Source organism: Luteimonas suaedae (genome assembly GCF_008312895.1).
GTDB classification, from domain to species: domain Bacteria; phylum Pseudomonadota; class Gammaproteobacteria; order Xanthomonadales; family Xanthomonadaceae; genus Luteimonas; species Luteimonas suaedae.
Map to the genome: position 1 here is coordinate 1 of NZ_VSSP01000014.1, position 56,203 is coordinate 56,203.

Sequence of the window (56,203 nt, forward strand, 5' to 3'; positions counted from 1 at the left end):
CGAATCACGAATCACGAATCACGAATCACGAATCACGAATCACGAATCACGAATCACGGGTACCGCCATGTCCACTCTCTCCGGCAAGACCCTCTTCATCACCGGCGCGTCGCGGGGCATCGGCCTGGCGATTGCGCTGCGCGCGGCCCGCGACGGCGCCAACGTGGCGATCGCCGCCAAGTCCGATGTGCCGAACCCGAAGCTGCCAGGCACCATCCACACCGCCGCCCAGGCAGTGGCCGACGCCGGCGGCCAGGCGCTCGCGCTCAAGTGCGACATCCGCGAGGAGGCGCAGGTGCAGGCCGCGGTGGCGGAGGCGGTGGACGCCTTCGGCGGCATCGACATCCTGGTCAACAACGCCAGCGCGATCTGGTTGCGCGGCACGCTCGATACGCCGATGAAGCGCTTCGACCTGATGCAGCAGGTCAACGCCCGCGGCAGCTTCCTGTGCGCGCAGGCGTGCCTGCCGCACCTGCTCGAGGCCGACAACCCGCACATCCTGACCCTGGCGCCGCCGCCCTCGCTCGACCCGAAATGGTGGGCGCCGCATACCGGCTACACCCTGGCCAAGATGGGCATGAGCTTCGTCACCATCGGCCTGGCCGGCGAGTTCGGTCCGCGCGGCGTGGCGGTCAATGCGCTGTGGCCGCGCACGCTGATCGCCACCCACGCGCTCAACATGATCCCCGGCGTCGAGCGCGGCAATGGCCGCGACCCGGCGATCATGGCCGACGCCGCGCACGCGATCCTGACGCGGCCGGCGCAGGGGTTCAGCGGCCGCTTCCTGATCGACGACGAGGTCCTGCGCGAGGCCGGCGTCGAGGATCTCGACCGCTACGCCGTCGACCCGTCGCAGCCGCTGCTGCCGGACCTGTTCCTGGACTGAGCCCGCGGGCGGCTCAATCCGCCGCCCTCGGCAGCGCCCCGCCGCATCGCCGGCAGTGCGCCGCATCGCCGGCGTGGCCCTGCAGGCCGCATTGCGCACACCCGCGCACATCGTGGTGCCGCGCTTCCTCCTCGGCCTCGCGCAGGTTGCTGATCAACTCGGCGGTGTAGATGCCGGTCGGCACCGCGATGATGCTGTAGCCGATCAGCACCAGCACCGAGGTGATCAGGCGTCCGGCCGGGGTGATCGGCACGATGTCACCGAAGCCGACGGTGGCGACGGTGATGATCGCCCAGTACATGCTCAGCGGGATGTTGTCGAAGCCGTTGCCGGGGCCCTCGATCACGTACATCACCGCGCCGGCGATCACCACGATCGTGACCACCCCGAAGATGAACACGAAGATCTTGCGGCGGCTGCGCCACAGCGCGCGCATCAGCACCCCGCTTTCCTCGATGTAGCGGGTCAGCTTGAGGATCCGGAACAAACGCAGGATGCGCAGGATCCGCACCACCAGCAGGCTCTGGCTGCCGGGAATCAGCAGCGAGAGGTAGGTCGGCAGGATCGACAGCAGGTCGATCAGGCCCCAGACGCTCAGCGCATAGCGCAACGGTCGTCGTACCACCACCAACCGCAGCACGTACTCGATGGTGAACAAGCCGGTGAAGACCCACTCGAGCCCGTACAGCAGCCGTGCATGGCGCAGATGGATGGACGCGACGCTGTCCAGCATCACCGCCAGCACGCTGGCGAGGATGGCGACCACCAGCAGCAGGTCGAAATTCCGCGAGATCGGCGTGTCGTGCCGGTAGATGGTGTCGAACCAGGTGCGGCGCCAGCCGGTGTCGCTGGCGGGGTCGAGTTGCGGTGCGATCCTGGGGCGCATGGGTTCCTCCTGCCGCAAGTGTGCCGCAGACGCGGTGATCGGCGAGAATGCAGCGCCTCCACCGGGTTCCGACGCAATGCCCCACGCTGCCGATTCACCGCTGTCGCTGGCGGGTTATTACCTGCCGGTCTATCGTCCCCGCGCGCTGGTGCTCGAGCGCGGCCAGGGCGCGCGCCTGTGGGACAGCGAAGGCCGCGACTACGTCGACTTCGCCGCCGGCATCGCGGTGTGCGGCCTCGGCCACAACGATCCCGACCTGGTGGCGGCGCTGACCGACCAGGCCGGCCGCCTCTGGCACACCAGCAACGTGTTTTACAGCGAGCCGCCGCTGCGCCTGGCCGAGGAACTGGTGCGCGCCTCGCGCTTCGCCGAGCGGGTATTCCTGTGCAACTCCGGCGCCGAGGCCAACGAGGCGGCGATCAAGCTGGTGCGCAAACGGGCGGCGGCGCAGGGGCGCGGGCCGGAGCGGCGCGTGATCGTCAGCTTCCGCGGCTCGTTCCACGGCCGCACCCTGGCGGCCGTCACCGCCACCGCGCAGCCGAAATACCAGGCCGGCTACGAGCCGTTGCCGGGCGGCTTCCGCTATGTCGACTTCAACGACATCGCGCAGCTGGAGGCGGCGATGGCCGGCGGCGACGTCGCCGCGGTGCTGGTCGAGCCGGTGCAGGGCGAGGGCGGGGTGACGCCCGCCGCGCCCGGCTTTCTGCAGGCGGTCCGCATCTTGTGCGACCGCCACGACGCGCTGCTGGTCCTGGACGAGATCCAGTGCGGCATGGGCCGCACCGGCAGCCTGTTCGCGCATTGGCAGGATGCCGTGGTGCCGGACATCGTCACCCTGGCCAAGGCGCTCGGCGGCGGCTTTCCGATCGGTGCGCTGCTGGCGGGGCCGAAGGTCGCCGAGGCGATGCAGTTCGGCGATCACGGCACCACCTTCGGCGGCAATCCGCTGGCGGCGGCGGTGGCGCGGGTGGCGCTGCGCAAGCTGGGCTCGGCGGAGATCGCCGCCAACGTTGCCAGGCAGGCGCAGGCATTGCGTGACGGGCTGGTCGCGATCGATGACGCGCTGGGCCTGTTCGCGCAAACGCGCGGCCGTGGCCTGATGCTCGGCGCGGTGTTGCGCAGTGAATATGCCGGGCGTGCCGGCGAGATCCTCGACCGCGCCGCAGCCGAGGGCGTGCTGCTGCTGCAGGCCGGCCCCGACGTGCTGCGCTTCGTGCCGCCGCTGAACATCACCGATGCCGAGCTCGCCGACGGCCTGGCGCGACTGGAGCGCGCACTGCGCGCGCTACCGCGCTGACCAGGCGAGCGACGCTACGCACCCGAAAAGGGCCTCGTGGGAGCGACGGAAGTCGCGACCCCGCGAAGCCAGGCTGGCGGTGGCTCGCCGGTTTCGATGGCGTCCAGCCGCGACTACCCGGCGGCGACGTGCCCCGCCATTCCAGCAGGCATAGGACAGAATCGCTGCCTCCAGATCGGACGACCGGTGGAGCCACTCCCGCGGCGCGGCTCACGCAACCCGACGGGGTGCTCTCTGCGCCTTGCCGGCAGGCTAGATCGCGTCGAGCCCCTGGCGCAGGTCGTCGATCAGGTCCTCGGCATGCTCCAGCCCGACCGAAAGCCGCAGCAGTGCCTGCGGCGAAACCGGACGCTCGCCCTCGACCGAAGCGCGGTGCTCGACCAGCGACTCGCAGCCACCGAGCGAGGTCGCATTGGTGAACAACCGCAGCGCGCCGGCCAAGGCCAGCGCGGCGTCGCGCCCGCCGCGCAGCTCGATGCTGAGCATGCCGCCGAAATCGCGCATCTGCCGCGTCGCGGTCGCGTGACCGGGGTGGGTGTCCAGGCCTGGATAGTGCACCCGCGCCACCTGCGGCTGCGCGGACAGGAATGCCGCCACCTGTCGGGCGTTGGCGCAGTGCATCGCCATCCGCGCCGGTAGCGAGCGGCAGCCGCGCAGCGTCAGCCAGGCGCTGAACGGCGCCAGCGTGGCGCCGGTGACGTGCAGGCGGTGGGCAACGCGCGCGAACAGGGCATCCGCGCGCGCGAATGCCAGCGCACCGCCGAGCACGTCGCTGTGGCCGCCGAAGTACTTGGTGGTCGAGTGCATGACCACGTCGGCACCGAGCGCCAGCGGCTGCTGCAGCACCGGCGAGGCGAAGGTGTTGTCGCAGACGAGCAGCGCATCGTGCTCGTGGGCGATCGCCGCCAGCGCGGCGATGTCGCTCACCGCCAACAACGGGTTGGACGGCGTCTCGGCCCAGATCAGCCCGATGCCGCCGTGGCAGGCGTTACGTACCGTCGCCAGGTCGGTCATGTCGACAGTGATCACCTCGATCCCGCGCTCGGGCAGGAACTCCGCCGCCAGGACCCGCAGGCCGGTGTAGCAGTCCTGCGGCACCAGGATGCGCGTGCCGCCGCCCAGCGTTTCCAGCAGCGCGGCGATCGCCGCCATGCCGGAGGCGAAGGTCAGCGCCGTCTCGGCGCCTTCCAGCGCGGTGATCGCGGCGCGCAGGCGATCGTTGGTCGGGTCGCCCTCGCGCTGGTATTCGTAGCCGGCCAGGCGTTCGCCGGCGGGGCCGTGGCGGAAGGTAGTGGCGAAGTGGATCGGCGGCGCCAGCGCGCCGGTGGCGGCATCGGCTTCGCCGCCGGCGTGGATGGCGAGGGTTTCAAGGCGCATGGGATCGGTTCCGGTCGGTCGCCGGCCGCGGACTGCGGACGGCACCGCGAGACCCTAGCCGATCCGGGCGCGGATTGCGTGCGTCCGCGGAGCAGGCGCTACACCGCGAAGCCGTGCCCGCGCAGGGCGCCGGCCAACGCCGCCTGATCGGGCACGCATTCGGCGCGCAGGCCCGCCGCGCGCGCGCCGGCGACATTCGCCGGCTTGTCGTCGAGGAACAGCGTGTCGCCGGCGGCCACGCCGAAATGCGCCAGCGCCTGCCGAAAGATCCCGGCATCGGGCTTGCGCACGCACAGCGCGCCAGAGCACAGCACCCGGCCCTCGAGTCCCGGGAACAGCGGCGCCAGCAGCGTACGCGCCGCCTCCGCCAGCAGCATGCCGTTGTTGGTCAGCACGCCGATCGGCGCCTGGCCGGCGACCGCCTGCACCAGCGCGAGGACCGCCGGATCGACCCGGCTGCCGGCCACGCGCGCCGCGATCCACTGGGCCTCGTCGACCGGCGATCCGAGGCCTTCGCCCAGCCGGGCGAGATAGGTCGCGGTGTCGATGCCGCCGCCGTCGTACTCGCTCTCCAGGCCGGAGTCGAACAGCACCTCGGCCACCAGGCGATCGCTGACTCCGCAGCTGCGCGCCAGGTGCGCGACGCGCACCTCGTGCGCATAGCGGGCCAGGACGTCGTCGAAGTCGAACAGCACCAGCGCCGGCAGCGGGGCGGCGCTCATCCTGCGACGACGGCGAAGGCCTCGCGCGCAGCGGCGACCGTCGCCGCGATCGCCGCCTCGTCGTGCGCCGAGGAAATGAAGCCGGCCTCGAACGCGGACGGCGCCAGGAACACGCCGCGTTCGAGCATGGCGTGGAAGAAGCGCTTGAACGCCGCGCCGTCGCAGGCCACCGCCTGTGCGTAGGTGTCGATGCTGGACGCCTCGGTGAAGAACAACCCGAACATCGCGCCGACGCGATTGGTCGTGAACGGCACGCCTGCGGCTTGCGCGGCCGATTCCAGCCCGTCGCAAAGCGCGTGCGTCGCCGCTTCCAGCCGCGCATGGAACCCCGGCGCCTGCACCAGTTCCAGCATCGCCAGCCCCGCCGCCATCGCTACCGGGTTGCCGCTGAGCGTGCCGGCCTGGTAGATCGGGCCGGTCGGGGAGATCTGCTCCATCAGTTCGCGGCCGCCGCCGTAGGCACCGACCGGCATGCCGCCGCCGATGATCTTGCCGAAGGTGGTCAGGTCCGGCACGACGCCGTAGCGCGCCTGGGCGCCGCCCAGCGCCACCCGGAATCCGGTCATCACCTCGTCGAAGATCAGCAGCGCGCCGTGCCGGCTGCACAGTTCGCGCAGATGTTGCAGGTAACCATCGCGCGGCGGCAGGCAGTTGGCGTTGCCGACCACCGGCTCGATGATCAGCCCGGCGATGTCGTCGCCGGCCTCGTCGAACAGCGCCGTCGCGGCGGCGAAATCGTTGTACGGCAGGGTGAGGGTGAGATCCGCCAGCGCCTTCGGCACGCCGGGCGAATCCGGCACGCCGAAGGTCAGCGCGCCGCTGCCGGCCTTGACCAGGAACGAATCGCCGTGGCCGTGATAGCAGCCTTCGAACTTGACGATGCGCGCCCGCCCGGTGGCGCCGCGCGCCAGGCGGATCGCCGACAGTGTCGCCTCGGTGCCGGAATTGACCATGCGTACCATCTCGCAGGACGGCACCAGCCGGGTGATGGTCTCGGCCATCGTCACCTCGGCCGCGCACGGCGCCCCGAACGACAGTCCGTCGCCGATCGCGCGCTCGACCGCCGCGCGCACCTGTGGATGGTTGTGGCCGGCGATCATCGGTCCCCACGAGCCGACGTAGTCGATATAGCGGTTGCCGTCGACGTCGAACAGGTATGGACCGTCCGCGCGCTCGACGAAGAACGGCTCGCCGCCGACCGACCTGAACGCGCGCACCGGCGAATTGACGCCGCCGGGCAGCAGCGTGCGGGCGCGGGAGAAAAGGGCGTGCGAGCGATCGTGGTTCATGCGTTGTCCGGAGCTGCAGGAAAAGGGAGTGGCCGTGGTCAGAAGACGGGCCGGCTGGAACGTTCAGCGCGGCGCGAAACACCGCTGCAGGGCCCGCGCCGCCGCCGCCGGGTCGGGCGCGTCGAAGACGGCGCCGATCACCGCCAGCAGGTCGGCACCGGCCGCGACCAGGGTGCCGGCATTGTCCGGGGTGATGCCGCCGATCGCCACCCGCGGCAGGCCCAGCGCCGCGGTATCGCGCAGCAGCGCCGGCGTCGCCTGCCGCGTCCCGGTCTTGCTGCGGGTCGGGAAGAACGCGCCGAAGGCCACATAGCTGGCCCCGGCGGCCGCGGCGCGCCCGGCCCGTGCCGCGTCGTCGTAGCAGGACACGCCGACGATGGCCTCCGCGCCGAGTTGCGCGCGCGCGGCCGCCGGATCGCCGTCGTCCTCGCCCAGGTGCACGCCGGCGGCGTCGACGGCGGCGGCCAGGGCGACATCGTCATTGACGATCAGCGGCACACCCGCGTCGGCGCACAGCTCGCGCAGCGCCGCGGCCTGCACGCGTCGCAGCGCCGCATCGGCGGTCTTGTTGCGGTACTGCAGCCAGGTCGCGCTGCCAAGTACCGGGCGCAGGCGCCGCAACAGGCGCGCCGTGTCCGGCTCGTCCGGGGTGATCAGGTACAGGCCGCGTGGTGCCGGGGCGGGGCGTTCGTTCATGCGGTCGGTTCCGAAATGCGGCGCCGGGTGGGACAATGACGGGTCAATTCCGCGCCACAGCCCGCATTATCCGATGAACGAGACCGCCACGCAGACCACCTACCGCACCTGGATGTGTGTCGTCTGCGGCTTCATCTACGACGAGGCCGCCGGATTGCCCGAGGAAGGCATCGCGCCGGGGACGCGCTGGGAAGACGTGCCCGAGGACTGGACCTGCCCCGATTGCGGCGTCACCAAGGACGACTTCGAGATGATGCCGCTGTAGGGCGGATTCACGCTGCCGCGCCGTACTGGGCGGCTGCACCCTGGTTCAGTTCAGCCGCGTGGGATCGCCGCTGGCCTCGATCAGCGAATCGCGCACGGTCCGCGCGTCCGGCGCGTCCGGCGCGAGCAGCAGGTAGCGCCCGAGGTCCCGCCGCGCGCCGTGCCGATGCTCCAGCTTCAGGTAGCCCAGGCCGCGGTCGCGCAGGGCCTCGGGATCGTCCGGCAGCAGCTTGAGCACGCGGTCGGCGCAGCGCACCGCGCGCGGCCAGTCGCCGCACTCGGCGTAGACGCCATGCAGGTTGCGCAGCATGCGGCCGAGGATCGCGCGATGCGAGGCCGGATGCAGGATCTGCTGCAGCACCTGGTCGTCGAGGGAACTGCCGCCCACGTGCGGCCGCGCGCGCTCGCGCAGTTCATCGACGTCCAGCGGCCGTCCGCGATTGAACGGATCCATCACCAGCAGCCCGTCGTCCACCGGCAGCCGCACCAGGAAATGCCCGGGAAACGACACGCCGTCCAGCGGCATGCCCAGGCGCCGGGCGACTTCCATCTGCACCAGCGCAAGCGAGATCGGGATCCCGAGGCGGCGCTCGAACACCTGGTTCAGGTAGCTGTTGCGCGGGTCGTAGTACTCGTCGTGATTGCCGGTGTAGCCCAGTTCATCGAACAGGTACTCGTTGATCGCGAGCATCTTCAGCGGCGACAGTGCGATCGCCTCGATCTTCGGCTGCAGATGCGCGACATGCTGCTGCAGCAACACGTCGTAGAGGCCTGGATCCAGTTCCGGATACTCGTCGCGGGCGATCAGCAGGGCGGTGCCGAGCAGCGGTATCGAGGCGTCGTCGAGTGCGGCGAGCCGATCCCAGTCCGGCAACGGTGAATGGTTCCGTTCCATATCCGCCAGCCTGCGCCGCGGGTCGACGATCCGCAACCCGGCTGGCGCCGCCGGTCAGCGTGCAGCAGGAATGCCGGGCCCCAGGCGCAACTCGGCACCTTCGCGAAGCTCCAGGCGGGCCGCCTCGCCCGCGTTCAGCTCCAATACGTAGCGCGCCGGTGCCCGGCTAGGGTAGGACGGACAGCCGATGCCGCTGGTGCAGGGCGGCACGTCGCGCTGCTGCGAGACCAGGCGCAGGCCGTTGTCGAAATAGAGGATGTCGAGCGGAATCCGCGTGTTCTTCATCCAGTAGGCCTGGGGCGCCTCGCGGTCATGGATGAACAGCATCCCGGTGCCGGCGGCGAGCACATCACGGAACATCAGTCCGCGGGCACGTGCTTCTTCGGTATCGGCGATCTCCACCGCATAGCGCTCACCGGCCAGTTCCACCCAGGTTTCGCCGGCGCTGGCGCAGGCGGTGGCCAGCAACAGCAGGCAAACAAGCGGAAAACAACGGAACAAGCGCATGGGCGCACCGGGAGCGGAAGGAAGCTGTGCCGCACAATCGGCCAGCCCATCGGGCGCGTCAAGCCGAGGTGTAAAAATTTCCTTCAACCCCCTTCCCAAGCCGCGGCGACGCGTGCACAATGCGCGCCCCGCCACGGAGCGTCGGCAGTGCCGAACGGCCAGGCGGGGCGGAGAAAAAAGACCCTCACGAGGTGTTGACGTTCTCCGAAACCGCGCTAGAATGTGCGGCTCCCTCGGAGGGAAGCCTACCGGCCGGAACGAAGAGGAAAACGCTGAACCAACCCCGATTCAGGTGTTGACGAAAGCGAAAGTCGCGCTACAATGTGCGGCTCACCTCGGCGGAAGTCGAGGGTTGCGGAAGGCGGCGCTGAGGCCGGTTCCGAAAGTTCTTTGACAGTGTGCGCAGGTGACTTGTGCGGGCGTCTGGCAGGTGGATGACCATCCAACTTGCAGACGTTCGTAACAGAGCAACAAGTCAATTCAAATGCATGCAAATGCAAGCGAGTAATTGGGGCTCAGGAGCGACGACTGCACTCAAGCAATTGATCGAGTCCTTCGGGACGAAATCGCAAAACTTAAGTGAAGAGTTTGATCCTGGCTCAGAGTGAACGCTGGCGGCAGGCCTAACACATGCAAGTCGAACGGCAGCGCGGAGGAGCTTGCTCCTCTGGCGGCGAGTGGCGAACGGGTGAGTAATACATCGGAATCTGCCCAGTCGTGGGGGATAACTTGGGGAAACCCAAGCTAATACCGCATACGACCTTCGGGTGAAAGCAGGGGATCTTCGGACCTTGCGCGATTGGATGAGCCGATGTCGGATTAGCTAGTTGGCGGGGTAAAGGCCCACCAAGGCGACGATCCGTAGCTGGTCTGAGAGGATGATCAGCCACACTGGAACTGAGACACGGTCCAGACTCCTACGGGAGGCAGCAGTGGGGAATATTGGACAATGGGCGCAAGCCTGATCCAGCCATGCCGCGTGGGTGAAGAAGGCCTTCGGGTTGTAAAGCCCTTTTGTTGGGAAAGAAAAGCAATCGGCTAATACCCGGTTGTTCTGACGGTACCCAAAGAATAAGCACCGGCTAACTTCGTGCCAGCAGCCGCGGTAATACGAAGGGTGCAAGCGTTACTCGGAATTACTGGGCGTAAAGCGTGCGTAGGTGGTTCGTTAAGTCTGATGTGAAAGCCCTGGGCTCAACCTGGGAATTGCATTGGATACTGGCGGGCTAGAGTACGGTAGAGGGTGGCGGAATTCCCGGTGTAGCAGTGAAATGCGTAGAGATCGGGAGGAACATCCGTGGCGAAGGCGGCCACCTGGACCAGTACTGACACTGAGGCACGAAAGCGTGGGGAGCAAACAGGATTAGATACCCTGGTAGTCCACGCCCTAAACGATGCGAACTGGATGTTGGGTGCAACTAGGCACTCAGTATCGAAGCTAACGCGTTAAGTTCGCCGCCTGGGGAGTACGGTCGCAAGACTGAAACTCAAAGGAATTGACGGGGGCCCGCACAAGCGGTGGAGTATGTGGTTTAATTCGATGCAACGCGAAGAACCTTACCTGGCCTTGACATGTCCGGAACCCCTGAGAGATCGGGGGGTGCCTTCGGGAACCGGAACACAGGTGCTGCATGGCTGTCGTCAGCTCGTGTCGTGAGATGTTGGGTTAAGTCCCGCAACGAGCGCAACCCTTGTCCTTAGTTGCCAGCACGTAATGGTGGGAACTCTAAGGAGACCGCCGGTGACAAACCGGAGGAAGGTGGGGATGACGTCAAGTCATCATGGCCCTTACGGCCAGGGCTACACACGTACTACAATGGGAAGGACAGAGGGCTGCAAACCCGCGAGGGCAAGCCAATCCCAGAAACCTTCTCTCAGTCCGGATCGGAGTCTGCAACTCGACTCCGTGAAGTCGGAATCGCTAGTAATCGCAGATCAGCATTGCTGCGGTGAATACGTTCCCGGGCCTTGTACACACCGCCCGTCACACCATGGGAGTTTGTTGCACCAGAAGCAGGTAGCCTAACCGCAAGGAGGGCGCTTGCCACGGTGTGGCCGATGACTGGGGTGAAGTCGTAACAAGGTAGCCGTATCGGAAGGTGCGGCTGGATCACCTCCTTTAGAGAACCGGACGGCATTGCCTGTCCAGGCGTCCGCACAAGTGACCTGCATCCAGTAGTTCCCGGCAAGCATGCCCAGGCATGTTCGTCGAGGGGGCGTCCCTTTTGGGGCCATAGCTCAGCTGGGAGAGCACCTGCTTTGCAAGCAGGGGGTCGTCGGTTCGATCCCGACTGGCTCCACCACGCTCCACCAGTGATGCGGATCCTTCCGCAAGAGCCGGCCACCAGGGCCGGATCCTCCGAGGAAAGCACTTCGGGTCTGTAGCTCAGGTGGTTAGAGCGCACCCCTGATAAGGGTGAGGTCGGTGGTTCGAGTCCTCCCAGACCCACCACCGGTAATACTGGATGAACCTGCACACACATAAGAATTGAATCGCGGCGGCGCTGAAGCCGACGCGTGATCTTTGAAAAATTGGGATGTAGCGAAGCGTTTGAGACGAATGTCCAGACGTGTCGTAGAGGCTAAGGCGAGATGTCGAGAGACATCTTTATTTGAAGTTGTAGTTCGTTGTGTTCGCGACGAACCTATGATCCTGAGGCGACTTGGGGTTATATGGTCAAGCGAATAAGCGCACACGGTGGATGCCTTGGCGGTCAGAGGCGATGAAGGACGTGGCAGCCTGCGAAAAGTGTCGGGGAGCTGGCAACAAGCTTTGATCCGGCAATGTCCGAATGGGGAAACCCACCTCGTAAGAGGTATCGTGCAGTGAATACATAGCTGTACGAGGCGAACGCGGTGAACTGAAATATCTAAGTAACCGTAGGAAAAGAAATCAACCGAGATTCCCTAAGTAGCGACGAGCGAACGGGGAGCAGCCCAAAAGTCGAATTGGTTCTAGCAAAACAGTCTGGAAAGACTGGCCATAGAAGGTGACAGCCCTGTATGCGAAAGGGCCATTTCGATGAAAAGTGAGTAGGGCGGGGCACGTGAAACCCTGTCTGAACATGGGGGGACCATCCTCCAAGGCTAAATACTCCTGACCGACCGATAGTGAACCAGTACCGTGAGGGAAAGGCGAAAAGAACCCCGGCGAGGGGAGTGAAATAGACCCTGAAACCGTGTGCGTACAAGCAGTAGGAGCTCTTCGGAGTGACTGCGTACCTTTTGTATAATGGGTCAGCGACTTACTGTTCGTGGCAAGCTTAACCGTATAGGGGAGGCGAAGGGAAACCGAGTCTGATAAGGGCGCATAGTCGCGGGCAGTAGACCCGAAACCGGGTGATCTAGTCATGCCCAGGGTGAAGGTTGAGTAACATCAACTGGAGGCCCGAACCCACTCCCGTTGCAAAGGTAGGGGATGAGGTGTGATTAGGAGTGAAAAGCTAATCGAACCCGGAGATAGCTGGTTCTCCTCGAAAGCTATTTAGGTAGCGCCTCATGTGAATCTTCCTGGGGGTAGAGCACTGTTATGGCTAGGGGGTCATCGTGACTTACCAAACCATGGCAAACTCCGAATACCAGGACAGACTGCATGGGAGACACACGGCGGGTGCTAACGTCCGTCGTGAAAAGGGAAACAACCCAGACCCACAGCTAAGGTCCCCAATTTATCGCTAAGTGGGAAACGATGTGGAAAGGCACAGACAGCCAGGAGGTTGGCTTAGAAGCAGCCACCCTTTAAAGAAAGCGTAATAGCTCACTGGTCGAGTCGGTCTGCGCGGAAGATTTAACGGGGCTAAGCGATAAACCGAAGCTTGGGGTGCACAAACTTGTTTGTGCGCGGTAGAGGAGCGTTCCGTAAGCCGTTGAAGGTAGATTGAGAAGTCTGCTGGAGGTATCGGAAGTGCGAATGCTGACATGAGTAACGATAATGCGGGTGAAAAGCCCGCACGCCGAAAGCCTAAGGTTTCCTTGCGCAACGTTAATCGGCGCAGGGTGAGTCGGCCCCTAAGGCGAGGCAGAAATGCGTAGTCGATGGGAAGCTGGTTAATATTCCAGCACCTCGCATAAGTGCGATGGGGGGACGGAGAAGGGTAGGTGTACCGGGCGTTGGTTGTCCCGGGGAAAGGAGGTAGGTTTGGGACTTAGGCAAATCCGGGTCCCTTTAAGACCGAGCACCGAGACGAGTCCTATTGGACGAAGTCACTGATCCCACGCTTCCAGGAAAAGCCCCTAAGCTTCAGCTTATGCAGACCGTACCGTAAACCGACACAGGTGGGCAGGATGAGAATTCTCAGGCGCTTGAGAGAACTCGGGTGAAGGAACTAGGCAACATAGCACCGTAACTTCGGGAGAAGGTGCGCCCTTGGTCGTGGCCCATGCGGGCTATAGCGATCGAGGGCCGCAGTGACCAGGCCGCTGCGACTGTTTATCAAAAACACAGGACTCTGCAAACACGAAAGTGGACGTATAGGGTCTGACGCCTGCCCGGTGCCGGAAGGTTAATTGATGGGGTCAGCCGCAAGGCGAAGCTCTTGATCGAAGCCCCGGTAAACGGCGGCCGTAACTATAACGGTCCTAAGGTAGCGAAATTCCTTGTCGGGTAAGTTCCGACCTGCACGAATGGCGTAACGATGGCGGCGCTGTCTCCACCCGAGACTCAGTGAAATTGAAATCGCTGTGAAGATGCAGCGTTCCCGTGGCAAGACGGAAAGACCCCGTGAACCTTTACTATAGCTTTACACTGAACGTTGAGTTCGTCTGTGTAGGATAGGTGGGAGGCTTTGAAGCGCTGGCGCTAGCTGGCGTGGAGCCAACCTTGAAATACCACCCTGTCGTGCTTGACGTTCTAACCTGGGCCCGTAATCCGGGTCGGGGACCGTGTATGGTGGGTAGTTTGACTGGGGCGGTCTCCTCCCAAAGAGTAACGGAGGAGCACGAAGGTACGCTCAGCGCGGTCGGACATCGCGCACTGTGTGCAAAGGCATAAGCGTGCTTGACTGCAAGATCGACGGATCAAGCAGGTACGAAAGTAGGTCTTAGTGATCCGGTGGTTCTGTATGGAAGGGCCATCGCTCAACGGATAAAAGGTACTCCGGGGATAACAGGCTGATACCGCCCAAGAGTTCATATCGACGGCGGTGTTTGGCACCTCGATGTCGGCTCATCACATCCTGGGGCTGTAGTCGGTCCCAAGGGTATGGCTGTTCGCCATTTAAAGTGGTACGCGAGCTGGGTTCAGAACGTCGTGAGACAGTTCGGTCCCTATCTGCCATGGGCGTTGGAGATTTGAGAGGGGCTGCTCCTAGTACGAGAGGACCGGAGTGGACGAACCCCTGGTGTTCCGGTTGTCACGCCAGTGGCACTGCCGGGTAGCTACGTTCGGAAACGATAACCGCTGAAAGCATCTAAGCGGGAAGCGTGCCTCAAGATGAGATCTCCCGGGAGCTTGACTCCCCTGAAGGAACCATCAAGACTAGGTGGTTGATAGGCTGGGTGTGTAAGCACAGCAATGTGTTGAGCTAACCAGTACTAATGATCCGTGTGGCTTGACCATATAACCTCAAGTGGCCTTGGACTCGACGACGCGTCGACGTTCGAAGCAAACCTCGCTACGTCCCACCCTATGAGAGCGTGAGCGCGATCATTCCCGATGAAATCGGGGGTGAACCGCGACCCTCCACCCTCTCCCTGGTGATAATAGCTGCGTGGAACCACCCGATCCCATTCCGAACTCGGAAGTGAAACGCGCACGCGCCGATGGTAGTGTGCATCTAGCATGCGAGAGTAGGTCATCGCCAGGGTCTTTACCCAAAAACCCCGTAGCAGAAGCTGCGGGGTTTTTCTTTTGTTTCGCGGAAAGTCTTGCGCCCTGACGAGCGTCGTCCGGCCGCGCGATCTGATTCGACAGCGGGATCCATCAACGATCGGTATCGAAGGGTCTACAGGACCAGTGGCGGCTCGCCGCCGACGATGACGACGTCGGCCGGGCGGCGGGCGAACAGGCCGACGCCGACCACGCCGGGGATCTGGTTGAGTTCCCGCTCCATCGCCACCGGATCGGTGATCGCCAGCCCGTGCACGTCCAGGATCCAGTTGCCGTTGTCGGTGACGACGCCTTCGCGCCAGACCGGCTGCCCGCCGGTCGCCGCCAGGATTGCGCGTGCCGCCAGGCTGCGCGCCATCGGGATCACCTCGATCGGCAGGGGGAACCGGCCGAGTACCGGCACCTGCTTGGCCGGGTCGACGATGCAGACGAAGCGCGCGCTGGCCTCGGCGATGATCTTCTCGCGAGTGAGCGCGGCGCCGCCGCCCTTGATCAGGCGCTTGTGCGGATCGCATTCGTCCGCGCCGTCGACGTACAGCGGCAGTGGGCCGACCGCATTGAGATCCAGGACCTCGATGCCGTGGCCGCGCAGGCGCTCGGTGCTCTGCTCGGAGCTGGAAACGGCGCCGCCGATGCGATCGCGCATGTCGGCCAGGGCGTCGATGAAGAAGGCGACGGTCGAGCCGGTGCCGACGCCGACGATCATGCCGTCCTCGACGTAGTCGATGGCCTTTTCGCCGGCCAGGCGCTTGCTTGCGGACATGTGCGGGCTCCCCTTATTCGAGCGCGAGCAGAGACTTCCACTGCGCGGCGGTGACCGGCAGCACCGACAGTCGCGAGCCCTTGCGGATCAGCGCGAAATCCTCGCCCAGCCGGTCGGCGTGGCTGCGGATCTCGTCCAGCGGAATCGGCCGTTCGAGCTTGCGGACGAAGCCGACGTCGACCAGGAACCAGCGCGGCTCCTCGTGCGAAGCCTTCGCATCGTAGTACTTGGACTTCTTCTTGAACTGGGTGGGATCCGGGTAAGGCGCGCTGGCGACCTCGGCGATGCCGTAGATGCCGGGCACCTCGGTATTGGAGTGATAGAACAGCACGCCGTCGCCGAGCTGCATGCTGTCGCGCATGAAGTTCCGGGCCTGGTAGTTGCGTACGCCGGTCCAGGGCTCGGTGCCGACGCGTTCGAGGTCGTCGATGGAGAAGTCGTTCGGTTCCGACTTCATCAGCCAGTAGCGTTTGCGGGTCGTCATGCGCCGGGAGTGAACAGGAAGGTTTCGGTTTCGCTGCAGACCGCGTCCAGAGGCACGTCCCAGACTGCGGCCGATAGCGCATCGACACGTTGCGCGGCGAAGGCGGCGCCCACCAGCCAGGGCGGCGCGGCGCACTCGCGGCGGAAAGCGAAGCTGCGATCGTACCAGCCCGCGCCCATGCCGAGCCGGTTGCCGGAGAGATCGAAGCCGACCAGGGGCAGGACCGCAAGCGCCAGCGCATCGGCCTCGAGCAACGAGGACGGGCTGATGTCGGGCTCGGGAATCCCATATCGGTTCGTGACCAGCGGATCACCGGGGCGCCAGGGCGCGAAGCGCAGGCGCCCATCATCGCCGAGGACCGGCAGGCAATAGATCACGCCTGTCGGCAGTCGCAGCTGCCAGGCATGCAGCGCAATCTCGCCGTCCATCGCCCAGTAGCCGGCGACGTAGCCGTGCTCCGGCATTCCGGCAAAGGCCTGGAGCCGACCCGCGACGGCTTCGGCGGCGGCGATGCGCGCCGCGGCGGGGATCGCGCGACGGCGCTCGCGCAGTTCGCGGCGTAGCGCCGCGCGGTCGTCGGTCATCGGGTCGGAAGTGGAACGGGCATGTCCGGATTGTGCGGCCAGCGGCCGCATCGGAAAACCCCCGGTGCGAATGAATCGGCACCGGACGGGGGTCGGGCGTGGTCGGGCGAGCGGCCGGTCCGACCTGCTGCACGGCGCCCGCCGCAAAAAGAATACGTCCTCCGCCATGGCGATGCGCGCGAAACGACCTTGAACCCGGGGTTCAAGTGGGGACGCTTGGCTTCCATCGGGCTTCCCGCTGCGAGGCGGACCTGCACCCCCGGAAATCGTCGCGCCCCCGAGGTCGTCGTTAAGGGACAAGGCGAATGTTTGCGCACGCCGTCGAACACGGCAGAGGACGCAGGAACAGTATAGCTCCGATGCCGGTGTTGCAAAGTCCGCTTGTCGGCAAAAACGGGATCGAACGCACCGCGGTTGCGGTGGCGTTCAAGTGCGGCCGACAATGCGGCGGTCGTCGGCGGATCTGAATTGCGATGCGGTCCGGGCGACGTACCGGTTCTCGCGGATCAGCTGCCCGGTTCAGTCGCGGACAGCGCGCCATCGAGTTTGTGCTGCAACTCGTCGAGCAGGCCTGCGAGTTCGCGTTCGCGCTGCCCGCTCTCGTTGCGCAATTGCTGCAGTTCGTGCGCGAGGTTGAGTGCCGCGAGGACCGCGACACGGTCGACCGCGGCCATGCGGTTGGCGCCGCGCACCTCCCGCATCTGCGTGTCGAGCAGCTTGGCGGCCTGCATCAATGCCTCGCGCTCGTCGGCACCGACGCCGACGGTGTACTCGCGGTCGAGGACGCGGACGCTGACCGGCTCGCTGGCGCTCACGTGTGCTGCTCCAGCGACTTCAGGCGGGCGATCATCGCCTCCACCCGCGAACGTGCCTGCTCGTTCTTGGCCAACAACTGCGAGCGATCGATGGCCAGTTGCTCCTGCTGTTGGCGCAGGCTGCGGTTTTCCTCGTACAGCCGCCGGTTGCGTGCGACCAGATCGTCGACGCGCGCGGCAATGGCGCGGAGCTGGGCGATCGGATCGGGATTGTCCATGACGGCACGATAGGCAGCCGGCGGGGGGTGGTCAAGACGCGGACGATACCGGGGCCGCGTGTCGGCCATGCCGGGGATCGTGCCTGGCGGGCGATGTCCCGGCAGCGGTTGGAATCCGAAGGTCGCGCCAGCGGGAATGCCGATCTTGTCGCAACGCTGCTGCGACGGGAATCGCATCTGTGCATTGTCTCGCGGCAGGTCCGGTGCAGGTGCGGGCGGGAGCGACGGCTGCGCCTGCATTGTTACACTGGGCCCCCATCCGATCGAGCCGATCACCGTGTCCAATTCGCTGCCGTCCCCGCGCGATGTCCAGAACGCCTGCCGTGCGCTCGGATTGGGTGTCAGCGCCGCGGAGTTGCATGGTGGGCTGTGCGGCTGGGTGGCCGGCGGCGGTGCCGATGGGCCGGAGTGGCTGCGGCGGGTGCTGGTCGACGATAACCTCCCGGCGCCTCCGGACGAGCCCCTGGAGCAGCTCCGCAGGGCGAGCGTGGCGCAGCTCGAGGATCGCAGCTTCGGCTTCGAACTGTTGTTGCTGCCGGACACGGAGGCGACGCTGTACGAGCGCAGTGGGGCCCTGTTCGACTGGTGCCGCGGTTTCCTCGGCGGTTTCGGCCTGGCGGCGGGCCAGGCGCCCTCGCTGTCGGAGGAGGGAAGCGAGGCGCTGGCGGACCTGGCGAAGCTGGCGGCCGCCAGCCCGCAGGACGACGGCGACCAGGAGGACGAGGCGGCGCTGGCGGAACTGGAGGAGTTCGTGCGTGTCGCCGCGCTGTTGCTGCATGGCGACTGCGCCCTCGGCCCGCGCCACCGGCAGCGGCTGAACTAGCGTTTTCGGCCGCGGGCCATGCACCGGCCCGCTGGCGTCCCGCCCGCCCATGCCCCGCCGATCCTGCCTTCCGAAGACGATCCAATGAGCCCCGCCACCGGTATTTCCCTGAGCGCCTATGCCCGCCGGCGCCGGCAGTTGATGCGCATGGCCGGCGACGACGCGATCGTGGTGGTGCCGTCGGCGCCGGAACGGGTCCGCAGCCGCGATACCCACTACCCGTACCGGCAGGATTCGGATCTGTGGTACCTGAGCGGTTTCGCCGAGCCGGAAGCAGTGCTGGTGCTGATCCCCGGGCGCCGGCATGGTGAATCGCTGCTGTTCTGCCGCGAGCGCGATCCCGACCGGGAGCGCTGGGACGGGCCGCGGATCGGCCCGGAGGGCGCGGTCGACGCAATGAGCATGGACGACGCGTATCCGATCGACGATCTCGACGAGATCCTGCCGGGTCTGCTCGAAGGCCGCACCCGCGTCTACTACCACTTCGGCCGCGACACCGACTTCGACCTCAAGCTCATCGGCTGGCTCAATCGCGTGCGTGCGCAGGTGCGGCTGGGCGCGGAACCGCCGCACGAGTTCCTCGAACTCGGCCACCTGCTCGACGAGATGCGCCTGTTCAAGTCGCGCGACGAGATCAGGCTGATGCGCCGTGCCGCCGCGATCAGCGTGCGCGCGCACCAGGCGGCGATGCGCACGGCGCGGCCGGGCGTGCACGAGTACGAGCTGCAGGCGGCATTGGAATACGAGTTCCGCCGTCAGGATGCATTGCCCGCCTACGAGAGCATCGTCGGAGCCGGGGCCAACGCCTGCGTGCTGCACTACCGCGCCAATGCCGCGCAATCGGCCGACGGCGACCTGGTGCTGATCGACGCCGGCGCCGAGTACCGCGGCTATGCCGCCGACATTACCCGTACCTTCCCGGTCAACGGCCGGTTCACCGAACCGCAGCGGGCGTTGCACGACCTGGTTGTCGCCGCCCAGGCTGCCGCCATCGGCCAGGCGCGTCCCGGCGCGCCCTACGAGGCCGTGCATGACGCCGCGGTGGCGACGCTCACCGAGGGCCTGCTGCGGCTGGGGCTGCTGAAGGGCAAGCTGGAAAAGCACGTGGCCGGTGGCAGCTACAAACGCTACTACCGCCACAAGACCGGGCACTGGATCGGGCTGGACGTGCACGACGTCGGCGAATATCGCGTCGACGGCGTGTCTCGCCTGCTGGAGCCCGGCATGGCGTTCACCGTCGAGCCCGGTCTCTACGTGCCGCCGGACGACGACGGCGTGGCGGCGAAATGGCGCGGCATCGGCATTCGCATCGAGGATGATCTGGTGATCACCCGCGATGGCCATGCGCTGCTGACCGATGGCCTGGCGCGCAGCGCCGACGAGATCGAGGCCTTCATGTCAGACGCGGCACGCAGCTAGCCGCCACGCGCCGCGTCGGAGGTGATCGTTACCGGCCTTCGGCGAAGGTCTCGCGGGTCAGGTTGACCGGTTCGCCCTCGGTGACGACCAGGTCGTCCTCGATGCGTATTCCGCCGAACGGCCGGAAGGCCTCGATGCGCTCCCAGTCCACCGCGTCGGCATGCGCGCCCGCGCGCAGTTCCTCGAGCAGCAGGTCGATGAAGTACAGGCCGGGCTCGTTGGTCACCACCATGCCCGGCTGCAGCGTGCGTGTCAGGCGCAGGTAGGGGTGGCCATCGGGCCTGGCGATGGTGCCGCCCTGGTCGGATTCGGCGAAGCCGGCGACATCGTGCACCTGCAGGCCGATGCCGTGGCCGAGCCCATGCGGGAAGAACTTTGCGCTGATGCCGGTCTCCAGCGCCGCTTCCGGCGAGACCTTTAGCACCCCGACGTCCCGGAGCACGCCGGCGAGCGCGAGATGCGCGTCCAGGTACAGCTGGCGATAGTCCCGGCCGGCGCGGAAGTCGGCCGAGAGCCGCTGCTGCACGCCGTCAACCGCCTCGATCAGCGACTGGAACTCGCCGTCGGTGTCGCTGGCGTAGGTACGGGTGATGTCGCAGGCGTAGCCGCCGAAGCTGGCGCCGGCATCGATCAGGAAACTGCGCAGCGGCTTCGGCGGAAGCCGCCCGAGTTCGGTGTAATGCAGCACCGCACCGTGCTCGTTGAGCGCGACGATGTTGTTGTACGGCAGCTCGACGCTGTCCTGGCCGGCGGCCTGGCAGTAGGCCAGGTGGATGCCGAACTCGCTGGCACCGGCACGGAACGCGCGCTCGGCGGCGCGGTGGCCGCGCACGCCACGCACGGTCGCTTGGCGCATCATCGCGATCTCGTACGAGGTCTTGAACGCGCGGTGGTAGTCCAGGTAGTCCAGTACCGGCGCCGGATTGTTGGGCACGTGTTCGCCGAGCGCGCTCTGCGCCTCGCCGAGGATCGCGCAGCGGGCCGGATCGTCGGGCAGGTGCTGCCCTGCCTCCTCCGGCTTGCGGATCACCACCAGTTCGAAGTGCTCCGGCCAGTAGCCCGATGGCGCCTCCGGCACCACGTGCCAGTAGTCGAACGGCTGCAGGTAGATCAGCTTCGGTCGCTTGCCCGGGGTGAAGACAATCCAGCTGCCGGGGTTGCGGGTGAGCGGCACCCAGGCCTTGAATTGCGGATTGACCGCATAGGGGTAATCGCGATCGTCGAAGACCTGGTAGCGGACGGTACCGCTGGGAATCACCAGGTGGTCGAAGCCGCCGCGGGCCAGCGCGGTTTCCGCGCGCTGCTGCAGCGTGGACAGGTGTGCGCCGTAAAGCGGTGCCGGATCGGAAGTCATCGGATCCCGTGTCTGCTGGAAAAACGCCATTGTGACGCAATCGCAGTGGCGACCCAAACCCGCGGGTCGACGTACGGATCAGGCGTAGTGGCTGCCCGGCGCATCGACCCAGTTGCGCAGCTGCCGTGCCTGCTCCGCGCTCAGGCCGATGAAGCGGAAGCCGGTCCAGGCCTGTCCGGGCGCGCTGGCGCCGTCGCTCCACAGCAAGTGCGCGCCCAATTCCAGGGTCCGTTCCTGGCCGGCATCGTCGATGAGGGCGAAGCGGAGCTGGTACAGCGCGTCTTCCACCAGGTCGGTGCTGCTCATCATCAACATGCCGGTCTCGGACAGGTTGCCGACGCGGCCGACCACTTCTCCGGTCATGGCATCGGTGACCAGGATGCCTTCAGGCGCCTGGCGCCTGCGGGCGCGTCGGAGTTCGCGGGTCATGCCGGCGCATCTCCGATCGAGGCGCCGTCGCCGCGGCCGGCGAATTTTCGTAGTGCATCGACGGTGGCCTGCCAGGCACGGTCGACCAGGTGCGCACGCTGGGCGGTGACCAGGCGTGCCTGGCCGCCGGCGAACATACGCGACAGACTGTCCAGGGATCGCTCGTCGACCCGTTGTCCGCGCTGATTGACGAACAGCGCATGGTCGGTGACCGTGCTGTACCAGGACAATCGACGTCGCACCACGTCGCCCTGCTGGTTGGTGACGAATTCGATCCAGACGCCGAACGGCATCACGCGCAGTTGTTCGTAGTACGCCTGTTCGGTCGGCGTGCGCGGCGGCAGTTCGGGCGCCGCCGCCTTGGCCTTGTCCTCGCCCAGGCGCACGCGCGCCTTGAGCTTCAGCGCCAGTTCGGTGCGCGAGGCCGGATCGTCGCCATCATCGCCGCGGCTGCCGGTGAGCCGTTGCGCGATCACCGCTGCTTCCTCGCCGTGGTAGCCGACCAGGCCGAGCGAGGCCTCGACGTGCGCGGTGAGTTGCGGGTCCTCCGGCGCATCGCCGGGCCCGCAGGCGGCGATGATGCCGCAGGTCGCATTGAGCTGCCGTTGCCAGTCGTCGGAATCGCCGCCCTGGCGCAGCAGGGTGAGGGTCAGCACGTCGACCCAGGCCTGGTTGAGCAGGGCGCGGACGAACCTGGGAAGGTGCTGCCCGCCGATCGCCTCCTCGAGCGCCTCCACGGCGCGCAGCTTGGCGATCTGGAGCTTCTCCTTGCCGCGGGCGGCCTCGACGTGGCGCCGTTCCAGCATTTCGGCCTTGCGCGCATGCAACTGCAGCCGCTCCTGCAGGCGTGCATTGGCGTTGGCGAACACCGCCGGATCGTCCTCGAACTTCTCGACCACCTCGGCGACCGCCTGCCGCATCGACGGCGCCAGTTGCGGGTCGAGTTCATCGCGGTCCAGCCACTTCGCGGCACTTTCGGCGACGGTGCCGAGCAATTGCCGCGCGGGGTGGTGCCCGTGCAGGAAGAAGTCACGGTCCAGCAGCGCGGCACGCAGCAGCGGCAGCTGCAGCGCCCGCAACAGCGGCGAGGTCGGCGCGTCGTCGCGGATCTCGTTCTCGATCTGCCCGTAGAGCATCCCCAGCAGTTCGAAGGTGTCGTTGTCGTCGACCGACAGGCTGGCGGCCTTGCCGCGCACCTGCCGCGCCTGCGCCAGCACGGCCTGCTTGATCCTGTGCACGCCGGTGGCCTTGGCGACGGGTGTGGTCGGCTGCCGCTGCAGGTCCTTCAGTGCACCGAGCAGGTCGTGTGTGCTCATCTGCTGGCGCCGCGGCGGCGGCGTTTCGGAGCGCAGCTTGCCGATCAACGCGCGGCGGCCGGAGAGCAACTGCTGCAGCAGGGCGAAGGCAACCTCGTCGCCGCCGCCCGCGGACTGCCGGGCTTCGCCCATCCAGGCGGTGTGCGGCCGCTGTGCAGCCGGCAGCGCGGCGGCCTTGGCCGTTGGTGTCGAGGCGGGCGCGGCCTCGGCTGCCGTAGCGCCCGCGGGCCTGGCTTCGTTCGCGGCGACCGCGCTCGGGCGCGCCCGGACCGGCACGAAGGTGAGGGCGGGCAGGATGCCCAGATCGACCATCGACGCGTTGAGCCGGTCGAGCATCTGCGGGTAGCCGGCCAGCACCTCGCGGTCGAATATCCGGTACAGCAACAGGCGGGCGTCGTAATCGATATCGAGGCCGATCGCGGCATCGCGCATCGCGCGGCACAACGCATGCGGGCCCAGCGGCAGGCGCTCGGCATCGAACGCCGGTGCCGCGGCCAGTACGCCGAAGCGCTGGCCCAGCAAGTGCAGGCCCAACGGGGCGCGACTTTCCTGGCGGCTGGCGATCTCGCGCAACACCGTGTCCTCGTCCACCACCGCGTGCTCGACCAGGCGCAGGTCGCGGAAGTCGATCTGGCCGGTTTCCAGCCGCGAGGCGTGCACGGCCGGTCGACGGCGCAGTCCGGCAAGCATGGACTCGAGGCCGATCATGAAACGCGGCACCAGATCGGCGCGGTTGAGACGGAAGTTGCGCAGCGCCTGCATGTAGCCGGACTCGAGGCCGGGATTGCGGGCGGCGCCGGCGAGCCGGAAGAGTTCGGCTTCAAACTCCACCACCGTCCTGTTCATTGCGCGGTCCAGCTCGTCGGAGAGCAGCGCCAGTGCGCGTTTGAGGGTCTTGCGCACGCGTTCGGGCAGTCCGGCGGACGCCAGTCTCAGGGGAGCGCCGCGATCCGGAGAGGCATTCATGGCTGTCGGGTCGGCATCGGGAGTGCGGGAGCGGTTCGGCGCCCCGCCGTGCTTCCGCGATAGCGGCCTGCCGCGGCGTGGCGCCGATTGCCGCGATCCGGCTCAGGTGTCGTGGTCGCGCACCTGGCGAACGCGGCGGTCGGGCCCGGGTGCTTCCAGGAACAGTTGGATGACGTCATTGGCGAAGCGCCCCCCCAGCGCCGTAGGCAGTATGCGCCCGTCGTCCGCCTCCAGCCAACCACGCGCGCGGGCCTCGGCCAAGGGCCCGGCAATGGTTGCGCGCGGCACCCCGGTACGTGCCTCGAAATCGTCGAGACGAAACCCTTCCAGCAGCCGCAGGGCGTTGAGCATGTACTCGAACGGGCGCCGCGGCTCAGCGACATGCTCGTCGCCGCCAATCGCCGCGGCGCTGCCGGCGGCGGTCAGCCAGGCGGCCGGATGCTTGAGCTTCCAGCGCCGCAGGATGCTCTGCTCGCTGCCGAGGGTGAGCTTGCCGTGGGCGCCGGCGCCGATACCCAGGTAGTCGCCGAAGCGCCAGTAGTTCAGGTTGTGCGCACACTCGTGCCCGGGACGGGCGTAGGCGGAGACCTCGTACTGGCGGTAGCCGGCGGCCGCCAGCAGCGCCTGGCAGCGTTCCTGCATGTCCCAGGCGAGATCGTCGTCCGGCAGGTCCTGCGGCGGCCGGGCGGCGAACACCGTGTTCGGCTCCAGCGTGAGCTGGTAGTGCGAAATGTGCGTCGGTGCGAGCGCGACGGCACGCGCCACGTCATGTTCGGCCATCGCCAGCGATTGCCCCGGCAGCGCGTACATCAGGTCGAGGTTGAGGTTGTCGAAGCCGGCGTCCTGCGCCAATCTGACCGCTGCCTCGGCGTCGGCGCTGTCGTGAATGCGGCCGAGCCGGTGCAGGCAGCCGTCGTCGAAGCTCTGGATACCGAAGCTGATGCGGTTGACCCCGGCTGCGCGGTAGTCCTCGAAACGGCCGTGCTCGGCGGTGCCCGGATTGGTCTCGAGAGTGATCTCCAGCCCCGGCGCGAAGCGCAGGCGCGCGCTGGCGCCCTGCAGGAACCGGTCGATGGCGGCGGCCGGGAACAGGCTCGGCGTGCCGCCGCCGAAGAACACGGAATGGATCGTGCGCCCCCAGGTCAGCGGCAGGTCGTGGTCGAGGTCCGCAAGCAGCGCGTCGACATAGCCCTCGAACGGCAACGCACCGCGCGCCTGGTGCGAGTTGAAGTCGCAGTACGGGCACTTGCGTACGCACCAGGGCAGGTGCACGTACAGCGACAGCGGCGGCGGGATCAGCATGGCGTCCGTTCCGGCGAGGACGCAGAGCAGGTGCCGTAGTCGCGTCCACGCCTGAGGGCCTGCGTCAGGGCTGACATCAACGGGGAGTCGCCTTCGCTCATGAAGACATGATCGATGATACGGACTTTGCGCCAGCGCCGACCCGGTGTCCGGCGCAGACGCAGGACCAGTGCCGAGACCGCGGCGCGGCCACCTGTGTTGGCGTTGTCGAAGTCGATCTGCTCGACATCGCTAGTGTCGAACTCCCGCCAACGGTACAACGTGCTGATGCTCTGCAAGCCGATGCGCGTCCCCTCGATGCGAACATGCTGTCGCGACAGCACCCAGCCCATGCCCGTGATCAGCGCGAACATTGCCGCCGCGAACGTCATCGCGTGCGCGGGATCGTGATTGATCCCGTTCGACTCGTTGCGGAGCATCCAGGTGACGATGGCGAGCGCGATGACGGCGACCGCCGCGATCGCCACTGTGAAGGCGTGCGGCGTACGGAAGTCGTGAACCGTATTCACTTCATTCACTTCGGCAGCATGCTTCCGATCCGATCACGCAATGCCGCCAGCGCGCGGCCGCGATGACTGATCCGGTTCTTCAGCGCAGGATCGAGTTCGGCGGCGTTCAACCCAAGTTCCGGATCCAGAAACACCGGGTCGTAGCCGAATCCGCCGCTGCCGCGCGGCGCGGCGAGGATGCGGCCTTCCCATACGCCTTCGGCGATCAGCGGCTGCGGATCCTCGGCGTGGCGCAGCACCACCAGCACGCAGCAGAAACGGGCGCTGCGGTCGTGGTCGGGAACATCCTTCAACGCGTCGAGCAGCTTGGCGATATTGGCCGCCGCATCGCCGTGTCCGCCGGCATAGCGCGCCGAGTACAGGCCGGGAGCGCCGCGGAGCACATCGACGCACAGGCCGGAATCATCGCCCAATGCCGGCAGGCCGGTGGCGCGCGCGGCGTGGCGCGCCTTCAGTAGCGCATTCTCGATGAAGCTGAGTCCCGTTTCCTCGACATCGACGACGCCGAGTTCGCCCTGGGGAACGAACGCGATATCGCCGGCGCCCAGCAGGGTGCTGAATTCGGCTAGCTTGCCGCGGTTGCTGCTGGCGATCACCAGTCGCTTCGGCACGGATCCGCCGGGTTTGGTCGTTCGTTGCATCACTGCCCCCGCTTGAGTTCGCGACGGAACACGCTAGCGCGCCAGCGCCTCGCGCTGCTTCGCGATCAGCGTGGCGATGCCGGTCTCGGCGAGCGCGGTGAGGGCATTGAGTTCGTCGCGGCGGAAGGCATGTCCCTCGGCGGTGCCCTGCAGTTCGATGAAGCCGCCGCCATCGTTCATGACCACGTTCATGTCGGTGTCGCAGTCGCTGTCCTCGGCGTAGTCGAGGTCGAGCACCGGCACGCCGCGATAGATGCCGACGGAGACCGCCGCGACCGCGCCGAACACCGGGTCGCGGGTGATCTCGCGGCGCGCCGACAGCCAGCGTACGGCGTCTACCAGGGCCACGTAGGCCCCGGTGATCGCTGCGGTGCGGGTGCCGCCGTCGGCCTGCAGCACGTCGCAGTCGAGGGTAATGGTGCGCTCGCCGAGCAGCTTGCGGTCGACGCAGGCGCGCAGCGAGCGGCCGATCAGGCGCTGGATCTCGAGCGTGCGGCCGCCCTGCTTGCCACGTGCGGCTTCGCGATCGCTGCGGGTGTGGGTGGCGCGCGGCAGCATGCCGTACTCCGCGGTCACCCAGCCCTCGCCCTTGCCGCGCAGGAATGCCGGCACCCGGTTCTCGACGCTGGCGGTGCACAGCACCTGTGTTTGGCCGAAACTCACCAGCACCGAGCCCTCGGCGTGCACGGTATGACCGCGTTCGATGCCGATCTCGCGCAACTGGTCGGGCGCGCGGCCGCTGGGACGGGAGAAGGAGGACATGCACGGCACCAGTTTCGGGCGACAAAGTCTAACAGCCCGACGCCTCCGGCCTTCCACGGGGCAGCCTTGCGGCGCCCGCTGTTGCCGATCCCGCTTCGCGAATCTCGAATCCCGGCTTCAATGGCATACTGCCCGCCCGTCCAGTTGCCCGGATCCGCATGATCAGAAGCATGACCGCCTACGCCTCGGGCGAGCGCTCGACGCCGTGGGGCACGCTCGGCTGCGAATTGCGCGCGGTCAATCATCGCTTCCTGGAACTGGGCGTGCGGGTGCCCGAGGAACTGCGCGCCTTCGAACCGCTGCTGCGCGAGGGTGTCGCCGCCAAGGTGTCGCGCGGCAAGCTCGACCTGGTGCTGCGGCTGCGGCCGGCCGAGGGCGTGGACGCGCTGCAGGTGAACGAGGCGATGCTCGACCAGCTCGCCGCGCTGGCGGACACCTTCGACGCGCGCCTGCCCAACCTGCGGACCGAGTTCACCGAGTTGCTGCAGTTCCCCGGGGTGCTGCAGTCCAAGTCCGCCGATCCTGCGGCCATGCAGGCGGAGGTGCTCGCCTTGCTGGACGAAGTGATGACGGCATTCATCGCCGCGCGCGAGCGCGAGGGCGGCAAGCTGGTCGCGGGGATCCTCGAGCGCGTGGACGGCATCGCCCGTCTCGCCGGTGAGGTGCGCGACATGATGCCGGCGATCCGCGAGGGCCAGCGTGCGCGGCTCGACGCGCGCATCGCCGATCTGGCGCAGCCGCTCGATCCTGGGCGCCTGGAGCAGGAGCTGGTGCTGTGGCTGCAGAAGCTCGATGTCGACGAGGAGCTCGACCGGCTCGACAGCCATATCGACGAGATCCGCCGCGTGCTCACGCAGCGAGAGCCGGTCGGCCGGCGGCTGGACTTCCTGCTGCAGGAGTTCAACCGCGAGGCCAATACGCTCGGTTCGAAATCGGTGGACCGGCGCACGTCGCAGGCCGCGGTCGATTTGAAGGTGCTGATCGACCAGGTCCGCGAGCAGGTGCAGAACCTGGAGTAGCCGGGATTCGTGATTCGTGATTGGTGATTCGCAAAAGCGGTACGATTCCGGCTGCCGCGCCGTCCCGGGACGAAAGCCTTTGCCAATCACCAATCACGAATCACCAATCACGGCACCCATGCGCGGAACCCTCTACATCGTCGCGGCGCCCTCCGGTGCCGGCAAGTCGAGCATCGTGAACGCGTGCCTGGCGCGCGACCGCGGCATCTGCCTGTCGATCTCCTTCACCTCGCGGCCGCCGCGCCCGGGCGAGCGCCATGCCGAGCACTACCATTTCATCGCCGCCGACGAATTCCAGCGCATGATCGCGGCGGGGGACTTCTTCGAGTACGCGCAGGTACACGGCGACTGGAAGGGCACGGCGAAGCAGTCGGTCGAACCGCAACTGGCGGCCGGGCGCGACGTGCTGCTGGAGATCGACTGGCAGGGCGCGCGCCAGGTGCGGGAACGGGTGCCCGACGCGGTGAGCATCTTCATCTTGCCGCCGTCGCGTGCGGCGCTGGAGGAGCGCATGCGCAAGCGCGGCCAGGACAGCGAGGAAGTCATGCGCCAGCGCCTGGCGGCGGCGCGCGAGGAGATGTCGCACCACGACGAGTTCGACTACGTGATCGTCAACGAGGATTTCGCCAACGCGGTCGACGAGATGTGTGCGATCTTCATCGCCAGCCGCCTGCGGCATCGGCAGCAGGCCGAGCGGCACGCGGCATTGATCGAGGCCTTGCTGGGCGAGCTGACGCGCTGAGCAGACCCGCAGTCGGCAGCTGCTGCGTCGGCGAGCCCCCAATCCAACCGGCCTCGGAAGGTACCACTGCTACGCGGGCATTGCGCTAACTAGCTGATTTATAAGGACTGGACTTGCGCAAAGGCAGGCGTGCGGCTATAGTTCTTGGTCCTCTTCATCAACGATTCGCGCGACCTGCCGGTCGCCGGGAGTTCCGTATGGCCCGCATCACCGTGGAAGACTGCCTGGACGTGGTCGACAACCGTTTCGAACTGGTCATGATGGCCGCCAAGCGTGCCCGCCAGCTGGCCAACGGCGTGGAGCCGCAGCTGGACAACGGCGAGCACGACGACAAGCCGACCGTGATGGCGTTGCGCGAGATCGCCGCGCGCAGCATCGACAACGACTATATCGAGGCCGTCGACAAGGCCGAGCGCGAGCGCAAGGAGCGCGAGGCGCTGGAGTGGGCCGCCGCCGAGGTGGTCGCCGACGACGACCTGTCCAAGGGCGACGATCTGTAAGCTCGGGATTCGAAAATGGGGAATCGGGAATAGGAAAGCGGTCCTGCGCGATCCTTCCGCCTGCCCCTTCGACGCCGCGTACACCTGCAACGGCTCCGCTCAGCGGGGCCGTTGCCGTTTGCGAGCCGCGTCCTCCGCGCTTGCAATCTTTCGTTTCCGTTTCGGCGCGACGAGATGCCGGCGACGGATCGAAGCGTGCCGCCGCCGCATTCACGATTCTCCATTCCCTATTCCCCATTCCGGGCCTTCGCTTTAGGCTCCCCAAATGAGTCCTGCCGAAACCGCCAAGCCGCTCGGCCCCGTGCCCGCAGACGATGCGGTGCCCGAGTACATGCTTGCGCTGGAGCAGGCGGCGGAGTACCTGCCGGCCGAGCAGCGCAGGATATTACGCCGGGCCTGGGCGGTCGGTGCGGCCGCCCACGCCGGCCAGACCCGCAAGTCGGGCGAGCCGTACATCACCCATCCGGTGGCCGTCGCGCGGGTGCTGGCCGAGCAGAAGGTCGACCTGGAAACCCTGGTCGCGGCGATCCTGCACGACACCATCGAGGACACCCCGCTGACGCGCGAGGCGCTGGCGGGCGAGTTCGGCGAAGCGGTGGCCGAGCTGGTCGAGGGCGTCACCAAGCTGGACAAGCTGCATTTCGGCAGCCGTCAGGAGGCGGCGGCCGAGAGCTTTCGCAAGATGATGCTGGCGATGGCGCGCGACCTGCGCGTGATCCTGATCAAGTTGGGCGATCGCCTGCACAACATGCGCACGCTCGGCGCGCAGACGCCGGAAGCGCGTGAGCGCATCGCCCGCGAGACGCTGGAGGTCTACGCGCCGATCGCGCAGCGGCTGGGCATGAACCTGATCAAGGCCGAGCTGCAGGACCTCGGCTTCCGCGCGCTGCGCCCGATGCGGCACGCGGTGCTGCAGAAGCGGATCCGCGCGCAGCCGCTGGTGCGGCGCGAGGCGCTGGCCAAGATCGAGGCGCAACTGGCGCAGCGGTTGACCAACGAAGGATTGCAGTACCGTCTGGTCGGACGGGTGAAATCGCCGTGGAGCATCTACAACAAGATGCAGCACGAGGGCAAGACCTTCGACCAGGTGATGGACGTGTTCGGCTTCCGCATCATCGTGCGCTCGGTGGCCGAGTGTTACCACGCGTTGGGCGTGGCGCATTCGGTCTACAAGCCGCTGGACGGGCGCTTCCGCGACTTCATCGCCATCCCCAAGGCCAACGGCTACCAGTCGCTGCACACCGTGCTGTTCGGGCCGTACGGCTCGCCGATCGAGGTGCAGATCCGCACCGAGGAGATGGACCTGATCGCCGAGCGCGGCATCGCCGCGCACTGGGCCTACAAGCACGGCGGCAGCCCGACCAGCGCGCAGACGCGGGCGCATTCGTGGCTGTCGAACCTGCTGGAGTCGCAGCGCTCCACCGGCTCCTCGCTCGAGTTCCTGGAGAACGTCAAGGTCGACCTGTTCCCGGACGAGGTCTACCTGTTCACGCCCAAGGGCGACATCCTGGCGCTGCCGCGCAACGCCACCGCGCTCGACTTCGCCTACGCGGTGCATACCGACGTCGGCAACCACGCCGTGGCCGCGCGCGTGGACCGCAAGCTGGTGCCGCTGCGCACCAAGCTGGCCAGCGGCCAGCAGGCCGAGGCGATCACCGCGAAGTCGGCGGCGCCGAAGCCGCAGTGGCTGGAGTTCGTGGTCACCAGCAAGGCGCGCACCGCGATCCGCCAGCAGCTCAAGCATCTCGAGCACGAAGATGCGGTGCAGCTCGGCCATCGCATGCTCGACCGGTCGCTGGAAGACATCGACAGCTCGCTGGAGCGGCTACCGGCCGAACGGCTCGAGGCCTATCTGGCCGAATTCCGCTACCGGCGCCTGGAAGAGCTGCTCGCCGACATCGCGCTCGGCAACAGGATGCCGGCGCAGGTGGCGCAATCGTTGGCGCGGCACGGCACCGGATCGGGCGTGGAGGGCGGCCGCGACGCCGGCGATCCGTCGCGGTCCGGCGACCGGATCCTGATCACCGGCAACGAGCGCGGCGTGATCACCTTCGCCAACTGCTGCCTGCCGATCCCCGGCGACGAGATCATGGGCTATCACACGGCCGGCAAGGGCATCGTGGTGCATCGCATGGAGTGCCCGAACGTCGCCGACTACCGCAAGTCGCCCGAGCGCTGGGTGTCGATCGGCTGGGACCGCGAGGTCGCGGGCGACTACAACGTGGCACTGCGGATCGAGGTGGAGAATCGTCCGGGCGTGCTCGCCCAGGTGGCGGCCGCGATCGCGCAGGCGGAGTCGAACATCGACGGTGTGGACTACCTCGAACGCGACAGCAACATCGCCGCGATCCGGTTCTCGATCGAGGTCCGCAACCGCAAGCACCTGGCTGACGTGATCCGCCGCTGCCGGCGTTTGGGCGTGGTGCATGGGGTGCAGCGGCTTTAAGAGCCGGGATTGGGGATTGGGGATTGGGGATTGGGGATTGGGGATTGGGGATTGGGGATTAGGGATTAGGGATTAGGGATTAGGGATTAGGGATTTGGAGGGGCGCGGAAGCTCCAGGCCGTCATCCCGGCGCATGCCGGGGTCCAGTGCCGTTGCCGCCGCTACAATCCAACCTTCCGCGACCATCTTCGCGTTTTCCAGGAGCCCGCCATGCCCCGCAATCCCGTCAGCACCGACCGCGCCCCCGCCGCCATCGGGCCGTACTCGCAGGCCGCGCGCGTCGCCGACACCGTGTTCCTGTCCGGACAGATCGCGCTCGATCCCGAAAGCGGCGAACTGGTCGCCGGCGGCATCGAGGCACAGGCGCGGCGCGCCTTCGCGAATCTCGAGGCGGTCTGCGCCGCCGCCGGCGGCTCGCTCGACGACGTGGCGCGGGTCGGGCTGTATCTCACTGACCTGGGCGAGTTTTCCGTGGTCAACGCGATCATGGCGGAGGTGTTCGCGGAGCCGTATCCAGCGCGTTCCACCATCGAGGTGTCGGCGCTGCCGCGTGGCGCGGTGTTCGAGGTCGACGCGGTGATGGTGCTGCGCTGACGCTGAAGCGCGTGGGCGTCGCGCCGGGGCTGTTTTCCGGCGCCGCAGGGGTTGCCTTCGCCCGCGTTCACGGCATGCTTGAACGATGCCGGCTTCCCGCCCCAAATCCGCCGATCCCGCCAATCCCGCGCACATGCCGCTCTCGACGCTGGCCGGCGTCGGTGCGCGGACCGCGGAAAAGCTGGCCGCGCGCGGGCTGTTGACGCTGCAGGACCTGTGGCTGCAGCTGCCGCGACAGTACGAGGACCGCACCCGGCTCGCGCCGATCCGCGGCCTGCAGCCCGGAATGCCGGTCCAGGTGGAAGGCGTGGTGGAGGCGGTCGAACGCGGCTTCCGCTACCGGCCGTCGCTGCGGGTCGCGCTCGGTGACGATTCCCGGGCGACGCTGGTGCTGCGGTTCTTCCACTTCCGCGCAGCGCAGGTCGCGCAGTTCCAGGTCGGCGCCCGGGTCCGTTGCTACGGCACGCCGCGCCCGGGCCAGCACGGACTGGAGATGGTGCATCCGACCTATCGCCTGCTTGGCGACGACGAGCAGCCGGGACTCGGAGAGCGCCTGGATCCGGTCTATCCGCAGATCGAGGGCGTCGGCGCCGCGACGATGCGCCGCCTGATCCGGCAGGCGCTCGAACGGCTCCCGGACGACGACACGCTGGAGCTGTTGCCGAAAGCGGTGCTGCATGAGCGGCGCCTGCCTTCGCTGCGCGCCGCCCTGTTGACCGTACACCACCCGCCGCCCGATGCCGACGTCGCCGCGCTGCTGGCAGGGACGCATCCGGCGCAGCGGCGCCTGGTGTTGGAGGAATTGCTCGCCCATCACCTGAGCCTGCGGCGTCAGCGCATCGCGCTGCAGCGCCATGTCGCGCCGACCTTCGCCACGGCCGGTGCCCTGGCCGACCGCCTGCGCGCGGCGTTGCCGTTCGCGCTCACCAACGCGCAGCAGCGCGTGCTCGACCAGCTCGTGCACGACCTGCGGCAACCGGTACCGATGCTGCGACTGGTGCAGGGAGACGTCGGCAGCGGCAAGACCGTCGTCGCCGCGCTGGCGGCGCTGCTGGCGGTCGAGTCCGGCGCACAGGTGGCATTGATGGCGCCGACCGAGCTGCTGGCCGAGCAGCACCTGGCGAGCTTTCTTGCATGGCTGGAGCCGCTCGAGGTACGGGTCGGCTGGCTGGCGGGCAAGGTGGCGGGCAAGGCACGCATGCAGGCGCGGGCCGCCATCGCGGACGGCACGCTGCAGGTCGTTGTCGGCACGCATGCGTTGATGCAGGAAGGGGTGGCGTTCCGCAACCTCGGGCTGGTGATCGTCGACGAGCAGCATCGGTTCGGCGTGCATCAGCGGTTGGCGTTGCGCGACAAGGGCACCGAAGGCGGACGCGTGCCGCATCAACTGGTGATGACCGCCACGCCGATCCCGCGCACGCTGGCGATGACGGCCTATGCCGATCTCGATGTCTCCGCGATCGACGAGCTGCCGCCGGGGCGCACCCCGGTGCGAACGGTGGTGTTGAGCGCGCAGCGACGGCCGGAACTGATCGAACGCATCCGTGGCGCCTGCGCCGAGGGGCGCCAGGCGTACTGGGTCTGCACCCTGATCGAAGAGGACAGCGACAAGCCGGGCGAAGCCGGGTCGGCTGCCGGCGGCAGGGCGCGCGCAGAGGTCGTGGCGCAGGCGGCGCAGGGCACGTTCGAGGCGCTCTGCGCCGCCTTGCCGGAGTTGCGCGTCGGCCTGGTGCACGGGCGGATGAAGGCCGCCGACAAACAGCAGGCAATGCGTCGCTTCAAGGACGGCGAGATCGACCTGCTGGTGGCGACGACGGTGATAGAGGTCGGCGTCGACGTTCCGAACGCATCGTTGATGATCGTCGAGAACGCCGAGCGCCTCGGCCTGTCGCAGCTGCACCAATTACGCGGGCGGGTCGGGCGCGGCAGCGCCGAGTCCAGTTGCGTGCTGCTGTACCAGCCGCCGCTGTCGCAGACGGCGCGGCAGCGCCTGGCGACGATGCGCGAGACCAACGACGGCTTCGTGATCGCGGAAAAGGACCTCGAGTTGCGCGGCCCGGGCGAACTGCTCGGTACCCGGCAAACCGGGCTGGCCGCGTTCCGCGTCGCCGATCTTGCCCGCGATGCCGACCTGCTGCCGGTGGTGCACGGCATCGGCGATCGCCTGTTGCACGAGGCACCCGCGGTCGCCGATCGCCTGATCGAGCGCTGGATCGGTGGCGCCGCGCGCTATGCGGCGGCGTGATCCGGGACGGCCGGCTGACATGTCCGCGGCAAGATGGCGTCGCGCTTCCGGTCGTCGATAGCGTCGATCGCAGCAAACGCTTCTCCGACAGGACAGGTGTCCAGGCGTTCGAGCAACGCATCGAGCCTTGCGGCGAAGCCCAGGATCGCCGCGGGCTCCGCCTTGTCATCCTCGGCGCGCAGTGCGGCCAGCAACGTCCGGCCGTCGTCGATCAGCGGCGATCGACCCAGCGCGGCGAGGCCGCCGAGCATGCGATGCAGCCGATTCGCGGCAGCGGCGCGATCGGTCAGTCGCAGGCAGCGGCGGAGTTCGACGAGGTCGGCGCGGGTCACGTCCACCAGCAGCGTGACCGCGGCCGCAGCCGCTTGTCGGGTGCCGAAGATATCCAGAATCAAGTGCGGATCCGGATACCTGTTCATCGTGCCGGTCCGGCGTAGCCATGCGCGGGCAAGCATCTCGCTCGACCGGTGCCAGCGGCTCCGTACCGGTCCGCGCGCCGACCCGGTGCGAACCGGGCGGATGGTGACTGACCGAAGACCATGAGACCGGGTGCCGATCGTGTCGCGGCCGCGGCGATGCGTTGGCAGAGGCTGGCGAACTGGATCATGCAGTCATCCTCGTGCCGATCACGGCTGTGATCTGTGTCGGCTTGTCCGGTGTAGGCAGTTTCTCCGCGCGGCTCAGCGATGGCCATCACAGTTCGCTGTTGTGTCCGGATGTGCGGCAGCGCGCGAGGGACGAGCGGTGCCCGGCCAACGCCCAATAAGGAGGCGCACGTCCGATTCCGGCAAGGCGCCGCGCGGCAGGACGAAGCGATGTTGCGGCAGAGGTTACGCGTACTGGTTCATCGAAACGATGCCGTTGTGGTTGCGATCACCGAAGTGCCTTGCCGTGGCACGTGCATCTCGCGTATTAATCTGGTGGCGCAGCCATTGGAAGGCTGTGCGTGACGGGGAAGACATGTTTAAAGCGTTGAGGATATGCCTCGCCGACGATCATCCCGTCGTGCTCGCAGGCATTCGGGCACAGCTTGAGAGATTCATGTCTGAAGTGGAGATCGTCGCCGAAGCCAGGGACGGCCGGGCGTTGCTGGCGTTGTTGGCGCAGGATCCGGGCTGCGACGTCGTGATCACCGATTTCTCGATGCCGACCAGCAACGAGCGGGGGTGCGATGGCATTCCGCTGCTGCAGGCGCTGCGGCGGCAGTGGCCGTCGCTGCGCATCGTGGTGCTGACCATGATCGAGAATCCCGCTCTGTTGCAGGCGATGCTCGATATCGGCATCCATGGATTGGTGGACAAGGCGTCGCCGATCGAGGAGTTGCAGCGGGCGGTGCGGAGTGCGGTCGACGGGCGCCGGTACGTCAGCCAGGAGCTGCGCAATCGCTTGCAGGCCGACGCGCAGGTGGAGGGGACGGGGAGGCTGTCGCCGCACGAGGCGGAGGTGGTGCGGCTGTTCGTGCACGGATTGACGGTGACCGCGATCGCCGAGCGGCTGTCGCGCAGCGTCAAGACCATCAGCCGCCAGAAGAACGACGCGATGCGCAAGCTCGGCGTGGACAACCACAGCCAGCTCTATGCATATGCGCGCGAGCATGGCCTGGCGCCCTGAATCGAGGAACGAGTGGAGAGGGACGGGGAAAGAGTGAAGAAGGACCGCCGCAGCCCGCGATGTTCAATCGGGATACTCGTTCCTCGCTCCTGAGCCATAATGGCGCATGGATGACCGCACCCCCCTGCTCATCGATACCGATCCCGGTGTCGATGACGCCCTCGCGCTGTTGACCGCATTCAACGCTCCGGCATACCGGGTGGTCGGCCTGACCGTCGCCGCCGGCAACGTCGGCCTCCAGCACACCGTGGCCAACGCGCTCAAGTTGACGGAGGTCTGCGGCATCGACGTGCCCGTGTACGCGGGAGCGGCGGCGCCATTGCTGCACCCGGCGCGGGACGCGGCCTACGTGCACGGCCGCGACGGCTTCGGCGACATCGGCTACGCGCCGTCCCGGCGGCAGGCCGAATCCGAGCACGCCGCGCTGGCGATCCTGCGCCTGTCGCACGCCCACGCCGGCCGCCTGCTGCTGGTGGCGCTGGGGCCGCTGACCAACCTGGCGCTGGCCCTGAAGCTCGACCCGACCCTGCCGCAGCGCGTCGCGCGCCTCGTGGTGATGGGTGGGGCGGTCACCGCACACGGCAACGTCACTCCGGCCGCGGAATTCAACATCGCCTTCGATCCCGAGGCCGCGCGGATCGTCTTCGAGGGGTTCCCGCGTTTCGACCTGGCCGACTGGGAGGCGGTGATCGCGCACGGGTTCCCGCACGTGGAGGCGGAACGCTGGCTGCAGGCCGATTCGCCGCGGGCGAGCTTCTACGAGGCGATCTCCCGGCAGACCCGGCTGTGGTCGGCCGACCGCCGTGGCGACCTGTGGCATTCCGCCGACGCGCTGGCGATGGCGTGGGCGCTCGAGCCGGACGGCGCCTTGGAGACCGTGGAGCGCCCGGTGGTCGTGGAGCTGGAGGGTCGCCATACCCGCGGCGCCACCGTGGTCGACTGGCTGCGGCAGGAGGGCGCCCCGGACAACGCCCGGATCCTGATGCGCTACGACCAGGCGCGCTTCCAGGACCTGATCCGGGCGGCGCTCGCCGCCGGCTGAGCCCGCCGTGACAGTCCATTGCGGCCGGCGGCGGCGGCGGCTATAATGCTCGGCTTCCCGCAATTTCCGGTGCCGCCATGAAGGCCGAGATCCACCCCGACTACCGCGAAGTCGTGTTCCAGGACGTGACTTCCGATTTCAGGTTCCTCACCCGTTCCACCCTCGCCAGCTCCGCCAAGGAGACGGTGAAGTGGGAGGATGGCAACGAGTACCCGCTGATCAAGATCGAAGTCTCGTCGGCCTCGCACCCGTTCTACACCGGCCAGAACAAGATCATGGATACCAGCGGCCGCGTCGACAAGTTCCGCAAGCGCTACGCCAAGTAGAGCGCGCGATACCCGCGTGGCCCTGCGCTGCGGCACCGGGCTTCGGCCGCGATGTCCTCGCCGCAGGTCATGCGACGCCATCGAGCGACGTCGATATCGCGCGTATGACGCGTTCCTACGGGACCCGCCCTGACGGCCGCCTTCGGGCGGCCGTTGTCGTTGGCGCGCGCGGTAGCGACCGGGGCGAGGGCCGCCTTGTGCGATAATTCGGCTTCCCGCGGCCGCGCCGCGGCTTCTCCCACGATTCACCCGCGTCGCCGTGGCCCAGCGCCATGGACGACGCCGATCCTGAAAGGAGTGTGCTGTGTCGGATCTTGACCAGGTCACGCTGGATGCCGGCGACACGTCGGTCACGTTGCCGGTGCTCACCGGAACGCTCGGCAACCCCTGCATCGATATCGCCAGGCTGCCGAAAGAAACCGGTTGCTTCACCTACGATTCCGGCTTCACCGCCACGGCGTCGTGCAAGTCCGCGATCACCTATATCGACGGCGACGCCGGCGTGCTGCTGTACCGCGGCTACCCGATCGACCAGCTGGCCGAGAAGTCCAGCTTCCTGGAGGTCGCCTACCTGCTGATCAACGGCGAACTGCCCGATGCGAAGCAGTTCGAGGCCTTCAACCACGAAGTCACGCATCACACGATGATGCACGAGGCGCTGAAGAGCTTCCTCAACGGCTTCCGCCACGATGCGCACCCGATGGCGATGCTGTGCGGCTCGGTCGCCTCGATGTCGGCGTTCTACCACGACACCCTGGACCTCAACGATCCGGAACAGCGGCGCATGGCTGCGGTCCGCCTGATTGCCAAGGTGCCGACGATCGCGGCGGCCGCCTACCGCTATTCGATCGGCTGGCCGATCCGCTATCCGCGCAACAATCTCGACTACGTCTCGCGGTTCCTGCACCTGATGTTCGAGGTGCCGAGCGAGCCGCTGGAGATGAACCCGGTGGTGGCCAAGGCGCTGGACCTGCTGTTTATCCTGCATGCCGACCACGAGCAGAACGCCTCGACCTCGACCGTGCGCCTGGTCGGCTCCACCGGTGCCAATCCCTACGCCTGCGTCTCCGCCGGGATCGCCGCGCTGTGGGGGCCGGCGCACGGCGGCGCCAACGAGGCGGTGCTGAAGATGCTCGAGGAGATCGGCACCCCGGACAAGGTGGAAAGCGCGATCGCCAGGGCCAAGGACAAGGAGTCCGGTTTCCGCCTGATGGGCTTCGGCCACCGCGTCTACAAGAACTTCGATCCGCGCGCCAAGATCATCCGCGAGATGACCCACAAGGTGCTGGGCGAGCTCGGCGTCAACGATCCGCTGCTCGAGGTGGCGTTGAAGCTGGAGGAGGCCGCGCTCAAGGACGATTACTTCGTGCAGCGCAAGCTGTATCCGAACGTCGACTTCTACAGCGGCCTCATCTACAAGGCGCTGAAGATCCCGACCGAGATGTTCACGGTGATGTTCGCGATCGCGCGTACCGCCGGCTGGGTGGCGCACTGGCTGGAGCAGCAGACCGATCCGGAAGCCAAGATCGGCCGTCCGCGGCAGATCTACACCGGCGCCGACACCCGCGACTACGTGGCGGTCGACCGCCGCTAGCTGGACGGTCCGGGTCACCGGTGCGGTGGTCCGGGCCGCGGAAACGCCCCGCTTCGCGCGGGGCGTTTGTCGTTGGTGCGGTCAGTCGCGCCCCTGGTGGCCGGCGATCTCCTCTTCCGTCAACAGCTGCCGCAGCTGCGCGGCGGAGGCGCGCGCCATTGGCTTCTCGTCGACGCTGGACAGCGGCGCCTGCCGCAGTGCCAGCCTGGGGAGCACGGTCAGGTCGAAGGCCAGGTCTTCCGCGCTGAAAACCCAGACCGGGAAGTCGCCCTCGCGCGTGCGGTCGAGGCGGAGGCGGCGGCTGCGCGCATCGGCCGGGATGTCGTGCTCTTCGAGAAATCGAGGCACGGCGTCGGGATCGTCGCTGTAGAGCTGCAGGGCGACCGGCGAATTGGCGTCGGCGGTGCCGTCGAGCACCGGGCCGACCAGCCGCGCATCGAACGGCGCGAAGAAATCGAGTGCGCGCAGCGCGGCCTCGCGCCGGACGCGCAGCGCGTCGGCCTGCGCCTCGCCGAGGAACAGCCGCTGGTATTCGCGCAGCGCGTCCTCGATCTCGCGGTTGCGGGGCAGCGAGGCGTCGTCGTGGATCCCGAGCCGGTCGGCGGCCTTGAGCTTGGCCTGATGGAAATCGCGGATACCGCCCTCGGCCATCATCTTCGCCGCTTCGTGGGCGAGCCGGCGGCGGCGTTCGCGGGTGCGGGTCTCGGCATGCTGGCGGGCGCGGTGCATGGCAACTCCCGGTCGAGGCCTGACGGCGACTGTAGCGCAGTGCGCCGGGAATGGTCATCCGGACCAGCCGGTGACGAGTCAGGCGGACGATCCGGGGCCCTTGGCAGGGCGCGGAAAGGCGCCATTCCCGCAAAAGCTCAAGAGCGCTTCACGGCAGGGGCTGGTCATCCCCTGGAGATTGCCGTCGAGGGCAAAGTCCATGGATCCCCGCCTTCGCGGGGATGACGGCAAGGACGACAGCCTTTCCTGAATCCCAGCCTTGCTCGAGGCCCCGGCCCTCAAAAGATGTCGAACGCTTCCTCGCTCGGAATCGAGTCGTCGTAGCCGTCGTCCATCGCGCTCGCCATGCGCTCCAGGTCCTCGACCTTGACGTATTCGGTGATGCCGCCGGAGCCGCTGGGCAGCAGCCTGCCGCTGGCGCTCACCGACACCTCGACCATCCCGTCGGGCGGATCGTGCGGCATCGGCGGCTGGCCTTCGAGCGCGACCCGCATGTAGTCGATCCAGATCGGCAGCGCGGCGCGGCCGCCGTACTCGCGATAGCCGAGCGAGCGGTTGTCGTCGCGGCCGACCCACACCGTGGTCGCCAGATTGCCGCCGAAGCCGGAGAACCAGGCGTCGCGGTGGTCATTGGTGGAGCCGGTCTTGCCGCCCACGTCCTCGCGCTCGAGCACGCGCGCGGCGGCGCCGGTGCCGCGGCGGACCACGTCGCGCATCATCGACACCAGCTGCCAGGCGACGCGTTCGTCGATCGCGCGTGGGGCCTGTTCCATCTCTAGATCGATGACGATCCGGTCGGGGTCGTCCTCGGTCCGGTCCTGCTCGGGTTCCGGCTCCGGCTCGGGCGCGGGCGGCGCGGCCGGGCCCAGGTCGAAGCCGTCGACGACATGCGAGCGCGCTGCCTGCCGCCCCGGCGTACCGCCCGCGCCGCAGCCGCGGCAGGCGACGGCCGGGGTTTCCTTGAAGATCACCTCGCCGTCGCGGTCGCGGACTTCGTCGATGAACCACGGGGTGACGCGGAAGCCGCCATTGGCGAAGACGGCGTAGCCACGTGCGATATCCAGCGGCGTCAGCGACGGGGTGCCGAGCGAGATCGACAGGTTCGGCGGCAGCTCGGCCTCGTCGAAGCCGAAATGGCTGATGTAGCGGCGCGCGTAGTCCACGCCGATGGCGTCGAGCAGGCGCACCGACACCAGGTTGCGCGAGCGCACCAGCGCTTCGCGCAGCCGCATCGGGCCGGCGAATTTGCCGTCGTCGTTCTGCGGGCGCCAGTCCTGGCCGCGGCGCATGCGGAACACCACCGGCGCGTCGAGCACGATCGAGGCCGGGTTGAAGCCGCGCTCGAACGCGGCGGCGTAGATGAACGGCTTGAAGCTGGAGCCCGGCTGGCGCCGCGCCTGGACGGCGCGGTTGAATTTCTGCCCGGCGAAGCTGAAGCCGCCGACTAGGGCGCGCAGGGCGCCGGTGTCGTACTCCAGCGACACCAGGGCCGACTGCGCGCGCGGCAGCTGCTCGAGCCGGTAGCTGACCGCCGGTTCGGCCGCGTCGTCGTCGCTCTCCTCGCCCTCGGACCCGGTGCGGGCCTCTACGACGCGGCGGATGCGGATCAGATCGCCGCGTTCGGCCAGCGCCGAGGGTGCGCGCTTGGTCCAGCGGCTGGCCGTGGCGTCCAGGGTCACCGTGCTGCCGTCGCCCAGCACGGCGTCGACGGTGCCGTCGCCGCTGCGCAGCACGATCGCCGGCAGCATGCCGGACTGCGCCGGGATCCCGCGCAGGCGGGTCGCGGCGGTGGCGGCGTCCTCGTCGGCGGCCAGCTCGAACGTCTGCTCGGCCCCGCTCCAGCCATGGCGATGGTCGTAGACGAGAAGCCCGTCGCGCACCGCCTGGTCGGCGGCGATCTGGAAGATCGGGTCGATGGTGGTGACGACGTGATAGCCCTTGGTCAGCACGTCGCCGCCATAGCGGGCGATCATCTCCTGCCGCACCATTTCGGCCACGAACGGCGCATAGACCTCGACCGGGCGTTCGTGCGGCTTGGCGTGCATGTCCGCCGCCTGGCCGGTGCGCTCCTGGGCGGTGTCGATGAAGCTGAGCTCGCGCATGCGCTGCAGCACGTAGTCGCGGCGGATGCGCGCACGTTCGGGGTTGGTGACCGGGTTGCCGCTGGAGGGGAACTTGGGGATCGAGGCCAGGGTGGCGACTTCGTCCAGGCTCAGCTGGTCGAGCGGCTTGCCGTAGTAGAACTCCGCGGCCGCGGCGATGCCATAGGCGCGATTGCCGAAAAAGCTCCGGTTCAGGTACAGCTCAAAGATCTCGTCCTTGCTCAGCTCCCGCTCCATCTTCATCGCCAGCAGCATCTCGGCCAGCTTGCGGGTGTAGCTGTACTCGGAACTGAGGAAGAACTGGCGCGCCACCTGCTGGGTGATGGTGGAGCCGCCCGGTACGCGGCGGTCGTCGGTGGTGGCCAACAGCCAGATTGCCCGCGCCACGCCCCGGTAGTCGACGCCGTGGTGCTCGTAGAAGCGGTTGTCCTCGATGGCGATGAAGGCCTGCTTCACCGCCTCCGGGACCTCCTCGATCCGGACCGGGTAGCGCCGGATCTCGCCGAACAGGGCCATCAGGCGGCCGTCGCGGGCGTAGACGTACATCGGCTCCTGCAGCTCGACGGTGCGCAGGCTCTGCACGTCCGGCAGGCGCGCCGAGACCACGAAGTAGAGGGTGCCGGCAGCGAGCACTCCCAGCAGGCCCAGGCCCAGGACCGCGATCAGGAGCCAGCGCAACAGGCGTCGGAAGGTGGACATGGGTGGGGGTTCCGGCTGGAGTGCGTCACAATTGTCGTGGTCGCGGAGTATAGAGGAGAGCGGACCTTGGCCCGGGTGGTCCCGATCTGACGTTCAGTCGGAGGGGCGAACAGCGCACTGCCGCACGGTTCCGGTATGTCGGCGGTTGCCAAGGGGTGAAAAGTCCGTTATTTAATGCGCCGGGGCACGTTGCGCGTCTAAGCGCCCGTGACAAAGGGGAAAATCGTGGGGCTAATCACAAAAAGCCAGTCGCCGCTCGTAGGCGTCGACATCAGTTCGACAGCGGTCAAGCTTCTGCAGCTGTCGCGCTCGGGCGAGCGCTATCGGGTCGAGCACTATGCCGTCGAGCCGCTGCCGCCCAATGCGGTGGTCGAGAAGAACATCGTCGAGGTCGAGGCGGTCGGCGAGGCCATCCGCCGCGCGATGTCGCGCTCGGGCAGCAAGGCCAAGCATGCCGCCGCCGCGGTGGCAGGCTCGGCGGTCATCACCAAGGTGATCCCGATGCCGGCCGACCTGGACGAGGAGGAGATGGAGTCCGCGGTCGAGCTGGAGGCGGTGAACTACATCCCGTACCCGATCGAGGAGGTGAACCTCGACTTCGAGGTGCTCGGCGCGATGCCGGGCAACGCCGAGATGGCGCAGGTGCTGCTGGCCGCGTCGCGCTCGGAGAACGTGGAGATGCGGGCCTCCGCCCTGGAACTCGGCGGACTGTCCGCGCGGGTGATGGATGTCGAGGCCTTCGCCATCGAGAACGCCTACGCGCTGCTGGCGGGCACCCTGAACACGCCGCATGACGGCATCGTCGCGCTGGTCGATATCGGCGCCACCATGACCACCCTCAACATCCTGCGCAACGGCCGCAGCATCTATAGCCGCGAGCAGGTCTTCGGCGGCAAGCAGCTGACCGACGAGGTCATGCGTCGCTACGGCCTCAGCTACGAGGAGGCAGGCTTGGCCAAGCGCCAGGGCGGCCTGCCCGACAGCTACGAGATCGAGGTGCTCGAACCCTTCAAGGAGGCCCTGGTGCAGCAGATCAGCCGCCTGCTGCAGTTCTTCTATGCCGGCAGCGAGTTCAACCGCGTCGACCAGATCGTGCTCGCCGGCGGCTGTGCCTCGATCCCCGGGGTCTCCGAGATGGTGGAAGAGCAACTGGGCGTCCAGACCGTGGTCGCCAATCCGCTGGCGCAGATGACCCTCGGTGCGCGCGTGCAGGCCCACGCGCTGGCGCAGGACGCGCCGGCCCTGATGATCGCCTGCGGGCTCGCACTGAGGAGCTTCGACTGATGGCGAGGATCAACCTGCTGCCGTGGCGCGCCGAGCGCCGCAAGCAGCGACAGAAAGAATTCGGCGTCATGCTCGCCTTTGCCGCCGTGGTCGGCGTGCTGGCGTGGTTCCTGGTGAACACGTACTACAACGGCCAGATCGAAGGCCAGCAGGCGCGCAATGCCTACCTCGATCAGCAGATCGCCCAGGTCGACGAGAAGATCAAGGAGATCGACGAACTCGACCGACAGCGCGCCCGGTTGCTGGCGCGCAAGGAAGTGATCGAGGAGCTGCAGGCCAGCCGCTCGCAGATGGTGCACCTGTTCGACTCGCTGGTCCGCACGATTCCAGACGGCGTCATGCTGACCACGCTCAAGCAGGAAGGCCAGAAGCTCACCCTGGAAGGTCGGGCGCAGTCCAACGCCCGGGTCAGCACCTACATGCGCAACCTGGAGGGCTCCGGCTGGATGACCCGTCCCGACCTGTCGATCATCGAGGCCAAGGCGGCCGATGGTGCGGCGTTCAACCCGGGCCTGCCCTACCAGTTCCGTCTGTCGGTGACCCTGGCCAGCCCGAATGCGGCGGCCGAGGGTGAGGAAGGTGTCGACGGCGACGTGGACAGCGAAGCCGGTGAAGCCGCCGATACCACCGCAGCCGCAGAAGGAGCCGCCTCGTGAGCCAGAAACGCAAGGTGTCGCTGCGCGAGCTCGACTTCAACAATGCCGGCTCCTGGCCGCGCGAGTACAAGATCGGCTTCTGCGTCCTGCTCGGGCTGCTGATCTTCGGATTGCTGTGGTGGCTGTTCGTGCGCGACAAACTCGGCCAGCTCGAGGGGCTCGAGCGGCAGGAAACCGAGAAGCGCGCCGAGTTCGAGACCAAGCAGGGCCGCGCCGCCAACCTCGAGCCGCTCAAGCAACAGCTGGCGCAGATGGAGCAGCAGCTGCAGCAGATGCTGCGACAGCTGCCCAGCCGCACCGAGATGCCCGACCTGATCGTCGATATTTCCCAGACCGCAATCGCCACCGGCATCCAGAACGAGCTGTTCCAGCCTGGTCCGGAAACGCCCAAGGAGTTCTACGCCGAGAAGCCGATCGCGCTGCGCATGCAGGGCTCCTACCACCAGTTCGGTGCGTTCGTCAGCGGCGTGGCCTCGCTGCCACGCGTGGTGATCATGACCATGCACGACATCTCGCTGCAGCCGCGCGGCGGCGGCGCAATCCGCCCGGGCGCCAACCTGGAACTGGCGGGCACGGTGAAGACCTACCGCTATCTCGACGAAGAGGAAACGGCCGAGCAGGAAGCGGCGGCGACCGACGCCGGGGGAGGGCACTGACATGCGCATGAGTCGAAACACAATGCGCGGCATGGTCGCGGCGGCGCTCGCGGTGGCGCTGGCCGGTTGCGGCCGCGACATCACCAGCACCCCCGGTGACGCACCGAATCTCGAGGAGTGGGTGGCCAACGTGCGTGCGCAACCGGCGCCGCCGCTCGATCCGTTGCCGGTGATGCAGCAGTTCGAAACCTTCGAATATGCGGCACAGGGACTGCGTGACCCCTTCAGCGACGCCTTCACCTCGGACGCCGGCGGCAGCGGGCCGCGCCCGGACTCCGACCGGCGCAAGCAGCCGCTGGAGGAATTCCCGCTTGACAGCCTGGACATGGTCGGCACCATCGGCCAGGGTGGTGGCCTGGTCGGACTGGTCATGGCCCCCGACAAGGTGACCCACCGCGTCCGGGCCGGCGACTACATGGGCCAGAGCGACGGTCGCATCACCTCGATCGCCGAGGATCGCATCGAACTCGTTGAACTTGTGCCGGATGGCGCGGGCGGCTGGCTGGAACGCCCGGCGTCGGTTGCGCTCGAAAACAATTGATTAGGGGAAGGATGATGATCGTTAGCAACGCGCAAGGCCCGCAATCGACGCGACGTGTCCTGCCGATCCGCACTGCCGCGCTCGGACTGGTGGCGGGCCTGCTGGCCGCCACCGCCGGCGTGCATGCCGCGCAGCCTGCGACCCTCGCGCCGTATGTCGCAATGGCGCAGGCGGCGCCGATCTCGGCCAACGATCCCGCCAAGCAGATTCCCGGCGCGGTCGCGGTCGACAAGATCGATTTCAAGCGCGGCGAGGGCGGCTCCGGCAAGCTGATCCTGCGCTTCGACGGCGAAGGCGCGGCCCCCGACATGAGCACCCAGGGCAGCAGCGTGGTGGTCGACGTCGGCAACGCCAACCTGCCGGCGTCGCTGCAGCGGCCGCTCAACGTGACCGACTTCGCCACGCCGGTGCAGCGCATCGACGCGATGCAGAACGGCACCGGCACCCGGATCGTGCTCAGCGCGCAGGGCGCGTTCGAGCCCATGGCCTACCAGAGCGGTCGCGAGTACATCGTCGAGCTGGTGCCGCGGGCGGCGCAGGCACAGCGCGCGGTCGGTGCGGCTGATACTGCCGTCGCGGCGAGCCAGGCGTCGGCCACGGCCCCGGGCGAGCGCGCCTACAGCGGCCGGCCGGTGACGTTCAACTTCCAGGACGTGCCGGTACGCACGGTGCTGCAGCTGATCGCCGAGGAGTCGAACCTCAATATCGTCGCCTCCGACACGGTGCAGGGCAACGTCACCCTGCGCCTGATCAACGTGCCGTGGGACCAGGCGCTGGACATCGTGCTGCAGGCCAAGTCGCTGGACAAGCGCAGCAGCGGCAACGTTGTCTGGGTGGCGCCACAGTCGGAGATCGCCAAGTTCGAGCAGGACAAGGCGGATGCGCGCCTGGCGATCGAGGAGCGCGCGGAGATGGTCACCGAGTACATCCCGATCAGCTACGGCAACGCCGAGGACATCGCGGGGTTGCTGACCGACGAGAGCAAGACCAGTTCGGGCGGCGGCGGCGGTGGTGGTGGCGCCAGCAACAACCGCGGCTTCCTGTCCTCGCGTGGCAGCCTGAGCTTCGACCGCCGCACCAACACCTTGCTGGCCATCGATATCCCGCAGCGCGTGGCGGAGATCAAGCGGCTGGTGATGATGCTCGACAAGCCGGTCGACCAGGTGATCATCGAGGCGCGGATCGTGATCGCTAACGAGTCGTTCGCGCGCGACCTTGGCGCTCGGTTCGGCGTCCGCGGCGTGAAGGACCGGCTGATCGCCTCCGGTTCGATTGACGCAAATCAAGGCCTCATCAAGAATGCGGCCGAGGCCGAGCCAGGCGATTTCGTCGCGTGGGGCGACAATGCGTTGAACAACGACTTCAGCATCCGCAATCTCAATCCCGGTTCGATCGCCTTCACCATCCTCGGCAACACCATCGACTGGGACCTCGAGCTGCAGGCCCTGCAGCAGGAGCAACGCGGCGAGGTGATCTCCAATCCGCGCATCGTCACCAGCAATCAGAGGGAAGCGGTGATCAAGCAGGGTCGCGAGGTGGGCTACCTGACGGTCACCGGCGGCCAGAGCAACAACGTGCCGACCGTGCAGTTCAAGGAGGCGCTGCTGGAGCTGACGGTCACGCCGACCATCACCAACGACGGCCGCGTGTTCCTGGCCATGAACGTGAAGAAGGACGAGATCGAGGACATGACCGAGATCGTCGGTATCGGCGAGATCCCGAACCTCGCCAGGCGCGAGATCACCACCGCGGTGCTGATTGAGGACGGCCAGACCGTGGTCATCGGCGGCGTGTACGAGTTCAGCGAGCGCAGCTCGATGTCCAAGGTGCCGTTTCTGGGCGACCTGCCGATCCTGGGCAACCTGTTCAGGACCAAGGGCCGCTCCAAGGCCAAGGCCGAGTTGTTGATCTTCGTCACCCCGCGCGTGCTGCGGGTGGCACAGCGATCATAAAAATTTCCTCCGCCGTAGATAATTCATCGTGAAAAGGAAATCCAATATGAAAAATATAACGGTTGTGTTGTTTGCGGCATGGATTTTTACAGGTCCTCTTCATGCTGAAGATGGGTTATATCCAGCTACGGAAGGTTTCGAGGCAAAAGCAGTGTCTTGCACGACAGGGTCTTGGAGCGCTTATCCGGGGGGATATATTGCAAGCAAACGCTGCGATGGCAAAAACGTCGCGGGCGTGGGAACCGCGTTGACTGCTGCTCAAGCTAACGCGGTAGAGTTTGGTGAAGTTGGAGCGTTGGGGGGGAGATACTGCAATTACCCAGCGATTAGCCCGAAAGCTGGCGGGTATCTTGTTACCTTTTCCTGTCAGCCGCAATTGTCGAGAGAAATTAGTGGGCTAGGTCAAACGTTGACTGATGCAGGAATAAATGCAGCCGGATTTGGTGAGGTCAACGCGTTAGGTGGGCGTAGCTGCAAGCTATACGATTCGGACGTTAAAGATTTTCCGGGTGGGTTTGTCGCGACATTCCAGTGCGCTGGATCGGTCCATCTACCTATCAGCGGGGTGGGGGCGAATTTGACCGACGCTGGTAAAAACGCACTAGGTTTTGCCCGTGTTGAAGCGGAAGGTGGACATCGTTGCACTTCGTACACGTCTTACGTTGAGTACTTTCCTGGTGGGTATCTGATTAAGTTCTCATGCCCCGGCGCAACTCGAGTGAACGTGAGTGGCGTTGGGACTACCTCATCTGACGCTGCCGCCAATGCGCTCGATTTTGCTATGTATGAAGCAATGGGTGGGCGCGAATGTGAAGCCTATTCCTCTGGTGTTAAAATAGTTGCCGGTGGATACGAAGTACGCTTTTCTTGTGGTTCAGGCACAGTCACAGGATATGGTAGTACTGCAACTAAGGCCGGCCAGGATGCTTTTGTGAAGGCGCTCGCTAACTGGCCAATTAACTAAGAACTTGAAAATGTGGCCTAGGCGTTGCGCGCGCAACGCCTAGGCCGCATATCCTGAATATGAACGTGAAGGACGAGATCGAGGACTTCACCGAAATTGGCGGCTTCGCGGTGCGGTGCCCAATCTCGCCCGCGAGATCACTACCGCGGTGCTGATCGACGACGGTCTACGAGTTCCAGGACCAGCAGACGATATCGAAGGTGCCGTTCCTCGGCGACATCCCCTGTTCAAGACCCGCGGCAAGTCCAATAGCAAGGCCGAGCTGCTGATCTTCGTCACCCCCGAAGGTGCTGCGGGTGGCACAGCGCGCCAACTGAGCGCGGGGCGCTGAAATGACACGATGACGGGGCCCTGAAGGGCCCCGTCATCGTTTTGGAAGCCCGACGGCCGGCGCTGCGAACGCAGCCATGAACCTCCGCGACCGGTTTCGGTCAAACTGCGCCTGACGCACGCCGCGTCGCCGTTCACAGGATCATCGTTCACACCACTATGGATATCCCTGCCCGCAACGACGAGGTGTCGCGCCTGCATGACGCCTTCTGCGCCCTGCGCGACGATCTGTCTGCCGAGATCGTCGGTCAGCAGGCGCTGATCGAGCGGCTGCTGATCGCGCTGCTCGCCGATGGCCACCTGCTGGTCGAAGGCGCGCCAGGCCTGGCCAAGACCAGTGCGATCCGCGCGCTGGCGGCGCGCCTGGAGGCCGATTTCGCCCGCGTCCAGTTCACGCCCGACCTGCTGCCCGCGGACCTGACCGGCACCGAGGTCTGGCGCCCGCAGGATGGCCGCTTCGAGTTCCAGCCCGGGCCGATCTTCCATCCGCTGCTGCTGGCCGACGAGATCAACCGGGCACCGGCCAAGGTGCAGTCGGCGCTGCTCGAGGCGATGGGCGAGCGCCAGGTGACGGTGGGGCGGCACACGTATCCGTTGCCGCCGCTGTTCCTGGTGATGGCGACGCAGAACCCGATCGAGCAGGAGGGTACGTTCCCCTTGCCCGAGGCGCAGCTCGATCGCTTCCTGATGTACGTGCGGATCGGCTATCCCGATGTGTCCGCCGAAACCGAAATCCTGCGGCTGGCACGCGAGCGTGCCCGCGCCACTTTGCAGGCGACCGAGGCGGTTCCGAGGCAGCTACCGCTCGGTGATGTCTTCGCCGCGCGTGCGGCGGTGCTCGACCTGCACCTGGCGCCGCAGCTGGAGCGCTATCTGATCGAACTGGTGCTGGCCTCGCGCGACGCGGCGCGTTACGACGCGGCGCTGGCGCGACGGATCGCCTGGGGCGCCAGCCCACGCGGATCGATCGCGCTGGAGCGCTGCGCGCGCGCGCGCGCTTGGCTGGCTGGCCGCGACTACGTCACCCCCGAGGACGTGCGCGAGGTGGCCCCCGACGTGCTGCGCCACCGCGTGCTGCCCAGCTACGAGGCGACGGCGGAAGGTTGGGACGGCGAGCGGCTGGTGGCGGAGCTGCTGGAGAAGGTGCCGGTGCCTTGAGGGCGGTGATTGGTGATTCGTGATTCGCAAGAGCACGAAACGGCAAAGGGTCCACAGATGAAGATCGCGTTTGCCAGGACGGGAAGAACGGAGCTCGCCGCTTCTCGCGAGGCCGAGGCTTTTTCGAATCACGAATCACGAATCACCAATCACGACTTCAATCACGGCATCCGGCCCTCGCTCGCCGAGCTGGTCGCGCTGCGGGCGATGGCGGCTGCGCGGCGCGTGCCGCGGCGGGGCCGCCACGGGGCCTCCGGTCCGGCGCCGTCGGCGTTGCGCGGGCGCGGCATGGAGTACGCCGAATCGCGCGAGTACGCGCCGGGCGATGATGCACGACACATCGACTGGCGGTTGACCGCGCGCAGCGGTCGTCCGCATACCAAGCTCTACCAGGCCGAGCGCGAGCGCCTGACCCTGATCGTCGCCGACACCGCGCCGGCGCTGTACTTCGGCACCCGCGTGCGCTTCAAGTCGGTGCAGGCGGCGCGCGCCGGCGCGATCGGCGCCTGGGCCGCGGTGCGCGACGGCGATCGGATCGCGGCGCTGCGGGGTAGCGCCGCCGAGGCGCCGGTGCCGCCCGCCGCCGGTCCGCGCGGCGCCCTGCGCGTGCTGGACGCGCTGGTGCGCTGGTACGCGCAACCTCCCGGCGATGATGCCGGACTCGATGTCGCGCTCGGCCATGCCGGCAGGCTGCTGCGCCCGGGTTCGCGGCTGCTGGTGCTGGCCGACCCGGCCAGCATCGCCACCGTTCCCGCACGCCGTTGGCCGGCGCTGGCGATGCACGGCGAGGTGGTCGTGCTGCTGCTGACCGACCCGCTCGAGAGTGATCCGCCGCGCGCGTCGTTGCCGTTCCGCAGCGGACAGCAACGGATTGAACTCGATCTGGGTATCGCCGCGCAGCGGCAGCGCTGGCGCAACGCCTTCGAAGCGCCGTTGCGTACCGCGCTGGCGACCTTGCCCACGCGCGGTGTGCGCGTGCAGGCGCTGTCGGCCGATGACGCCAGCGATGCCTGGCTGCCGATGTTCTCAACACGGGGAACGGCGTGAGCGCGCTGGTGCTGCGCGACATCCACGAACCGCCGGCGCCATCGTGGTGGCCACCCGCCCCCGGCTGGTGGCTGCTGGCGGCACTGCTGCTGGTGATCGTCGCGGCGCTACTGTGGGCCTATTGGCGTCGGCGCCAGCGCCGGCAGGAGATGGAGCGCCTGTTCGACGCCACGGTCGACGGTGCGCCCACGCCGGCCGCTGCCGTCGCCGCGATCTCCGAATTGCTGCGCCGCGCCGCGCGGGGGCGCGAGCCGGGAGCAGAGGCGCTGGACGGAGACGCATGGCTGCGCTTGCTCGATCGCGGCGCGAAACAGGCCGCGTTCGATGGCGAGACGGGCCGGCTGCTGCTGGAAGGCGGCTATCGCCGTGACGTCGACGCCACACAGCTGGCGCGCCTGCGTACGGTCGCGCGGGCGCGGTTTCTCGAGTGGACCACGGGTCGGCCATGAGCGGCGACGCCTGGTCCTGGCCGCCCTTCGGGCTCGACGGCTTCGCCTGGCCATGGATGTTGCTGGCCTTGCCGTTGCCGTGGTTGTTGCGTGCCCTGCTGCCGGCGGCGCGCGGCGGCGGTGCCGCGCTGCGGGTGCCCTACGGCGAGCGCCTGCGCACGATCGCCACGGCGCGAGGGCCGGCGCGCGTCGGCGGCGGCCCTGCCTTGTGGATCGGCGCGTTGGCCTGGGCGCTGCTGTGCGTGGCCGCGGCGCGGCCGCAACAACTCGGCGAGGCGGTGCAGCCGCCGCAGGCAGGGCGCGACCTGATGCTGGCGGTGGACCTGTCCGGCAGCATGGCCGAGGAGGACATGCTGCTCGGCGATCGCATCGTCGACCGCCTCACCGCCGCCAAGGCGGTCATCGCCGATTTCCTCGACCGGCGTGCCGGCGATCGCGTCGGCCTGCTGGTGTTCGGGCGCCGCGCCTATGCGGTGGCGCCGCTCACGCTCGACCGCGATTCGGTACGCGAGCAGTTGCTCGACAGCGTGATCGGCCTGGCCGGGCGCGAGACCGCGATCGGCGATGCGATCGGCCTGGCGGTCAAGCGCCTGCGCGCCGAGACCGACGGCGCCGAGGCCGGCGAGCGCGTGCTGATCCTGCTCACCGACGGCGTCAATACCGCGGGCCTGCTGGAGCCGGTCAAGGCCGCGGAACTCGCACGGGACGCCCGGGTGCGCATCCACACCATTGCCTTCGGCGGCGATGGCGGCGAGCTGTCGATGTTCGGCTTTCGCGTGCGCGGGTCCGGTGGCGGTGAGGAGATGGACGAAGCGACGCTGCAGCGCGTCTCGGCGATGACCGGTGGGCGCATGTTCCGCGCCCGCGACACCGCGGAGCTCGCCGGCATCTACGCCGAGATCGATCGTCTGGAGCCGGTACAGCGGCCGGCGCAGTCGGTCCGCCCGCGCGTCGAACGATACTACTGGCCACTGGGACTGGCGTTGTTGCTGGGGCTGGATGCGCTGCTGCTGCCGCGGCTGCGGCGCTGGCGCCGGTCCGGCCCGGCAGGGGCCCAGGCATGAGCGGCCTGTTCGGTGAGCTGGCATTCCTCCGTCCGCATTGGTTGTGGGCGCTGGCGGCGCTGCCGGTCCTCGCCTGGTGGTGGCGGGCGCAGCGGCAGGCGCGAAGCGTCTGGCGCGACACTGTCGACCCGCACTTGCTGCCGCATTTGCTGGAAGCGCGGGCGGGCAGGCGCGACATCGTCGGGCTGGCGGTGGCGCTGTTGGCGTTCGCGCTCGCGGTGCTGGCGTTGGCCGGCCCGAGCTGGCGCCACGGCACGCAGCCGCTCTGGCAGTCGAGCATGCCGCTGGTGATCGCCGTCGACCTCTCCAGCGCCGCCCTCGCCAACGACCTGCCGCCGTCGCGGCTGCTGCAGGCGCGGGCCAAGATCGACGCGCTGCTGCGCGAACGCGCCGGCGGACAGGTCGGACTGGTGGCCTTCGCCGAGGATGCATTCACCGTCGCGCCGTTGACGACCGACGCGGCCAACGTCGCGCTGTTCATCGACGCGTTGTCGCCGGAGATCATGCCCGTCGACGGCAGCCGACCCGGACGCGCGATCGACTGGTCGGCGCGGCTGCTGCGGCGCGCCGGGTTCGACAGCGGCGAGATCCTGCTGCTGACCGGCGGCGCCGACGCCGAGGCGCAGCGCGCGGCGGCCGCCGCTGCCCGCGACGGCTATCGCGTCTCGGTGCTGGGCCTCGGCAGCATCCGCGGCGGGACCTATCGCGGTGCCGACGGACGTATCCTGCGCGCGCGACTGGAAGCGGACGCACTGCGCGCGCTGGCGCGCGCCGGCGGTGGGGGCTATGCAGGCATTGCTGCCGGCGACACCGACCTGCGCGCGCTCGGGGTGCTGGATGCGACGGCCACGGCCGGCACTGCCCGTGGCGGCCGTGCCGGCGTCCGGCTCGACGACGGTTATTGGCTGCTGTTGCCGCTGTTGCTGCTGGCCGTGTTCGCGTTCCGTCGCGGCGGCGTCCTGGGTGCGCTGCTGCTGTGCCTGTGGCTGCCGCCGCCGCCCGCAGCCGCGCAGCCGCCGTCGCCGTCGCCGTCATCGGCAGCGGCACAGCAGCCGCAGGCCGGTGGCCTGTGGCGCCGCAGCGACCAGGCGGAATATTTGCGGATGCGCAGCGGGATCGAGGCATTCCGCAACGGCGACTTCGCCGCCGCCGAACGCGCCTGGCTTGGATTGTCCGGCGCCGAGGCCGCGTACAATCGCGGCAATGCGCTGGCGAAGGCCGGCCGCTATGAGGAGGCCATCGCCGCCTACGACCAGGCCCTGCAGGCGCAGCCGGGAATGGAGGACGCGATCGCCAACCGGCAGGCAGTGGAAGCGGCGATGCAACGGCAGCCGCCGTCGGGCCCGCGCGCCGATGCCGACGGCGAGCAGCGCTCCGGGCAGCCACCCCAGGCTCCGCAGGACGGCGAGCCGCAGCAGGAGCCGTCCACGGAGGAGGGCGACGACGCACCGGGTTCGGGCGACCGTCCAGACGATGCCGAGCAGCCCCCCGAGCCTGCGGACGCGCAGTCGCAGCAGCAGGCCGACGACGCGCAACGCCAACGCATGCGCCAGGCCAGCCAGCCGCGGCAGGTCGGCGACGAGGAACGCACCGCCGCCGCGGAGCCGGCGGAAACGTCCGAGGCGCGCGAGCAGCGCGAGGCCAGTGAAGCCTGGCTGCGGCGGGTGCCGGATGATCCCGGCGGCCTGCTGCGCGCCAAGTTCAAGCTCGAGCACGAACGTCGCCGGCGTGAAGGAACCGATCGATGATGCCGCGGAGCCGAGGCCTGTCGCTGTTGTTGCTGTCGCTGTGGTCACTGCTGCTGCCCGTCATGGCGCAGGCGCAGACCCGCGCCTGGCTCGACCGCGATCGGGTGGAACTCGGTGAGACCGCGACGCTCAACATCGAGACCGACCAGGCCGGCGTAGACGCGCCGGACTGGTCGCCACTGGACCGGGATTTCGCGGTCAGCGGACATACCAGCAGTCGCCGGATCGAATCCGTCAACGGCCGCACGCAAGCCCGGGTGCTGTTCGCCGTCGCGCTGCAGCCGCGGCGCGAAGGCCTGGTCACGGTGCCGGCACTGCGCGTCGGCAGCGAGCGTACCCAACCGCTGACCATGACCGTCAGCCCGGCGAGCACCGCGCCGGCGCGCGCCGGTGCGGTGACTTTCATCGAGGCCGAGGCCGATAGCCAGCAGGCCTACGTGCAGCAGGCGATCGGCTACGTGCTGCGCCTGTACTACGCCACGCCGTTGGTGTCCGGGCAGCTCGAGCAGCCGCAGCCCGAAGGTGCATCGCTGCAGCGCATCGGCAACGATCTGCAGTACAGCCGCGACATCGACGGCCGCCGCTACACCGTGGTCGAGCGCCGCTTCCTGTTGATTCCCGAGCGCAGCGGCACGCTGACCGTTCCCGGGGCGCAGTTCCGCGGCCGCGGCACCGGCAGTTTCTTCGACGACGTGTTCGGCGGCGGTGGCTCACGCACCCTGCGCGCCAGCGGCGCGCCGCGGTTCCTTGAGATCGCGCCCATCCCCGACGGTGCCCCGCAACCGTGGCTGCCGTTGCGCGGACTGGACGTGCGCTATCTGCAGACGCCGCAATCGGCCCGTGTCGGCGAGGCCGCGACCGTGGTCATGGAACTGCGTGCCGACGGCGCGACGGGAGCGCAAATGGTCGCGCCGGACCTGCAGGTGGACGGCGCCCAGGTCTTCGCCGAACCACCGGAGATCGAGGAGCATTTCGATCGTGGCCGTCCCCAGGTCCGGCTCACGCGCCGTTTCTCGATCGTGCCCGCGCGCGCCGGCCGGCTCGAGGTGCGAGGCCCGCAACTGCAATGGTGGGACGTGCGCGCGGGCAGCGCGCGCACCGCATCGTTGCCCGACTTCGCCCTGGAGGTGGCGGGCGAGGCTGCGCCGCCGGTGGATACCGCACCGACCGCGCCGGCGGCCGCCGCGAGCGGCGACGATCAAGGCTGGATCCGTGTGCCCGGCGTGCAGGGCGAAGTGCGGCCCTGGGCGGTGGCGACGGTACTGTTCGCGTTGCTGTGGCTGGGCACGCTGATGTGGGCGCTGCACCGGCGCCCGACGGCAAAACCCGATCCGTCGGGAGCCGCGACGCCGCCTGCCGACAGCGCGTCCGATGCAGCGCGGCTGCGGCGCCTGCGGCTCGCGCTGGACACCGCGGATCTGGGCGAGGTGGGGGATGCGCTGTGCGGTCTGGCATCGCCGCCGGCAGCGGACCTGGATGTCTTGCGGGCGCAACTCGCCGATCCGGCCCAGCGTGCGGCGATCGATGCGCTGCAGCGTGCACGCTGGGCGGGCGGCGATGCCGCGGCGGCGCGTTCCGCCGTGCGCGAGGCGTTCGCTGACGGCCTGCGCCGGCCGCCGGCCGCGGCATCCGCCAGGCCGTCGCCGCTGCCGCCGCTGTATCCCAACTGATTTT

49 protein-coding genes, 2 tRNA genes, 3 rRNA genes, 1 other RNA gene and 1 pseudogene are annotated in these 56,203 nt (G+C 67.7%); 33 read left to right on the forward strand and 23 right to left on the reverse strand.

Annotated elements, in window-relative coordinates; translation table 11 throughout:
• The first annotated feature begins 67 nt into the window (after positions 1-67).
• Positions 68-886 carry an SDR family oxidoreductase gene (locus tag FXO19_RS16505; RefSeq protein ID WP_149196219.1) on the forward strand — a complete coding sequence of 273 codons (819 nt, stop codon included), beginning with the start codon at positions 68-70 and terminating at the stop codon, positions 884-886.
• Positions 887-899: 13 nt separating this feature from the next.
• Here the strand turns inward: FXO19_RS16505 and FXO19_RS16510 are convergent, their stop codons facing one another.
• Positions 900-1,772, reverse strand: coding sequence for an ion transporter (locus tag FXO19_RS16510; RefSeq protein ID WP_149196220.1), 873 nt, complete (start codon positions 1,770-1,772; stop codon positions 900-902).
• 76 nt (positions 1,773-1,848) lie between these two features.
• Between FXO19_RS16510 and FXO19_RS16515 the strand changes: the two genes are divergently transcribed.
• The gene (locus FXO19_RS16515) at positions 1,849-3,069 is read left to right on the forward strand and encodes an acetylornithine transaminase (protein ID WP_149196221.1); all 1,221 of its coding nucleotides are present in this window, start codon (positions 1,849-1,851) and stop codon (positions 3,067-3,069) included.
• A 252-nt stretch (positions 3,070-3,321) separates the two neighbouring features.
• Here the strand turns inward: FXO19_RS16515 and FXO19_RS16520 are convergent, their stop codons facing one another.
• The 4 genes from FXO19_RS16520 to thiE form a co-directional block, all read right to left on the reverse strand.
• The gene (locus FXO19_RS16520) at positions 3,322-4,446 is read right to left on the reverse strand and encodes a trans-sulfuration enzyme family protein (protein WP_149196222.1); all 1,125 of its coding nucleotides are present in this window, start codon (positions 4,444-4,446) and stop codon (positions 3,322-3,324) included.
• A 98-nt stretch (positions 4,447-4,544) separates the two neighbouring features.
• Positions 4,545-5,168 carry an HAD-IA family hydrolase gene (locus FXO19_RS16525; RefSeq protein ID WP_149196223.1) on the reverse strand — a complete coding sequence of 208 codons (624 nt, stop codon included), beginning with the start codon at positions 5,166-5,168 and terminating at the stop codon, positions 4,545-4,547.
• Entirely contained in the window at positions 5,165-6,457 is a 1,293-nt protein-coding gene (gene hemL / locus FXO19_RS16530; protein WP_149196224.1) for a glutamate-1-semialdehyde 2,1-aminomutase, read from the reverse strand. The genes FXO19_RS16525 and hemL overlap by 4 nt, the downstream gene beginning before the upstream one ends.
• A gap of 63 nt (positions 6,458-6,520) precedes the next feature.
• Positions 6,521-7,153, reverse strand: coding sequence for a thiamine phosphate synthase (gene thiE, locus FXO19_RS16535; protein WP_149196225.1), 633 nt, complete (start codon positions 7,151-7,153; stop codon positions 6,521-6,523).
• On the opposite strand from thiE, the gene FXO19_RS16540 reads away from it, so the two are divergent.
• Positions 7,152-7,418, forward strand: coding sequence for a rubredoxin (locus tag FXO19_RS16540; protein ID WP_149196226.1), 267 nt, complete (start codon positions 7,152-7,154; stop codon positions 7,416-7,418). The genes thiE and FXO19_RS16540 overlap by 2 nt on opposite strands.
• Before the next feature lie 45 nt (positions 7,419-7,463).
• Here FXO19_RS16540 and FXO19_RS16545 read toward each other — a convergent pair whose 3' ends face one another.
• Together FXO19_RS16545 and FXO19_RS16550 are read right to left on the reverse strand one after the other, a co-directional pair.
• Positions 7,464-8,312 (reverse strand): SirB1 family protein, encoded by an 849-nt coding sequence (locus FXO19_RS16545; RefSeq protein WP_149196227.1) that lies wholly within the window; start codon positions 8,310-8,312, stop codon positions 7,464-7,466.
• Between the two features lie 54 nt (positions 8,313-8,366).
• On the reverse strand, positions 8,367-8,819 hold the full coding sequence (locus FXO19_RS16550) for a DUF192 domain-containing protein (RefSeq protein ID WP_149196228.1): 453 nt from the start codon (positions 8,817-8,819) through the stop codon (positions 8,367-8,369).
• Positions 8,820-9,395: 576 nt separating this feature from the next.
• On the opposite strand from FXO19_RS16550, the gene FXO19_RS16555 reads away from it, so the two are divergent.
• From FXO19_RS16555 to rrf, 5 genes are all read left to right on the forward strand, one after another.
• Positions 9,396-10,940, forward strand: a 16S ribosomal RNA gene (locus tag FXO19_RS16555).
• Positions 10,941-11,046: 106 nt separating this feature from the next.
• A tRNA-Ala gene (locus FXO19_RS16560) sits at positions 11,047-11,122 on the forward strand.
• A gap of 72 nt (positions 11,123-11,194) precedes the next feature.
• Positions 11,195-11,271 (forward strand) — tRNA-Ile (locus FXO19_RS16565).
• 223 nt (positions 11,272-11,494) lie between these two features.
• Positions 11,495-14,376, forward strand: a 23S ribosomal RNA gene (locus tag FXO19_RS16570).
• A gap of 133 nt (positions 14,377-14,509) precedes the next feature.
• Positions 14,510-14,623, forward strand: a 5S ribosomal RNA gene (gene rrf / locus FXO19_RS16575).
• Together the 16S, 23S and 5S rRNA genes with 2 tRNA genes alongside form the textbook arrangement of a ribosomal RNA operon.
• 138 nt (positions 14,624-14,761) lie before the next feature.
• On the opposite strand, the gene rpiA is transcribed toward rrf, so the two are convergent.
• The 6 genes from rpiA to FXO19_RS19760 form a co-directional block, all read right to left on the reverse strand.
• On the reverse strand, positions 14,762-15,409 hold the full coding sequence (rpiA, locus tag FXO19_RS16580) for a ribose-5-phosphate isomerase RpiA (protein ID WP_149196229.1): 648 nt from the start codon (positions 15,407-15,409) through the stop codon (positions 14,762-14,764).
• A 13-nt stretch (positions 15,410-15,422) separates the two neighbouring features.
• The gene (locus tag FXO19_RS16585) at positions 15,423-15,893 is read right to left on the reverse strand and encodes an EVE domain-containing protein (protein ID WP_149196230.1); all 471 of its coding nucleotides are present in this window, start codon (positions 15,891-15,893) and stop codon (positions 15,423-15,425) included.
• Positions 15,890-16,477 carry a 5-formyltetrahydrofolate cyclo-ligase gene (locus tag FXO19_RS16590; protein ID WP_149196231.1) on the reverse strand — a complete coding sequence of 196 codons (588 nt, stop codon included), beginning with the start codon at positions 16,475-16,477 and terminating at the stop codon, positions 15,890-15,892. The genes FXO19_RS16585 and FXO19_RS16590 overlap by 4 nt, the downstream gene beginning before the upstream one ends.
• A gap of 154 nt (positions 16,478-16,631) precedes the next feature.
• A non-coding RNA gene (gene ssrS, locus FXO19_RS16595) (6S RNA) lies at positions 16,632-16,817 on the reverse strand.
• 166 nt (positions 16,818-16,983) lie between these two features.
• Positions 16,984-17,292, reverse strand: coding sequence for a cell division protein ZapA (locus FXO19_RS16600; RefSeq protein WP_149196232.1), 309 nt, complete (start codon positions 17,290-17,292; stop codon positions 16,984-16,986).
• Positions 17,289-17,510 (reverse strand): TIGR02449 family protein, encoded by a 222-nt coding sequence (locus FXO19_RS19760; RefSeq protein WP_149196296.1) that lies wholly within the window; start codon positions 17,508-17,510, stop codon positions 17,289-17,291. Before FXO19_RS19760 ends, FXO19_RS16600 begins: the two co-directional genes overlap by 4 nt.
• Before the next feature lie 277 nt (positions 17,511-17,787).
• Between FXO19_RS19760 and FXO19_RS16610 the strand changes: the two genes are divergently transcribed.
• Complete coding sequence (locus FXO19_RS16610) at positions 17,788-18,333, forward strand: UPF0149 family protein (protein ID WP_255516476.1); 546 nt, start codon at positions 17,788-17,790, stop codon at positions 18,331-18,333.
• Positions 18,334-18,417: 84 nt separating this feature from the next.
• Positions 18,418-19,752 carry an aminopeptidase P N-terminal domain-containing protein gene (locus FXO19_RS16615; protein WP_149196234.1) on the forward strand — a complete coding sequence of 445 codons (1,335 nt, stop codon included), beginning with the start codon at positions 18,418-18,420 and terminating at the stop codon, positions 19,750-19,752.
• 28 nt (positions 19,753-19,780) lie between these two features.
• Here FXO19_RS16615 and pepQ read toward each other — a convergent pair whose 3' ends face one another.
• The 7 genes from pepQ to rph all read right to left on the reverse strand — a co-directional run bounded on the left by pepQ (position 19,781) and on the right by rph (position 27,031).
• On the reverse strand, positions 19,781-21,106 hold the full coding sequence (gene pepQ / locus FXO19_RS16620) for a Xaa-Pro dipeptidase (protein ID WP_149196235.1): 1,326 nt from the start codon (positions 21,104-21,106) through the stop codon (positions 19,781-19,783).
• A 78-nt stretch (positions 21,107-21,184) separates the two neighbouring features.
• A complete protein-coding gene (locus FXO19_RS16625) occupies positions 21,185-21,535 on the reverse strand; it encodes a PilZ domain-containing protein (RefSeq protein ID WP_149196236.1) in 351 nt (116 codons plus the stop codon).
• Entirely contained in the window at positions 21,532-23,817 is a 2,286-nt protein-coding gene (locus FXO19_RS16630) for a DUF1631 family protein (RefSeq protein WP_149196237.1), read from the reverse strand. Before FXO19_RS16630 ends, FXO19_RS16625 begins: the two co-directional genes overlap by 4 nt.
• Before the next feature lie 102 nt (positions 23,818-23,919).
• On the reverse strand, positions 23,920-25,119 hold the full coding sequence (gene hemW / locus FXO19_RS16635; RefSeq protein WP_149196238.1) for a radical SAM family heme chaperone HemW: 1,200 nt from the start codon (positions 25,117-25,119) through the stop codon (positions 23,920-23,922).
• Complete coding sequence (locus FXO19_RS16640; protein WP_149196239.1) at positions 25,113-25,637, reverse strand: hypothetical protein; 525 nt, start codon at positions 25,635-25,637, stop codon at positions 25,113-25,115. The genes hemW and FXO19_RS16640 overlap by 7 nt, the downstream gene beginning before the upstream one ends.
• A complete protein-coding gene (gene rdgB, locus FXO19_RS16645) occupies positions 25,634-26,239 on the reverse strand; it encodes an RdgB/HAM1 family non-canonical purine NTP pyrophosphatase (RefSeq protein WP_255516477.1) in 606 nt (201 codons plus the stop codon). Before rdgB ends, FXO19_RS16640 begins: the two co-directional genes overlap by 4 nt.
• Positions 26,240-26,302: 63 nt before the next feature.
• The gene (gene rph / locus FXO19_RS16650) at positions 26,303-27,031 is read right to left on the reverse strand and encodes a ribonuclease PH (protein WP_149196241.1); all 729 of its coding nucleotides are present in this window, start codon (positions 27,029-27,031) and stop codon (positions 26,303-26,305) included.
• A 158-nt stretch (positions 27,032-27,189) separates the two neighbouring features.
• Here rph and FXO19_RS16655 point away from each other — a divergent pair, with 158 nt between their 5' ends.
• The 6 genes from FXO19_RS16655 to recG all read left to right on the forward strand — a co-directional run bounded on the left by FXO19_RS16655 (position 27,190) and on the right by recG (position 34,577).
• Positions 27,190-28,050, forward strand: a complete 861-nt coding sequence (locus FXO19_RS16655) for a YicC/YloC family endoribonuclease (protein ID WP_149196242.1) — start codon at positions 27,190-27,192, stop codon at positions 28,048-28,050.
• A 118-nt stretch (positions 28,051-28,168) separates the two neighbouring features.
• Positions 28,169-28,792, forward strand: a complete 624-nt coding sequence (gene gmk / locus FXO19_RS16660) for a guanylate kinase (RefSeq protein ID WP_149196243.1) — start codon at positions 28,169-28,171, stop codon at positions 28,790-28,792.
• Between the two features lie 197 nt (positions 28,793-28,989).
• Positions 28,990-29,292 (forward strand): DNA-directed RNA polymerase subunit omega, encoded by a 303-nt coding sequence (gene rpoZ / locus FXO19_RS16665; protein ID WP_149196244.1) that lies wholly within the window; start codon positions 28,990-28,992, stop codon positions 29,290-29,292.
• 265 nt (positions 29,293-29,557) lie between these two features.
• Positions 29,558-31,738, forward strand: coding sequence for a RelA/SpoT family protein (locus FXO19_RS16670; RefSeq protein WP_149196245.1), 2,181 nt, complete (start codon positions 29,558-29,560; stop codon positions 31,736-31,738).
• A 210-nt stretch (positions 31,739-31,948) separates the two neighbouring features.
• A complete protein-coding gene (locus tag FXO19_RS16675) occupies positions 31,949-32,332 on the forward strand; it encodes a Rid family detoxifying hydrolase (RefSeq protein ID WP_149196246.1) in 384 nt (127 codons plus the stop codon).
• An 85-nt stretch (positions 32,333-32,417) separates the two neighbouring features.
• Positions 32,418-34,577, forward strand: a complete 2,160-nt coding sequence (gene recG / locus FXO19_RS16680) for an ATP-dependent DNA helicase RecG (RefSeq protein ID WP_149196247.1) — start codon at positions 32,418-32,420, stop codon at positions 34,575-34,577.
• Here the strand turns inward: recG and FXO19_RS16685 are convergent.
• Positions 34,562-34,972 (reverse strand): hypothetical protein, encoded by a 411-nt coding sequence (locus FXO19_RS16685; RefSeq protein WP_149196248.1) that lies wholly within the window; start codon positions 34,970-34,972, stop codon positions 34,562-34,564. The two genes, recG and FXO19_RS16685, sit on opposite strands and share 16 nt — an antisense overlap.
• Positions 34,973-35,432: 460 nt before the next feature.
• On the opposite strand from FXO19_RS16685, the gene FXO19_RS16690 reads away from it, so the two are divergent.
• The 4 genes from FXO19_RS16690 (at position 35,433) to FXO19_RS16705 (ending at position 39,150) form a co-directional block, all read left to right on the forward strand.
• Complete coding sequence (locus FXO19_RS16690; protein ID WP_255516478.1) at positions 35,433-36,188, forward strand: response regulator; 756 nt, start codon at positions 35,433-35,435, stop codon at positions 36,186-36,188.
• A 106-nt stretch (positions 36,189-36,294) separates the two neighbouring features.
• A complete protein-coding gene (locus tag FXO19_RS16695) occupies positions 36,295-37,230 on the forward strand; it encodes a nucleoside hydrolase (RefSeq protein ID WP_149196249.1) in 936 nt (311 codons plus the stop codon).
• Positions 37,231-37,307: 77 nt separating this feature from the next.
• Positions 37,308-37,556 carry a type B 50S ribosomal protein L31 gene (locus tag FXO19_RS16700; RefSeq protein WP_149196250.1) on the forward strand — a complete coding sequence of 83 codons (249 nt, stop codon included), beginning with the start codon at positions 37,308-37,310 and terminating at the stop codon, positions 37,554-37,556.
• A 304-nt stretch (positions 37,557-37,860) separates the two neighbouring features.
• Complete coding sequence (locus FXO19_RS16705; RefSeq protein ID WP_149196251.1) at positions 37,861-39,150, forward strand: citrate synthase; 1,290 nt, start codon at positions 37,861-37,863, stop codon at positions 39,148-39,150.
• A gap of 81 nt (positions 39,151-39,231) precedes the next feature.
• Here the strand turns inward: FXO19_RS16705 and FXO19_RS16710 are convergent, their stop codons facing one another.
• Positions 39,232-39,879, reverse strand: coding sequence for a hypothetical protein (locus FXO19_RS16710; RefSeq protein WP_149196252.1), 648 nt, complete (start codon positions 39,877-39,879; stop codon positions 39,232-39,234).
• A gap of 278 nt (positions 39,880-40,157) precedes the next feature.
• Positions 40,158-42,680, reverse strand: a complete 2,523-nt coding sequence (locus FXO19_RS16715) for a penicillin-binding protein 1A (RefSeq protein WP_149196253.1) — start codon at positions 42,678-42,680, stop codon at positions 40,158-40,160.
• 225 nt (positions 42,681-42,905) lie between these two features.
• On the opposite strand from FXO19_RS16715, the gene FXO19_RS16720 reads away from it, so the two are divergent.
• The 13 genes and pseudogenes from FXO19_RS16720 to FXO19_RS16780 all read left to right on the forward strand — a co-directional run bounded on the left by FXO19_RS16720 (position 42,906) and on the right by FXO19_RS16780 (position 56,199).
• On the forward strand, positions 42,906-43,964 hold the full coding sequence (locus FXO19_RS16720) for a pilus assembly protein PilM (protein WP_149196254.1): 1,059 nt from the start codon (positions 42,906-42,908) through the stop codon (positions 43,962-43,964).
• Entirely contained in the window at positions 43,964-44,620 is a 657-nt protein-coding gene (locus FXO19_RS16725; protein ID WP_149196255.1) for a PilN domain-containing protein, read from the forward strand. The genes FXO19_RS16720 and FXO19_RS16725 overlap by 1 nt, the downstream gene beginning before the upstream one ends.
• Complete coding sequence (locus FXO19_RS16730) at positions 44,617-45,276, forward strand: type IV pilus inner membrane component PilO (protein ID WP_149196256.1); 660 nt, start codon at positions 44,617-44,619, stop codon at positions 45,274-45,276. The genes FXO19_RS16725 and FXO19_RS16730 overlap by 4 nt, the downstream gene beginning before the upstream one ends.
• A 22-nt stretch (positions 45,277-45,298) precedes the next feature.
• Positions 45,299-45,817 (forward strand): pilus assembly protein PilP, encoded by a 519-nt coding sequence (locus tag FXO19_RS16735; RefSeq protein ID WP_255516480.1) that lies wholly within the window; start codon positions 45,299-45,301, stop codon positions 45,815-45,817.
• A gap of 14 nt (positions 45,818-45,831) precedes the next feature.
• A complete protein-coding gene (locus FXO19_RS16740) occupies positions 45,832-47,769 on the forward strand; it encodes a type IV pilus secretin PilQ (protein WP_425481492.1) in 1,938 nt (645 codons plus the stop codon).
• A 46-nt stretch (positions 47,770-47,815) separates the two neighbouring features.
• Complete coding sequence (locus FXO19_RS16745) at positions 47,816-48,733, forward strand: hypothetical protein (protein WP_149196258.1); 918 nt, start codon at positions 47,816-47,818, stop codon at positions 48,731-48,733.
• Positions 48,734-48,786: 53 nt separating this feature from the next.
• Positions 48,787-49,050: pseudogene (locus tag FXO19_RS16750) on the forward strand (type IV pilus secretin PilQ); the annotation flags it as partial.
• A 172-nt stretch (positions 49,051-49,222) separates the two neighbouring features.
• Positions 49,223-50,221 (forward strand): AAA family ATPase, encoded by a 999-nt coding sequence (locus FXO19_RS16755; RefSeq protein WP_149196260.1) that lies wholly within the window; start codon positions 49,223-49,225, stop codon positions 50,219-50,221.
• 57 nt (positions 50,222-50,278) lie between these two features.
• Positions 50,279-51,268, forward strand: coding sequence for a DUF58 domain-containing protein (locus FXO19_RS16760; RefSeq protein ID WP_149196261.1), 990 nt, complete (start codon positions 50,279-50,281; stop codon positions 51,266-51,268).
• Entirely contained in the window at positions 51,265-51,717 is a 453-nt protein-coding gene (locus FXO19_RS16765; protein WP_149196262.1) for a DUF4381 family protein, read from the forward strand. Before FXO19_RS16760 ends, FXO19_RS16765 begins: the two co-directional genes overlap by 4 nt.
• Positions 51,714-52,781 carry a vWA domain-containing protein gene (locus tag FXO19_RS16770; protein ID WP_149196263.1) on the forward strand — a complete coding sequence of 356 codons (1,068 nt, stop codon included), beginning with the start codon at positions 51,714-51,716 and terminating at the stop codon, positions 52,779-52,781. Before FXO19_RS16765 ends, FXO19_RS16770 begins: the two co-directional genes overlap by 4 nt.
• Positions 52,778-54,529, forward strand: a complete 1,752-nt coding sequence (locus tag FXO19_RS16775) for a VWA domain-containing protein (RefSeq protein ID WP_149196264.1) — start codon at positions 52,778-52,780, stop codon at positions 54,527-54,529. The genes FXO19_RS16770 and FXO19_RS16775 overlap by 4 nt, the downstream gene beginning before the upstream one ends.
• Positions 54,526-56,199 carry a BatD family protein gene (locus FXO19_RS16780; protein ID WP_149196265.1) on the forward strand — a complete coding sequence of 558 codons (1,674 nt, stop codon included), beginning with the start codon at positions 54,526-54,528 and terminating at the stop codon, positions 56,197-56,199. The genes FXO19_RS16775 and FXO19_RS16780 overlap by 4 nt, the downstream gene beginning before the upstream one ends.
• Positions 56,200-56,203: the final 4 nt, after the last annotated feature.

Bases quoted from the DNA above. Each gene is read 5' to 3' on its own strand.
- FXO19_RS16505 (WP_149196219.1), top strand. From the start codon at position 68: ATGTCCACTCTCTCCGGCAAGACCCTCTTCATCACCGGCGCGTCGCGG.
- FXO19_RS16510 (WP_149196220.1), bottom strand. From the start codon at position 1,772: ATGCGCCCCAGGATCGCACCGCAACTCGACCCCGCCAGCGACACCGGC.
- FXO19_RS16515 (WP_149196221.1), top strand. From the start codon at position 1,849: ATGCCCCACGCTGCCGATTCACCGCTGTCGCTGGCGGGTTATTACCTG.
- FXO19_RS16520 (WP_149196222.1), bottom strand. From the start codon at position 4,446: ATGCGCCTTGAAACCCTCGCCATCCACGCCGGCGGCGAAGCCGATGCC.
- FXO19_RS16525 (WP_149196223.1), bottom strand. From the start codon at position 5,168: ATGAGCGCCGCCCCGCTGCCGGCGCTGGTGCTGTTCGACTTCGACGAC.
- hemL (WP_149196224.1), bottom strand. From the start codon at position 6,457: ATGAACCACGATCGCTCGCACGCCCTTTTCTCCCGCGCCCGCACGCTG.
- FXO19_RS16540 (WP_149196226.1), top strand. From the start codon at position 7,152: ATGCGGTCGGTTCCGAAATGCGGCGCCGGGTGGGACAATGACGGGTCA.
- thiE (WP_149196225.1), bottom strand. From the start codon at position 7,153: ATGAACGAACGCCCCGCCCCGGCACCACGCGGCCTGTACCTGATCACC.
- FXO19_RS16545 (WP_149196227.1), bottom strand. From the start codon at position 8,312: ATGGAACGGAACCATTCACCGTTGCCGGACTGGGATCGGCTCGCCGCA.
- FXO19_RS16550 (WP_149196228.1), bottom strand. From the start codon at position 8,819: ATGCGCTTGTTCCGTTGTTTTCCGCTTGTTTGCCTGCTGTTGCTGGCC.
- rpiA (WP_149196229.1), bottom strand. From the start codon at position 15,409: ATGTCCGCAAGCAAGCGCCTGGCCGGCGAAAAGGCCATCGACTACGTC.
- FXO19_RS16585 (WP_149196230.1), bottom strand. From the start codon at position 15,893: ATGACGACCCGCAAACGCTACTGGCTGATGAAGTCGGAACCGAACGAC.
- FXO19_RS16590 (WP_149196231.1), bottom strand. From the start codon at position 16,477: ATGACCGACGACCGCGCGGCGCTACGCCGCGAACTGCGCGAGCGCCGT.
- FXO19_RS19760 (WP_149196296.1), bottom strand. From the start codon at position 17,510: ATGGACAATCCCGATCCGATCGCCCAGCTCCGCGCCATTGCCGCGCGC.
- FXO19_RS16615 (WP_149196234.1), top strand. From the start codon at position 18,418: ATGAGCCCCGCCACCGGTATTTCCCTGAGCGCCTATGCCCGCCGGCGC.
- pepQ (WP_149196235.1), bottom strand. From the start codon at position 21,106: ATGACTTCCGATCCGGCACCGCTTTACGGCGCACACCTGTCCACGCTG.
- FXO19_RS16625 (WP_149196236.1), bottom strand. From the start codon at position 21,535: ATGACCCGCGAACTCCGACGCGCCCGCAGGCGCCAGGCGCCTGAAGGC.
- FXO19_RS16630 (WP_149196237.1), bottom strand. From the start codon at position 23,817: ATGAATGCCTCTCCGGATCGCGGCGCTCCCCTGAGACTGGCGTCCGCC.
- hemW (WP_149196238.1), bottom strand. From the start codon at position 25,119: ATGCTGATCCCGCCGCCGCTGTCGCTGTACGTGCACCTGCCCTGGTGC.
- rph (WP_149196241.1), bottom strand. From the start codon at position 27,031: ATGTCCTCCTTCTCCCGTCCCAGCGGCCGCGCGCCCGACCAGTTGCGC.
- FXO19_RS16655 (WP_149196242.1), top strand. From the start codon at position 27,190: ATGATCAGAAGCATGACCGCCTACGCCTCGGGCGAGCGCTCGACGCCG.
- gmk (WP_149196243.1), top strand. From the start codon at position 28,169: ATGCGCGGAACCCTCTACATCGTCGCGGCGCCCTCCGGTGCCGGCAAG.
- rpoZ (WP_149196244.1), top strand. From the start codon at position 28,990: ATGGCCCGCATCACCGTGGAAGACTGCCTGGACGTGGTCGACAACCGT.
- FXO19_RS16670 (WP_149196245.1), top strand. From the start codon at position 29,558: ATGAGTCCTGCCGAAACCGCCAAGCCGCTCGGCCCCGTGCCCGCAGAC.
- FXO19_RS16675 (WP_149196246.1), top strand. From the start codon at position 31,949: ATGCCCCGCAATCCCGTCAGCACCGACCGCGCCCCCGCCGCCATCGGG.
- recG (WP_149196247.1), top strand. From the start codon at position 32,418: ATGCCGGCTTCCCGCCCCAAATCCGCCGATCCCGCCAATCCCGCGCAC.
- FXO19_RS16690 (WP_255516478.1), top strand. From the start codon at position 35,433: ATGCCGTTGTGGTTGCGATCACCGAAGTGCCTTGCCGTGGCACGTGCA.
- FXO19_RS16695 (WP_149196249.1), top strand. From the start codon at position 36,295: ATGGATGACCGCACCCCCCTGCTCATCGATACCGATCCCGGTGTCGAT.
- FXO19_RS16700 (WP_149196250.1), top strand. From the start codon at position 37,308: ATGAAGGCCGAGATCCACCCCGACTACCGCGAAGTCGTGTTCCAGGAC.
- FXO19_RS16710 (WP_149196252.1), bottom strand. From the start codon at position 39,879: ATGCACCGCGCCCGCCAGCATGCCGAGACCCGCACCCGCGAACGCCGC.
- FXO19_RS16715 (WP_149196253.1), bottom strand. From the start codon at position 42,680: ATGTCCACCTTCCGACGCCTGTTGCGCTGGCTCCTGATCGCGGTCCTG.
- FXO19_RS16725 (WP_149196255.1), top strand. From the start codon at position 43,964: ATGGCGAGGATCAACCTGCTGCCGTGGCGCGCCGAGCGCCGCAAGCAG.
- FXO19_RS16735 (WP_255516480.1), top strand. From the start codon at position 45,299: ATGCGCGGCATGGTCGCGGCGGCGCTCGCGGTGGCGCTGGCCGGTTGC.
- FXO19_RS16740 (WP_425481492.1), top strand. From the start codon at position 45,832: ATGATCGTTAGCAACGCGCAAGGCCCGCAATCGACGCGACGTGTCCTG.
- FXO19_RS16745 (WP_149196258.1), top strand. From the start codon at position 47,816: ATGAAAAATATAACGGTTGTGTTGTTTGCGGCATGGATTTTTACAGGT.
- FXO19_RS16755 (WP_149196260.1), top strand. From the start codon at position 49,223: ATGGATATCCCTGCCCGCAACGACGAGGTGTCGCGCCTGCATGACGCC.
- FXO19_RS16760 (WP_149196261.1), top strand. From the start codon at position 50,279: ATGAAGATCGCGTTTGCCAGGACGGGAAGAACGGAGCTCGCCGCTTCT.
- FXO19_RS16770 (WP_149196263.1), top strand. From the start codon at position 51,714: ATGAGCGGCGACGCCTGGTCCTGGCCGCCCTTCGGGCTCGACGGCTTC.
- FXO19_RS16775 (WP_149196264.1), top strand. From the start codon at position 52,778: ATGAGCGGCCTGTTCGGTGAGCTGGCATTCCTCCGTCCGCATTGGTTG.
- FXO19_RS16780 (WP_149196265.1), top strand. From the start codon at position 54,526: ATGATGCCGCGGAGCCGAGGCCTGTCGCTGTTGTTGCTGTCGCTGTGG.